This is a genomic window from Leifsonia sp. Soil_N53 (genome assembly GCF_057655165.1).
Map to the genome: position 1 here is coordinate 1 of NZ_JBDGMM010000046.1, position 55306 is coordinate 55306.

Genomic DNA, 55306 nt, shown 5'->3' on the forward strand with positions numbered 1-55306 from the left:
CCCGGGCGCCCGACCCGGGCGCCATCCGCATCCGGCCGGCGATCGAGACCAAGCCGGCGTCGGCGAAGCCGTCGTCCGCGGCGAAGCCGGCCACGCCCACGACCGCCGCGCCGGCCGACTCGGACGCCAAGCCGACCGCCAAGCCCCGCACGCCCAAGCCCCCGGCCGCTGAGCCCCCGACAGCCGGCCGGCCTCCCGCGGAAGAAGCCGAGTGACATGACCACCATCCCCGTCGGGCCACCCGCCGGCCCGTCCTTCTTCGAGGAGATCGGCGGCCACGCCACGTTCGTGCGGCTCGTCGACACGTTCTACCGCGGCGTCGCCGACGACCCGGTGCTCCGGCCGATGTATCCGGAGGAGGACCTCGGGCCGGCCAAGGAACGCCTGACGCTCTTCCTGGAGCAGTACTGGGGCGGCCCGACCACGTACAGCCAGGAGCGCGGCCACCCCCGGTTGCGGATGCGGCACAACCCGTTCAGGGTCAACCCCGACGCCCGCGACCGCTGGCTCGCGCACATGCGTGTGGCCGTGGACGAGCTGGCGCTCCCGCCGCTGCAGGACGAGACGCTCTGGAGCTACCTGGAGCGTGCCGCGTTCGCTATGGTCAACACATTCGAGGAGTAGCCCGAACCTCGCCGTCCCGCCGTGCCGAAGGAGACACGCCATGACCTCAGAACCCGACTGCCTCGTGGTGGGAGCCGGCCTCGCGGGGCTGGTGGCCGCGTGCGAGCTGCTCGACGCCGGCAAGACCGTGACGATCCTGGACCAGGAACCCGCGGCCTCCCTCGGCGGCCAGGCGTTCTGGTCGTTCGGCGGGCTGTTCCTCGTGGACTCCCCCGAGCAGCGCAGGATGGGCGTGACCGACTCGCTCGCCCTCGCCCGGCAGGACTGGTTCGGCAGCGCCGGCTTCGACCGCGCGGAGGACCACTGGCCCCATCGCTGGGCCGAGGCGTACCTCCAGTTCGCGGCCGGAGAGAAGCGCGCGTGGCTGCACGAGAAGGGCGTCCGGTTCTTCCCGGTCGTCGGCTGGGCCGAGCGCGGCGACGGCACGGCGGCCGGCCACGGCAACTCCGTGCCGCGCTTCCACATCACCTGGGGCACCGGCCCCGGGGTGCTGGAGCCGTTCGTCCGGCAGGTGCAGGCCGCCGCGGCGACCGGCACGGCGCGCCTGCTGCACCGTCACCGCGTCGACGAGCTCATCGTCGAGGAGGGCCGGGTCGCCGGAGTGCGCGGCGAGATCCTCAAGCCCGACGCCGCCAAGCGCGGCGCGCCGAGCAACCGCGAACGGATCGCCGACTACGAGTTGCGCGCCCCCGCGGTCGTGGTGACCAGCGGCGGCATCGGCGGCAACCACGACCTGGTCCGCGCGGCCTGGCCGGAGCGGCTCGGCACTCCCCCGGACTTCATGCTCTCCGGCGTGCCCGCCCACGTCGACGGCCGGATGCTCGGCATCGCGGAGGCGGCGGGCGCGCGCCTCATCAACGGCGACCGGATGTGGCACTACACCGAGGGCATCCAGAACTGGGACCCGGTTTGGCAGCGGCACGGCATCCGCATCCTGCCCGGACCGTCCTCGCTGTGGCTCGACGCCCGCGGCGAGCGGCTCCCCGCCCCGCTGTTCCCCGGGTTCGACACGCTCGGGACCCTGGAGCACCTGCGCAGGACGGGCTCCGACTACAGCTGGTTCATTCTCACCCAGAAGATCATCGAGAAGGAGTTCGCGCTCTCCGGCAGCGAGCAGAATCCGGACCTGACCGGCAAGGACGTCAGGCTGCTGGCCAAGCGCGTCGGACCGGGGGCGCCCGGACCGGTGGAGGCGTTCAAGGAGAAGGGCGCCGACTTCGTCGTGGCCGACACCCTCGACGCACTGCTGACCGGGATGCAGCGTCTGTCTGAGGTGCCGCTCGACACCGAGCTGGTGACCCGGCACGTGCGCGAACGGGACCGCCAGCTCGACAACGCGTTCGGCAAGGACCTGCAGCTCGCCGCCGTCCGTGCCGCCCGCGCGTACCGCGGCGACAAGCTGATCCGGGTGGCGTCGCCGCACAAGCTCACCGATCCGAAGGCCGGGCCGCTGATCGCGGTGAAGCTGCACATCCTCACCCGCAAGAGCCTGGGCGGCATCGAGACCGATCTCGACGGCCGTGTGCTCGGCGCGGACGGCGCGCCGGTGCCCGGGCTCTACGCCGCGGGCGAGGCGAGCGGCTTCGGCGGCGGAGGCATGCACGGCTACCGCGCGCTGGAGGGCACCTTCCTCGGCGGCTGCCTGTTCTCGGGGCGGCAGGCGGGGCGGGCGGTCGCGCGGGCGGTGTGAGCCCGCTCCCGCTGGCTCAGGCCCCTAGGCTGGCGGATCAGCCGCGCAGACTCCACGACTGGCGGCGGATCAGCGTGTGCCCCCGGCGCGTGGTCAGGCGCGTCCACGGACCGGTCTCCAGGATGGCGACCGGCTCGTCCACGGCCAGGAAGCCGAGGCTCTCCGCCGCGAACGCCGCGCCGGCCGGCACGTATTCCAGCCCGTCGATGGGACGGCCCCAGACCTCGGCGCGCACGCGCTGGACGAGCTGCTCGCCGGTGCCCGTCGGCACGGCCTCAGCGACCTCGGCGATGCCGGCCGCCGCGGCCTCCCGCATGAGCTGGTAGCCCGCCTCGCCGACCTGACGCCAGCCGCCGCGCGGCGGCGAGATGCCCGCCCAGGTCACGGACGGCGCCTCCATCGGCAGCCGCACCTCCAGCGGCGCGCTCTCGACGGCGCCGTCGACGGCCCCCGACTCGTCCCCGTCGCGGCCCTCCTCCTCGACCGCTCCGGTCTCCGAGGCGGCCGCCGCGCTCTCCGCCGCCTCGCGCACACGCGCGAGCCGGTCGAGCAGCGAGCGGATGGGGACCACGACGTCGAACTCGACGTCGGCGTGCGTCACGAACGTGCGCAGGCCGAGCACCGTCGGCGTCTGGTCGAGCAGCCCCCTCGGATAGAGGATGGCGGTGTACACGGCGAGCACGCCCGATCCTGCGATCAGGCGCACCGACCCTTCCTCGACGCGGGCGGCGCGCGACAGGTACGTCTGCAGGTCGGCGGCGGCGAGGGTGTCCTGGAGGGAAAACGACTGGCTCATCTGCCCTCTAAGCTACTAGAGACCCCGGACGGAGACACTGTGACAGAGCCCCTGGAATCGTTGCTCGCCGCGCTCGACCTCACCGACACCGGTGCCCGCACGAGCGAGGACATCTTCACGGGGCCCTCCCAGTGGATGCCGCTCGGCCGGGTGTTCGGCGGCCAGGTGCTCGCCCAGGCGATCATCGCGGCGACCCGCACGGTCGCCGACGACCGCAGCATCCACTCGATGCACGGGTACTTCCTGCGCCCGGGAGACGTCAACTATCCGATCACCTTCTCGGTCGACCGCATCCACGACGGCCGGTCGTTCTCGACCAGGCGCACGCAGGCCTACCAGAACGGGCTGCCCATCCTGTCCATGATCGCGTCGTTCCAGGACGACGACGAGGGCCTCGAGCACCAGGTCGCGATGCCGCAGGACCTGCCCGATCCGGAGACCCTGCCCAACTCCGCGGAGACGCTCGAGGACGTCGAGCATCCGGTCGCGCAGTATTGGGCGAGCCAGCGGCCCTTCGACATGCGGCACGTGCCGTCGCCGATCTACCTGTCGGTCGAAGGCGCCCACGTCGCCCACCAGGCGGTCTGGTTCCGGTCGATCGGCGACCTCCCCGACGACCCGGCCCTGCACCGTGCCGCGCTCGCGTACGCCAGCGACTACACGATCATGGAGTCGGTCATGCGCCGGCACGGCGTCGCCTGGGCGACCCCCGGCCTGAAGGCGGCGAGCCTCGACCACGCGATGTGGTGGCACCGGCCGGCGCGGGTGGACGAGTGGCTGCTCTACACGCAGGAGTCGCCGAGCGCGAGCGGCGGCCGCGGGCTCTCCCTCGGCCGCATCTTCAGCCGCGACGGCAGGCTGGTGGCGAGCGTCGCGCAGGAGGCCACCATCCGGGTCCCCGACGCGGCGAAGCTGCGGGACTAGCTCGCCGGCCGGGGCCCGGCCGGCGCTCGCGCTAGCTCCCGAACGTGCTGCGCAGCAGCACCGTCCCGTTGCCCGCGGCCCGGATGTCGATCGCGGCGATGTCGGAGACCGGCACGCTCGTCGTCGCCGCCGGCTCGACCACCGTGCCCTCGCTGGCGGTCCAGGTCGAGACCTGCGTCTGGTTGCCGGAGCGGTCGGTGACCACCATCGCGTACGTCCAGGTGCGGCCGCCGTCGTCTCCGCCGACCTTCGCGTAGGCGCAGCGCGAGTCGATCCGCGTCCCCCACGGCTCGGACGTCAGGTGGAGGTCGGCCGACAGCGCGCTCGGCTCCACCTGCTCCATCGCGACACTCGTCCCGGACGGCGAGCCGGGCTCCAGTGCCGGGACGGCGATCGCGATGGCCCCCACGAGCACGGCCGCCGCCGCAGCAGCGAGACCGCCCACCAGCCACCGCGACCGCCGCCTGCGCCGCCGGGCGGCGTCCAGCAGCGTAGGCAGCACCTCCGCGCCGAGACCGGCGTCCTGCGGCGCCTCCTCGTCGAGCAGGGCGAACGCTTGCTCCCGGGGCACCCGGCCGAGGAGGCCGGGCATGCCGGCGAGCTCGGCGACCGCGGTCGAGCAGCGCCCGCACTCGCGCAGGTGCTCCTCGAACTGCCTCCGCTCGGCGGGGGCGAGGGCGCCGAGCACGTACGCGGCGTCCCAGGTGGCGAACTCATCGTGGTTCATCGCTCCGTCACCCCTCTCTCCTGCAGAGCGAGCCGCATGGCCCGGAGGCCGTAATGCAGCCGCGACTTGACCGTGCCCTCCGGGATGTCCAGCTCCCGGGAGATCTCCGAGATCGACCTTCCGCCGTAGTACGCGTGGACGATGACGGCGCGATGCTCGTCCGAGAGCTCCGCCAGCGCGTCCGAGACCAGCCAGGCGTCGAGCACGGCGTCGGCCTGGTCGTCCGGCGAGGGACGCTCGGGGAGGTTTTCCGTGCCGAACTCGTGCTGCGCGTGCGCGCTCCGCTTGTCGTCGATGACGATGTTTCGGGCGACGGTGAAGAGCCAGGCGCGCGCGGAGCGCTGGCTCTGGTCCAGCACCGCGGGCTTGCGCCACGCCCGGAGCAGGGTCTCCTGCACGACGTCGTCGGCCATCGCTCGGTCGCCGGTGAGATGGACGACATAACGCCACACCGCCTGCGCGTGCTGGTCGTGCAGCTCCCGCAGCAGGCGTGCGTCCTCATCCGGCATGGTCACCTCCTGCACTGTTCACGGGGCCGACGATGAAAAGGTTCAGAAGTCCACGTGTGAACCCGACGCGTCCTTCTCTCGTGCCTACGCTAGGAGAAAGCACTGCCGACCGGGAGGATCCCACGATGACAGAATCCGCGCCGCTGACGCGCCGCACCCTCGTTCAGATCGGCGGCGTGTCCGCAGCAGGCGCGGGGGCGCTGCTGCTTGCGGCATGCACGCCGCAGGGTTCGGGCGCATCCGGCGACGGAGCGGGGAACGGGAATTCGGCCACCGTCCCGCTCTCATCGATCCCGGTCGGCGGCGCTGTCTCCGCCCAGCTCGGCTCGACGCCGATCGTCGTGTCGCAGCCGTCTGCCGGCAGCGTGGTCGCGTTCAGCGCGGTGTGCACACACCAGGGCTGCACGGTCGCTCCGCAGGGGAAGGAATTCGATTGCCCCTGCCACGGATCGCGCTTCGACGGGACGACGGGCGACGTCATCAACGGCCCCGCGCGCAACCCGCTCACGAAGCTGAAGGCCGCAGTCTCCGGCGACAAAGTCACCATCACCCCGTCCTGACGCACCCCCTCCACCAGTCGAGGGGCACGTCGTTGTCACTTCCGGGCTCAGGAAGTGACAAGGACGTGCCCCTCGGCGTGGGTGCGAGCGCAGGTCAGCGCTTGGTGAACTGGACGGGGTCGTCGAGGTACGGGGTCCACGCCGCGCGCTCGCGGTCGTTGATCCGGCGCGGCCGCTGGCTCTCGGCGTCGACCAGCACGATCGTGGTCGCCGCGCGCGAGAACATGACGCGGGGCTCCATGCCCTGCGGCGTCCACACCTCGTAGTTGACCTCGAGGCTCGCGCCACCCAGCCTGCCGAGCCAGAGCTGCACGTCGAGCGGCTGCCGCAGGTACGGGATGGGGGCGACGTACTCGATCTCCTGGCGGGCGATCAGCGTCAGCGTGTCGGCGCCCGGCCGGCCGTCGAGCACGGCCGTGGAACCGCCGACCGCGTGCTCGTCGGTCGCCCAGAACGCCTCGATGCGCGCCTCCTCCAGGAGGCGCAGCATCGCGGCGTTGTTCACGTGGCCGTACGCGTCGAGGTCGCTCCAGCGCAGCTTGATCGGGACGTGCAGTCGCATGCCGGCGTCAGTCGCGCGTGAGCTTGCGGTACGCGGAGCGGTGCGGCTTGGCGGCGTCCGGGCCGAGGCGCTGGATCTTGTTCTCCTCGTACGCCTCGAAGTTGCCCTCGAACCAGTACCAGTCCGAGGGGTTCTCCTCGGTGCCCTCGTAGGCGAGGATGTGCGTCGCGATGCGGTCGAGGAACCACCGGTCGTGCGTGATGACCACGGCGCAGCCGGGGAACTCGAGCAGCGCGTTCTCGAGGCTGGAGAGCGTCTCGACGTCGAGGTCGTTGGTCGGCTCGTCGAGGAGCAGCAGGTTGCCGCCCTGCTTGAGCGTCAGGGCCAGGTTGAGGCGGTTGCGCTCACCGCCGGAGAGCACGCCGGCCTTCTTCTGCTGGTCCGGCCCCTTGAACCCGAAGGTGGAGACGTATGCGCGCGACGGGACCTCGGTCTTGCCGACCTGGATGTAGTCGAGCCCGTCCGAGACGACCTCCCAGACGTTCTTGTTCGGGTCGATGCCGCCGCGGGTCTGGTCGACGTAGGAGATCTGGACGGTCTCGCCGACCTTCAGGTCGCCGTTGTCGAGCGGCTCCAGTCCGACGATGGTCTTGAACAGGGTCGTCTTGCCGACGCCGTTCGGGCCGATGACGCCGACGATGCCGTTGCGCGGCAGCGTGAACGTGAGGCCGTCGATGAGGACGCGGTCGCCGAAGCCCTTCTGCAGATTCTTCGCGTCGATCACGATCTGGCCGAGACGCGGCCCCGGCGGGATCTGGATCTCCTCGAAGTCGAGCTTCCTGGTGCGCTCCGCCTCGGCCGCCATCTCCTCGTAGCGCGCCAGGCGGGCCTTGGACTTGGCCTGGCGGCCCTTGGCGTTGCTGCGGACCCAGTCGAGCTCCTCGGACAGCCGCTTGGCCAGCTTGGCGTCCTTCTTGCCCGCGATCTCGAGCCGCTCGCGCTTCTTCTCGAGGTAGGTCGAGTAGTTGCCCTCGTAGGGGTAGAGGTGGCCGCGGTCGACCTCGGCGATCCACTCGGCCACGTGGTCTAGGAAGTACCGGTCGTGGGTCACGGCGAGCACGGCGCCGTGGTACTTGGCGAGATGCTGCTCCAGCCAGAGCACGCTCTCGGCGTCGAGGTGGTTGGTGGGCTCGTCGAGAAGCAGCAGGTCGGGCTTCTGCAGCAGCAGCTTGCAGAGCGCGACGCGGCGCTTCTCACCGCCGGAGAGCGTGTTGACCGGCCAGTCGCCCGGCGGGCACCGGAGGGCGTCCATCGCCTGCTCGAGCTGCGAGTCGAGGTCCCACGCGTCGGCGGCGTCGATCTGCTCCTGCAGCGTGCCCATCTCGGCGAGCAGCGTGTCGAAGTCCGCGTCCGGGTCGGCCAGCAGCCCGGAGATCTCGTTGAACCGGTCGACCTTGCCCTTGATCTCGCCGACGCCCTCCTGGACGTTCTCGAGCACAGTCTTGTTCTCGTCGAGCACCGGCTCCTGCATGAGGATGCCGACCGTGTAGCCGGGCGACAGCTTGGCCTCGCCGTTGGACGGGCTGTCGAGGCCGGCCATGATCTTCAGGATGGTCGACTTACCGGCGCCGTTCGGGCCGACGACGCCGATCTTTGCGCCCGGAAGGAACGCCATCGTCACGTCGTCGAGGATCACCTTGTCGCCGACGGCCTTGCGGGCCCTGACCATCGAGTAAATGTATTCGGCCACTCTTGTTCCTGAACTCCCTGTCTTGGACTCGCGGGGTCGAAGCCCTGTACGAGGATACCGGGAACTACCAGTCGATCGGCCGGGTCTGCCCGATCAAGCACCCTCCGGTGGCGAGCGAGGGGCTGGTCAGGCTGAAGTAGCCGCCCGCGGCCTCCCCGAACTGCCCGATCAGACACGTGTCTCCGAACCGCACCGAGAACTGGATCGACGCGGCCTTGAGCCCGATCGTGGTCATGTCCGGCGTGAGCTGCATGTCGGGCTTGCTGAATCCGGCCGCCACGAGCGCGTCGATGAAGTCGCGGCCCTGTGCGCCGGGCTTCGCCGCGATCGTCGCCCGGTTGACCGTGTCGAAGAACGCCAGGTTCTGCTTCGCGGTGCCTCCCGGCACGAGCTCGGGCGCCGCGCTTGCGGTGGACGTGGGCGGAGTCGGCGCCGCCGACCCTGTTGTGTGCGACGAAGCCGTCTGCGGCCCGCTCGACGTCGTCGCCGCAGGGCTGCCGCCCGTGCACCCGCTCAGCAGCAGAGCCGCCGCGACGGCCGCGCCGGCGAGGAGGACGGCTGGTCGGGCGGACGCTCTCATGCCGTCCACCCTAGGGCCCTGCGGCTGTGGGCTGCCCCTGACTTCGAGGCACGCCGGGCACCGCGCTCAGCGGGTCCGGCAGCGCGACCCCGACCACAGACCGCGTGAACTCGCTGCGACCCCACGCCAGATCGTGGCCGATGGCCTGAGCCTCGATCTCCACCGTCACCCCGAGCTGTTCACCCTCCCAATCGCGCACGCACAGCCTCCCGGTCACGACGAGGGGATCGCCACGCGCGATGCACGCCGCAGCGTGCACCGCGAGGTCGTCGAAGGCGGTCACGGTGAACCAGTTGCACTGCGCGCCGCTGTCTGATGCCGCCTCGTTCGCTGCAGCCCGGCCCGACTCCGCTCGTCGTCTCGGCCGCCGGTCGTCCGTCACCAGCCGGAAGCTCGTGATCGGCGCCCCCGCCTCCGGAACGACATGGCGCGGACTCGTCGCCACCGTTCCCCGCACCGCCACTGTCTCGGTCATCCTCTCCCCCGTTCCCCGGCCCCCAGCTGAGGCCGTGCACCCACTCTGGCCGCAGCGCAAGCCGCGAGGCCGGGAAGACGCAGATCCGTGGAGAACTCGCCAGGCGCGCGAGCTGTGGAGGAAAAGCCGGCCCGGGTCAGGCGGCGATCACGTAGGGCGCGTACGACGCCCGGATCTTGTTCACCTTGGGCAGCGCGACGGCCAGGCAATAGCCCTGGCCCGGGTTCTTGGCGAAGAAGTCCTGGTGGTACTCCTCCGCGCGGTAGAACGGTCCGAGCGGCTCGATCGTCGTGACGATGCCGCCCTCCCAATACTCCGACGCGCGGTCGCGCGCGGCCTCGAACAGCTCGCGCTGCGCGTCGCCGTCGGAGAACATCGCCGACCGGTACTGGGTGCCGACGTCCGCGCCCTGCCGGTTCAGCTGCCGCGGGTCGTGGAGGGTGAAGAACACATCGAGGATGACGTCCGCCGGGATCACCTCGGGGTCGAAGGTGACGGCGACGGCCTCGGCGTGCCCCGTCGTGCCGGTGCACACCTCCTCGTAGCTCGGGTCCGCTGTGGTGCCCCCGGTGTAGCCGGACACCACGTCCTGCACGCCGCGCAGCACGCGGTACACGGCGTCGAGGCACCAGAAGCACCCGCCGGCGAGGACGAAAGTCTGCATCGGTCCATCCCTTCGATCGGTCCGAACACCATTCTGCACTCCGCCGCGCACACCGCGCGCCGAATGAGGTTTGCACCGGGATGCGCGACACAGCGCGGCCGCTGCCCGGACGGAACGGTCCGCCCCGCTACCATCACCGCATGCAGTGGTGGAATGACTTCGTCGATTGGCTCAACTCGTCGGCCGCGCAGCCCGCGGTCTTCAACGCGGCGGTCCTCGCGATCGCCGTGATCGTCTCCGGTCTGCTCGCCGCGTGGATCGCGCGCGGCGCCCTCCGTGGACTCCTCTCCCGCACCGACCGCCAGCAGAAGGCCAGCGCGATCGCCGCGCTCGTCGATGCGGCGACCGAGGCGTCCGTGTGGAACTCGCTCACCCCCGCCGAGCAGGTGCTCTCGGACCGCGCCGTCGGCCAGGCCGACATCCTCGTGCGGCTCCTGCCGATCAAGGGTGCGGGCATCGCCGCCACCTGGGCCGGGCACCAGCTCGCCGAGATGAAGCGCGCGTCCGCGACCTTCGGCTACCAGCTCGACCCGGCCATCGCGGAGTTCCGCGACCGGCTGATCGAATGGCAGAACAAGCCGGGCCGCGCCCGCCGGATCTTCCAGGGCGACCTGGAGCGCTGGCGGTTCGAGAGCGCCGACCCGGGAACCACGGTGCTCGCCCAGCAGGACGCCTGGGTCGCGCAGCAGCACCACGAGCAGTACGCGACGCCCGCGGCCGCTCCGGAGACGGCCGCGCCCGCCCCCAGCTACGCCGCCTCGGCTCCTTCGGCCGGCCTGGCACCGATCGCGGCCGACACGGCCTACCCCGCGGACGCCGCCTCGCACGCCGAGACCCCGCTCCCGGTGTCCGCCTTCGCCGCGGCCGGCGACGAGAACGACACCACCCCGAACCCGCGCTTCGGCCAGCCGGTCGGCTGACCTCCCGCTCGCAGCACCTCACGCGCAGCACCTCCCGACGGCCCACCCACCGCGGAAACGAAGGGGCGCCGACCACCAGGTCGGCGCCCCTTCGTCGTACCAGGGAGCGGACGGCTCAGCGGCTGTAGTCGCCGCGCTCCGTCCACCAGGTGTCGAACATGCTCGCCGGCACCCGACGCTTGTGCTCGGTCGCGAGGTAGCGCGTCTCGATCGCCGACGCGATCTCGTCCGCGACGTCCTTGCCCTCCAGGAAGTCGTCGATGTCGCTGTAGTGGATGCCCAGGTTCGCCTCGTCGGTCTGCCCGGGGTCGAGGTCGAGGAGATCGGCGGTCGGCGCCTTCTCGTAGAGCCGCGCCGGCGCCTCCAGGTGCTCCAGCAGCGCGCGGCCCTGCCGCTTGGTCAGCCCGCTGAGCGGCAGCACGTCGGCGCCGCCGTCGCCGTACTTCGTGAAGAAGCCGGTCACCGCCTCCGCCGCGTGGTCGGTGCCGACCACGAGCAGGCGCCGCTGGCCGGCGATGGCGTACTGCGCCACCATCCGGATGCGCGCCTTGACGTTGCCCTTGTTGAAGTCGGTCATCGCTTCGCCGACCGCTTCGCCGAACTCGGCGTCCACGCCGTCGACGCCGCCCTTGATGTTGAAGGCGATGGTGCGCTCCGGCCGGATGAACGACAGTGCGAGCTGCGCGTCGTCCTCATCGTGCTGGACGCCGTACGGCAGGCGCACGGCGATGAACTCGGCCTCGACTCCCTCGGCGGCGAGCTTCTCGACCGCGAGCTGGCAGATCCGGCCCGCCAGAGACGAGTCCTGTCCGCCGCTGATCCCGAGCACGAACCCGGAAGCGCCCGTCGCCGTCAGATAGCGCACGAGGAAGTCGACGCGTCTGGCGACCTCCCCCGCGGCGTCGACGCTCGGCGTCACGTTCAGCTCGTCGATGATTCTGGCCTGGAGTTCACGCATGCTGACCACGATAGTCTGCGTGGATTTCGGGCATGTGAACTCCCCGCACGAGCGGCCCGGCTCTACCATCGGCCCCATGAACCCGCTCGTCGGAACGATCGTCCTCGTACCGCTGCTGGCGGTGGTCGCCGCGCTCATCGCCTCCGCGGTGGGGCGCGTCGCGAAGATCCCGCTCGTCGTGTTCGAGATCCTGCTCGGCATCCTGGTCGGACCGAGCGTGCTGGGCTGGGTGCCGGCGTCGGACGCGCTGCACGCCGTGAGCCAGTTCGGGCTCGCCTTCCTGTTCTTCATGGCGGGGAACGAGATCGACTTCCACGCCGTCCGCGGCCGGCCGCTGCGCCGCGCCTCCCTCGGCTGGCTCATCTCGCTGACCGCGGGCGTGTTGCTCGGGGTGCTGCTCGCCCCGAACGCGATCGCCGGCGTCTACGTCGGGGTGGCGCTGTGCTCGACCGCGCTCGGGACGCTGATGCCGATGCTGCGCGACGCCGGCGAGCTGCGCACCCCGTTCGGCCTCGCGGTCACCGCGGTCGGCGCGGTCGGCGAGTTCGGGCCGCTGCTGGCGATCTCGCTGTTCCTCAGCGGGCGGAGGCCGCTCGTCGCGGCAGTCGTCCTGATCGTCTTCGCCGTCATCGCCGCGGGCGCGGTGTGGTTCGCCGCGCGTGGAGGCCACCAGCGCTTCCACGCGCTCGTGCGCGCCACCCTGCACACCAGCGGCCAGTTCGCCGTGCGCGTCGTGGTGCTGGCCGTCGCCGCCCTGGTCGGGCTGAGCCTCGCGCTCGGCCTGGACATGCTGCTGGGCGCGTTCGCGGCGGGCGTGGTCGTCCGCGTCCTGCTGTCGGGTGCGGCCGAGCCGGACGCGAAGCTCATCGAGACCAAGCTGGAGGCCGTGGCCTTCGGCGTCCTCGTCCCGGTGTTCTTCATCCAGACGGGCGTCGCATTCGACCTGCGCGGGCTCCTCGGCGACCCGCACGCGCTGCTGCTGCTGCCGATCTTCCTGGTGCTGCTGCTGGTCGTGCGCGGCCTCCCCGGGTCGATCGCGGCGCCGCGCGGCTCGACCTTCTCCGACCGGGCGTCGCTCACGCTGTTCAGCGCCACCGGGCTTCCGATCATCGTCGCCGTGACGAACATCGGGCTGAAGGACCACGACCTGAACTCCGGGACGGCGACGGCCCTGGTCGGCGCCGGGATGCTGTCGGTGCTGATCTTCCCGGTGGTGGCGTTGCTGCTGCGGCAGCGCTCGGCGGACGGCGGGGTGCGGCCTCCCGACCCGGACCGGGTCCCCATCGAAGGATGAGCGCGCGGGTCCGCCCGGTCACAGGACGCGCGTGACCGCCCGCGCGAGGATCGCCGTGGTGAGCGCCTCCACCGGCTCGCGCGCCGCCGACGGGTTCGACAGCAGCGTGAACTCCACGTGCCCGAGCTCCGGGAGGCTGAACCGGTTGCTGACCTTGATGAGGTCGGTCGGGATGAGCGACCGCGGGAACACCGCCACCCCGAGCCCCGCGCGCACGGCCGCGAGGACGCCGTTCACCTCGCGGGTGTTGCAGGTGATCCGCCAGGTGCGCCCGGCGGCCTCCAGCGCGTCGATCGTGATCTGGCGGCTGAGGCTCGGGCCCTGGTAGGCGATCAGCGGCACGGGCTGATCCGGTTCGAGCGCGGTCTTCTCCTGACCGATCCAGACCAGCTCGTCGGTCGCCACCACGGTGCCGTCGGTCGTCCCCGGGTTCTGCTTGATGAAGATGAGGTCGAGCTGGCCCGCCTTGAGCCGGCGGTGCAACGGGCCGGACTGGTCCACTGTGAGCTCGAGGTTGACCTGCGGGTTCTGCTGCCGGAAGTGCCGGAGGATGCGCGGCAGCGTGGTGATCGCGAGGTCGTCGGCCGCGCCGAACCGCAACCTCCCGCGCATCGCCGAACCGCTGAAGTAGCTGTCCGCCTCGGCGTGGGCGGCGAGGATCGTGCGGGCGAACCCGGCCATGGCGTCGCCGTTGTCGGTCAGCCGCACCTCACGCGTGTCCCGGGAGACCAGCTGCCGTTTGGCCGCCTGCTCCAGCCTCCTGACGTGCTGGCTGACGGTCGGCTGGCTGATGCCCAGCCGCTGGGCCGCGCGCGTGAACGATCGCGTGTCCACGACGGCGAGGAAGGTGCGCAGGAGGACGGGGTCGAACATCGGGTCCCTTCGCCGGCGAGCAGTTATTCGGAAAGCCAATGGGAGTTATAGCTTCAATTCGCAGCAAGAATACCGCCGATTCCGTAGCGTAGACAGCACACGAGCACCCATACGGAACCAGGAACGCAGGAACACACCCGTGGCGAACCCCACAGCAGCCCCGCCCACCGGCCCCATGCCCGCACTCAGCGCACGTCCGCCGTGGCGCGAGACCTTCATCTCGCTGCGGGTCGCCAACTACCGCCGGTTCGCCGCAGGCAACCTGGTCGCCAACACGGCCGTCTGGATGCAGCGCATCGCGATGGACTGGCTGGTGCTGCAGCTCTCCGGGAGCGTCGCAGCGGTCGGCGTCACGGTCTTCATGCAGTTCACCCCGATGCTGGTGTTCGGCCTCTGGGGCGGCGTCATCGCCGACCGGTACTCCAAGCAGCGCCTGCTGGTCTGCACGCAGTCGGCCGCCGCGGCGCTCGCGGCGCTGCTCGCCGCGCTGACGCTCACCGGAGCGGTGCAGGTGTGGCACGTCTACGCGATCTCGTTCGCTCTCGGCATGGTCACCGTCGTGGACAACCCGGCGCGCCAGGTCTTCGTCAACGAGCTGGTCGGGCCGGCCTACCTGCGCAACGCGATCAGCCTGAACTCGTCCATCTTCCAGCTCGGCGGCCTCATCGGTCCGGCGCTCGGCGGCATCCTGATCACCGCGGTCGGCGGCGGCTGGTCGTTCGTGATCAACTCGGTCGCCTGCCTGGCGGTCGTCGGAGCGCTGCTCAGCCTCCGCCGCGACGAGCTGCACCACTCGCCCGCTGCGCCGCGCGGCAAGGGCCAGCTCGCCGAGGGGATCCGCTACGTGCGGCGCAAGCCGGTGATCTTCTGGACCGTGGTGATGGTCGCGGTGCTCGCGGTCTTCGCGTTCAACATGCCGGTCTTCCTGGCGGCGTTCGCCAACAACGTGTACGACGTCGGCGCGCGGGGCTACGGGATGTTCAACGCGCTCGTCGCCGCCGGCGCGCTCTGCGGGGCGCTGGCCTCCACCCGCCGCACCTCGGTGCGCCTCTCGATGGTGGTCGGCACGGCGGCCGCGCTCGGGATCGTGCAGGCGCTGGCGGGGATCGCTCCGGGCGAGATCGCCTTCAGCGTGCTCCTGGTCGGCATCGGCGTCGGCAACCTGCTCGTCATCACGGCGGCGAACTCGCTGGTGCAGATGTCGTCGAACGTGCAGATCCGCGGACGGGTCATCTCGCTCTACATCCTGGTGCTGCTCGGCGGCCAGGCGATCGGCGGCCCGCTGATGGGCTGGCTGGTGGAGGCCGTGGGGCCGCACATCGCGATGGCGGTCTCGGGGCTGGTGCCGGCGGCGGCGGCGGTCGTAGTGGCGTGGATGATCGCGCGGCACGCCAGCCTACGGCTGCGCTTCGGGCTGCGCGGGCGCCGGCCGGTGATCGCGATCGTGAACCGGGCGGGGAAGGCCGGGGCGACGCTGTAGGCCGCTGGGCGGGGGTCCGAAACGCCCCGGGCGGCTACGGTATCGTGGAGGCCGCGCCCCCGTAGCTCAGCGGATAGAGCAGGAGCCTTCTAATCTCTTGGTCGCAGGTTCGATTCCTGCCGGGGGCACCCACGCGCAGGAGCAGCTCTCGCGGTGCTTCTCATCTCTTGGTCGCAGGTTCGATTCCTGCCGGGGGCACCCACGCGCAGGAGCAGCGTCGAAGCGGCGCGAAGTGGGCCCGAATCGCACGAGGCGGCGGAGAGTCAGCCGTCTCGCGGGCGCGTCAGAGGGCGTGGGCGGCGGCGACCAGCACCTGGTTCAGGGTGGGGACGCCTTCGGCGCGGAAGACCTCTGCGCCGTCCTCGCCCAGCACGATCACCGTTGGGGTCGAACGGATGCCGTCAGACTCTGCGCGTGCCGGGTCGCGGGCGACGTCGCGCTCGGTCACGGTCAGGCCGGGCACGAGGCGCACGGCCTCGGCGAGTACCGCCCTGGTCTGCATGCACGGCTCGCAGAAGGCCGAGGTGTACAGGGTCAGGGCGACGTCCCGGGTGACGGGACGGTCAACGGCGGGTGTCGCATCCACGACGACCAGTGTACGTCGGGCGAATTCCCGGCGACCATCCCGCGACGGAGCCCGCCGTGTCACCCGCTCGTCACTCCGGGGGCCGACAATCAGGGCGTGACCAGGACCGCCTACACGCGTTATGTGGCCCTCGGGGACTCGATCACCGAGGGGCTGTGCGATCCCGCGCCCGCGCGGCCAGGGGCCTGGCTCGGCTGGGCGGACCGGCTGGCCGGCATCCTCGACGGCGACGCGCGGCTCTCGGGCGGGACCGTCGAGTTCGCCAACCTCGCCGTCCGGGGCCGGCGCATCGCCGACGTGGTCGGCGAGCAGGTTCCCGGCGCGCTCGCGCTGCAGCCCGATCTGGTGTCGGTGCTCGTCGGCGCCAACGACCTGATGAGCCCGACCGCCGATCCGGACGCACTCGCCGACCGGCTCGCCGACGGGGTGCGGATGCTCCGTTCGCACGGGACGACCGTGCTGCTGGCGAACCTGTTCGACCCGCAGTTCGCGTTCTTCCTGAAACCCTTCCGTGGGCGCGCCGCCGTCTTCAACGCGAACATCTGGAGCATCGCCCGCGACCACCACGCCGTCGTCCTCGACGTGTGGGGCGTGCGCGAGTTCCGCGACCCGGCGATGTGGGGCGCCGACCGCGTCCACCTCAGCTCGCGCGGCCACCGGCTCCTCGCTACGCACGCCGCCCACGCCCTCGGCGTGCCCTACGCGGAGACCACCTTCGGCGACGCGGTCGACCCGCACATCGACGTACCGGAGCCGCCGGCCGGGCCGGACGAGCTCCCGCTGCGGACCTGGCTGCGCGTGCACGCCATCCCGTGGGCGGCGCGGCGGCTGCGGGGAATCTCCTCCGGCGACGGGCTCAGCGCCAAGCTCCCCGAGCCGCTGCCCGTGCGCAGCCAGCCGCTGATCGCCGGCCAGTCCCTGATCACCGGCCAGCCGCGCATCGTCGGAGGCCCGCACTAGACTTGCGGGCATGGCTGCCTCATCGGATCGACTGGTCTGGATCGACTGCGAAATGACCGGACTCGACCTGGAGGTCGACGAGCTCGTCGAGATCGCCGTCGTCATCACCGACTTCGAGCTCAACGTGCTCGACCCGGGGCTCAGCATCGTGATCAAGCCGGACGCCTCCGCGCTCGCCAACATGAGCGACTTCGTGCGCGAGATGCACACCACCTCCGGGCTCATCGAGGAGATCCCGAACGGCAAGAGCCTCGCCGAGGCCGAGTACGAGGTGCTCGAGTACGTCCTCAAGTACGCCCCCTCCGCCCGCACGGCGCCGCTCGCCGGCAACACGATCGGCACCGACCGGATGTTCCTGGCCAAGTACATGCCGCGGCTCGACACCCACCTGCATTACCGCAACGTCGACGTCTCCTCGATCAAGGAGCTCGCCCGGCGCTGGTACCCGCGCATCTACTTCAACGCACCGGAGAAGAACGGCGGCCACCGCGCCCTCGCCGACATCCTCGAGTCCATCCGCGAGCTCGACTACTACCGTGCAGCGGCCTTCGTCGACGAGCCGGGACCCAGCACCGAGCAGACCCAGGAGGCCGCCGCGGGCGTCGTGGAAAAATGGTCCGCTCGAATGTACTAGAATCGATGAGTTGCCTCGAACGGAACGGCCATCTCAGATGACCGGGTCGTGCGTGGAACATGGTGGGTATAGCTCAGCTGGTAGAGCGCCTGGTTGTGGTCCAGGAGGTCGCGGGTTCAAGCCCCGTTACTCACCCCAATGAGCTGAAAGGGCACGTCGGTGACGTGCCCTTTCGCGTATCTGCCTCCGTGTATCCGCCGTCAGTCCGCGCTCCGGTGCAGCACGAAGATGCCGCCGTGGGCGGGCAGGTGGCCGCGTTCGTGGTCGGTCTCCACGTAAGAGTCGATGACGGCGACGATCCGCCGGTCCAGCTCCGCCACATCCTCCGGTGACAGGTGCAGCGAGAACCGCGCATACGTCGCGATGGAGGCGGGGCCGGCCTCCGCGAGCTCCTGCTGGAAGGCCTCCACCGGCGCGACACCGCCACCCGCGGCGAGCTCGTCGACGGCGACCGACAGCCACCAGCTCCGGCCGGTGGAACGGTAGGGCTTCTCGAGCGCGCCGCTCTCCCCCGACCGGACCGGCGCCGGCTCCAGGAAGCCCGCGGCCACCAACTGCCGGACGTGGTAGTACACCGTGCCGGCATCCTCCCCCAGCCGGTCGGCGAGCTGCTTGTTCGTCAGTTCGCGGTCCCCGCACAGGCGCAGGATGCGCACGCGCAACGGATGCGACAGCGCCTTGAGCTCGGCGACCGTGGCCGGGCGCCGCTTGGCGTCGGGATCGGCGGACGGGCCGGGCACGCTTCGTGCGGCCTCCGCGGGTGTCTGACCGGACATACCCCGAGGATACCCGACCGATTGAGTTTCTTGATGTCGATTGAGTTTTCTCAATCACTGTGCGAAGCTGACGAGGTGGAATCGAAAGCCAAGGCGACTCCGGCCGAACCCCTGGGGTCGCGCTACTGGAAGCTCTGGACGTCGTCCGCCCTCTCCAACCTCGCCGACGGCGTGATGAAGGTCGCGCTGCCGTTGGTCGCCATCCGGTACACCGACTCCCCGGGGCTCATCGCCGGCCTCACCTTCGCCTTCACCCTGCCCTGGCTGGTGTTCGCCCTGCTCGCCGGCGCCCTGGCCGACCGCTACGACAGGCGCAGGCTGATGCTCGTGGCCAACACCGCCCGTGCGGCGTTCCTCGCCTTCCTCACCGTCGCCGCTGTGGCGGGGGCCGGGTCGATCTGGCTGCTCTACGCCGCCGCGATCTGCATCGGCGTGGCCGAGACGGTCTACGACACGTCGTCGCAGTCCATCCTCCCGCAGCTGGTGAGCAAGCGCTCGCTCTCGCGCGCCAACGGCCGGCTGTACGCGGCCGAGCTCACCACGAACCAGTTCGTCGGCCCGCCGCTCGGCGGCTTCCTCGTCGCGGCGGGGATCGGCCTCGCCTTCTGCACACCGGTGCTGCTCTGGGTCGCGGCGATCGGGATGCTGCTCCTGGTCCGAGGCCGCTTCACCACTGACCACCCGCGCACGACCACGATCCGGGCCGACATCGCCGAGGGCCTGCGGTTCCTGCGCGGGAGCACGCTGCTGCGCACCCTCGCGATCATGGTCGGCGGCTTCAACTTCGCCAGCAGCGCCGTCTTCACCGTACTGGTGCTCTATGCGGTGGGACCCGCGTCGGCGATGAAGCTCACCGACCCCGGCTACGGCCTCCTGCTCACCGCCTCGGCGCTCGGCAGCGTGGCCGGCACCTTCCTCGCCGACCCGGCGGAGCGCCTGTTCGGCCGTTCGAAGGCGCTGACCCTGACCGTGCTCGGCTCGCTGCTGACGGTCGCCACGCCCGCCTTCACCACGAACCCGTACATCATCGGCGCCGGATTCTTCCTCGGCGGCATCACCGTGTCCATCTGGAACGTCATCACGGTGTCGCTGCGACAGCGCGTCACGCCCCAGCGCCTCCTCGGCCGGCTCAACTCGGCCTACCGCCTGCTGGCCTGGGGCACGATGCCGCTGGGTGCGGCCGCCGCAGGCGTGATCGCCGAGTTCTTCGGCCTCCCGGCGGTGTTCCTCAGCATGGGCGCGGTGTCGCTGGCGATGCTGATCGGGATGATCTGGGTGACGGACGCGCGCATGGCGGCGGCCGAGGCCGCGGCGGAGGCGGCCGACGAACGCGATCACGCCGCGTTCGGCGCCCGAGACTGACCACGCACAGCGCGCTGCCAGGTTCGCGGCCCGCCAGATGCCCGGAATACCGCGGGAGAGCGCGCCCACACACGACTTTGCCAGGGAGTGTGCCCGAGTTGTCCAGAGTAGCCGTCTAGCGTGATTGGCCGACGGCAGTGAACGCCGTCACGTGCTGCGCCGCCGTCCGACCCCCGAACCCCCGGACGTCACCCCCGAATACCTGGTGCGGCACACCCGCGTCGAACGCCGCGCCTCCGGACCCCCCGGTCCGTGGCGCTTCCGTGCGTCCGTGCGCGGTTGCCAGCCCGTCCGAGAGCGCTCCCCCGCGAGCGTTCTCCGCCGTGCCCGGCTCCCGAACGGGATGCCGCGCGGCCTGGCGGGGAAGCCCGACCCAGGAAACATATGCTCAGCACTCTCCGTTCCATCGTCCGTTCGTCCAACGTCTCCGTCGGGCGCGTCCTCACCGGCGCCGCCGCGGTCATCATGTCGGCGAGCATCGTCGCCCCGATGTTCGCGCAGCAGCAGGAGAGCGTCCGCTCCACCCGCGAGCTCTCGGACTCGACCGGCATCCACCACGACCAGCTCGGTGTCTACGACAAGCTCTGGCGCGACCGGCTCGAGGGCATCGCCCAGCAGAGCCTGGCCAAGGCCGAGACCACCGTCCAGGCGAACTCCGCGAAGGCGGACGCCTCCGCCGCGAAGACCGCGATCGCCGGCCTCGACGACTTCAAGAAGCTGGACGACTCGAAGCTCCGCAAGCAGATCGACGTCACCGACGCCGCCACCGCGGCCCTCGCCGCGGCCGGTGTGGCCGCCGACCAGCGCGCCGCTGCCGCCGCCGCCGCAGCCGCCGCCGCAGCAGCCGCTGCGCAGGCCAACGCCAACACCCCCGACGGCGCGCGCGGCTCCGCGCGGTCGATCATGGCCGCCACCTACGGCTGGGGCGACGACCAGTTCCAGTGCCTCGACAGCCTCTGGACCAAGGAGTCGCACTGGAACTACCAGGCCTCCAACGGCAGCAGCGGCGCCACGGGCATCCCGCAGGCGCTGCCCGGCAGCAAGATGGCTTCGTTCGGCACCGACTGGGCGACCAACGCGACCACCCAGGTCAAGTGGGGCCTCGACTACATCAAGCGCTCGTACGGCACCCCGTGCAGCGCGTGGGGCCACTCCGAGGCCGTGAACTGGTACTGAACCGGATCCGACAGCCCTGACCGCTGAGGGGACGGCGGCCGCGCCGGTAGACTCGCCGAGGTGAGCACCGGCCCGGCCCCCGTCCCCTGGCTGGACGCCGACGCATTCGAGAGCCTCGTCACCGACGAGCTCGACCAGTTGCCTGACGAGATGATCGACGGCCTGGACAACGTGGTGTTCGTCGTCGAGGACCGCCCGGAGGACGGGTCGCTCGACCTGCTCGGGCTCTACGACGGCGTCGCCCTCACCGAACGCGGCGCCTACGGGTTCGGCGAGATGCCGGACCGCATCATCCTGTACCGCGAGCCGTTGCTGGCGATCTGCGAAGACGAGCAGGAGCTCCGCGACGAGATCCACGTCACGCTCGTGCACGAGATCGCGCACTACTACGGCATCGACGACGACCGGCTCCACGAGCTCGGCTGGGCCTGAGTCGGCGTTGGCACACGCGCATCCGCGTGTGCATCGCTGCGTGAGCACGGCTCGGCGCAGTGCTAAGCCGCGGGTGAATCCTGCGCGCGACCGGCCGCCGATCCCCGCCCGCCGCCGGGCTTCGCCCGCGGAATCTCCCTGTCTTTCGGGATATCGCACACCATCGCCTCCGGGTGCACCCCCTCACCTCGTTGCTATAAACCCCTCACGCGACTCGCCTTCCGCGATCCGCGCTGATGCAACGACTGAAAGGGTGGCAATGCCCACATCCGCGATCGCCGCGAAACGCGCGGTTCGCCCCGGCCTCATCCTCGCGATGGTCTCCGCACTCCTGGTGTCGCTCGTCGCGATGGCCGGACCGACGGGCCAGGCGCGAGCCGCCGGGGCGCTCCTCTGCACCGGCAACTCCCTCTTCGGAATCGTGCCGGGAGACCCGAGCGCTGCCGAATACGCCAGTGTGATCGGCATCGCCGGCGATTCGGTCGGCGACCCGGAACTGGCCGCCGGGGTCACGTCGGTCAGCACGATCGCCGGGGTCGGCCCGAACGGTCTCGGCATCGCTGTGGGAGGGCTCGCCGCCTACGCCGCGTCCGACAACGGGACCGTCATCCAGGGCTACGACGCCACGAGCGGCACCTGGACGTCGTATCCGGGCAAGTCGGGCGTGGGGTCGGTCGTGACCGGAGGAGCCGTCGACCCCACCAGCGGGATCTACTACTTCGGCGACGTCGGAACCGACGGCGTCACCGGCCAGCTCTGGGGCTTCGACACGACGACGGAGCAGATGGTCAGCCCCTCACCCCTCGTCACCTTCCCCGCGACGGCCGGCCAGAACAACGGCGACATCGCATTCGACGGCGGCGGCAACCTCTACATCGTCACCTCGTCGGCGACCGCAGGCACCCTGGAGACGATCAGCGGGCCGCTCCCTCGGACGGCGGCGCAGGCCGCGACGCTGGCCCCGACCGTTCTGAGCACGTTCGCCGTGCCGGCCGCCACCGCCCTCAACGGGATCGCGTTCGACGGGTCAGGGACGCTGTACCTCAGCCAGTCGTCGACGAACGGCATCTTCTCGATCGACCCGGGCACCGGCGCGGCCATCGGGGCGCTGACTCCGCTTCCGGTCTCGCTGACGGGGAGCGCGGGAACGGGCATCGTCGACCTGGCGAGCTGCGGCTTCCCGCCTGCCGTCAGCGCTCAGAAGAACGTCGTCTCGCGCGTGAACGCCACCGACCAGTTCGCCCTCCAGGTCACCGGCCCGACGGTGAGCGTCCCCGCTGTCGCCACCACCGTCGGCACCGCGACCGGGCTGCAGCAGACCACCGATGGTCGCGTCCTCCAGGCGGGACCAGCGCTCGCCCGGTTCGGCGACACCTACACCGCCACCGAGACGGCTGCGGGCACGACCGACCTGACCCAGTACCTCTCCTCGTATCGCTGCGTGGACTCGGTCAACCCGGGCAACCCGCAGTTCCCGATCACGGGTGCGGGCACCACGGTCTCCTTCCCGCTCGCCGACTTCGCCGGCGAGTCGCCGTCGGTCGTCTGCACGTTCATCAACGAGGCGCGTGCAGCGGCGCTGGGCCTGACGAAGACAGCCAGCCCGGCGACCATCAGCACCGCAGGCGAGACCGTCACGTACACCTACACGGTGACGAACACCGGCAACACTCCCCTGTCGGCGATCTCCGTCGCCGAGACGGCCTTCACCGGCACGGGGACGGCGCCCGCGCCGAACTGCCCGCAGACGGCACTCGCTCCCGCGGCCAGTGAGCAGTGCACCGCGACCTATGTGGCGACAGCCGCGGATGTCGATGCCGGGTCCATCTCGAACACCGCTGTCGCATCCGGGCAGGACTCCGTGATCGGCGCCGTCTCGAGCGCGGCCGCGACCGCAGCGGTCACGGCGGACCAGGCGCCCGCCCTGACCCTCGAGAAGAAGGCGGACACGACCACCATCACCGGCGCAGGACAGCCCATCGCCTACTCGTTCGTGGTCACGAACACCGGAAACGTCACCCTGACCGCGGTCGGGATCACGGAGCAGGACTTCTCCGGCACGGGTGGGCCGCTGACCGTGACCTGCCCGGCGGACACGACGCTGGCGGCGGGTGCCTCGCTGACCTGCACCGCGGACTACACGGCGACCGACGCCGACTACGCGGCGGGCCGGATCAGCAACTCCGCCACAGCGGACGCGACCGATCCGACGGGCGCCGCGGTGCAGTCGGCGGAGTCCACCGCGGTGGTGGACGCCGTCCGCCTGCCCGTCCAGAACCCGCCGGCGGCGAACCCTCCGCTGGCCGACACCGGTAGCGACGTGGCGGCCTGGCTCGCGCCGCTGGCCGGCCTGCTCGCCCTCGCCGGCGTGAGTCTGGCGATCATCGCGGCACGGCGCAGGACGGGTCCCACGCAGGACTGAGCCGGTGCTCGGCTGAGCCGACGCAGGAAGCCCCGGGGGTCGTCGTCCCCCGGGGCTTCGTGCTGAGCCGCTAGAGCGACTCCTCGTCCTTGTCGGTCTCGACCGGGTCGCTGTCGGGAGCGTCGAAGTGGTACGAGACGTAGCGCTCGCCGTTGACAGTGCGCTCCTCCCCCGCGACGTACCAGAACAGCGACTCGAGGCCTTCGATCGCGGCGACCGCGCCGATCCGCTCGTCCACCTTCCCGCCGACGAGGAAGCGGCGCTCGGCCGTGCCGACGAGGGGGCCGTCGGCGTATTCGACGATGTACTCAGGGTCGGAGTGGGGTGTCTCGCTCATGGCACCACCGTAGCCCCCGGGGCGCGCCGGGGTGGAGAGCCGATCGGCCAGTCGGTGACGTCCAGGACGAGGTCGGCGCGGGCGCGGGGGTGCTCACGCGCCAGGTACTCCTCGAACTCGGACTGCCACTGATCCCAGTGCGAGGCGAAGCCGGCGCCGTCCCGGTCGAGCGCCCGGGTCTTGCGCAGGGTGTCGTCGGCGTCGAGCCAGAGCGCCAGGTGCGCCCGGCGGACGTTCGCGGCGGCGAGCGTTCCGCAGCCCTCGACGATCAGCGCGCCGGGCGCGGACACCTCGTGCCACTCGGCCGGCCGCTCATCCACCCAGTCCCAGCGGCGCCAGCGGCCGCGGCCGGTCGCGGCGAGCGGTTCGAGGAGGTCGGCGGCCAGGGCGCCGCTCGCGGCCAGCAGGCCGTCCCAGCCCGGGTAGAGGTCGTCCATGCGCACCAGCCGGGGCCGGTCGGCGGCGGGCCAGCGACGGACGAGCAGATCGGCGAGGGAGCTCTTCCCCGCCCCGCTCGGGCCGTCGATCAGCACGACCGGCGGCGCGTCGCCGGCCGACTCGACCGCGTCGGCGACGGCGGCGAGCAGCGCGGGCAACTGCTCAGGATCCCAGGACATTCCAGCTCCCCACCGCGATCGCGACCGCCGCGGCCGTGCCGGCGACCAGGACGGCGACCACGAGCGTCACCCAGTCCCGGGCGCGGAACACCGACGGGCGCGCCCAGGTGCGGGCGATCGGCGCACCGAAGCCGCGGGCCTCCATCGCGGTCGCGAGCTTCGACCCGCGGCGGATCGAGAGCACGAACAGCGAGAACGACTGGCCGAGGAAGCGCCGCAACGCCCCGGTCTCCGCCACGCCGCGCGCCCGGCGCGCGAGAGTGAGCGCCCGCCAGTCGTCGACGAACAGGCCCACCAGCCGCAGGCCCGCCAGACCGCCGAGCACGAAGCGCGCGGGCAGTCTCAGCAGCTGCGCCAGACCGTCGGCGAGGTCGGTGGGGTCGATGGTCACGAACAGCAGCACGGCAGGTAGGCCGATCGCGAGGACGCGCAGCAACGTCGCCAGCCCCAGCTGCAGCGACCCGTCGCTGACTTCGATCGCCCACCAGTGCAGGTGGACGACGCCGCTGGAGCGGCCGTAGAGCGCGGTCGTCAGGCCGGCGAGCGGCGCTGCGATCAGGACGGGCGCGGTGCGCACGAGCAGCACGCGCGCCGGGATGGCGGCGAAGCAGAGCAGCACGAGCTCAAGGGCCAGGGCGACACCGGCGGACACCGGGTCGATGGACACCAGCAGCACGGCGGTGACGATCATCGCGGCGCCGAGCTTGGAGACGGGGTTGAGGGTGGCGAGCGGACCGCTGCGCACCGGTTCGGCGATGGTCACGCGACGGCCTCCCTCGCGACGGCGAGCGGCAGCTCGTCCGCACCGATCGCCGCGGCGAACTCGGCGTCGTGCGTCGCGGCGACGACGGCGTGGCCCTCGTCGCGCAGGCCGGCGATCAGGTCGACCAGCCGGCGCCAGGTGGTGGCGTCCTGGCCGTAGGTCGGCTCGTCCAGCACCAGGAAGCGCGGGCGCGTCGCCAGAGCTGTCGCGACCGACAGCCGGCGCTTCTGGCCGCCGGACAGCGTGAACGGGTTCGCGTCCGCGAGCGCGGAGAGCCCCAGGGCGTCCAGGAGTTGCTCGACGCGCGCGGCGGTCTCCTCCGGCGCCAGTGCGAGCGCGCGCGGTCCGGCCGCGAGCTCGTCGCGCACTCTGGCGGCGATGAACTGGTGCTCGGGGTTCTGGAAGACGGTGCCGATCCGGGTGAGCAGCTCGCGCGAGCGCCAGACGGCCGGAGCGGAGGCCGCTCGACCGGCCAGCGCTGGCGCGGCGGTCAGCTCGCCGCCGAGCGGCGGCAGCAGGCCGCCCAGGGTCAGCGCGAGCGTCGACTTGCCGACCCCGCTCGGTCCGGTGAGCGCCAGGGCCGAGCCTTCGGCGATCGTCAGGTCCGCGCGGAACGGCAGGGCGTGCCCGACCAGCTCACCGCCGCGCTCGGCGCGCCTGCGCGCACGTCGCCCGGCGAACAGGGGCGCCCGGCCGACCGCGAGCGACCGCGCCTCCAGCAAGGGCGCCCCTGCTGCGACCCGACGCGCCGTCGGCACGGGCTCGTCCGGCAGCCACACGCCGGCGTCGCGCAACCGCCCTGCGGTGTCGGCCAGAACGGCGTCCGGCGCTCCGTCGGCGAGCACTCCGCCCGCGGCATCGAGCACGATCACCCGATCCACGAGCTCCCGCCACACGGCGACCCGGTGCTCCACGACGATCAGGGTCGCCCCGGTGCGGGCGAGCACGGCGGCGACGGCGTCCCTGACCTCGCGTGCGCCGTCGGGGTCGAGGTTCGCGGTCGGCTCATCCAGCAGCAGCAGCCCCGGCCGCATGGCGAGCAGTCCCGCCAGTGCGAGCCGCTGCTTCTGGCCTCCGGAGAGCTGCGCTGTCGAACGGTCGAGCGGGAGGTCGAGCCCGACCGCGTCCAGCGACCACCGCACGCGCGACCACAGCTCGTCCCGCGGCACGCCGAGGTTCTCGCCGGCGAACGCAACGTCGTCGCCGACGCGCGCCAGGATCACCTGCGCGTCCGGATCCTGCAGCAGCAGGCCCGAACGGCCACGCGACTCCGCGGGCGCACGGCCGTCGAGCCGGAGGTCGCCCTCCGCCTCGCCGTCGTCGTCACCGCCCAGCACGCCGGCGAGCCCGGCGAGCAGCGTCGATTTGCCCGCGCCCGACGCGCCGAGCAGGAGCACACGCTCCCCCGGCTCGATCGACAGGCTCAGCCCGCGGACCGCCCAGGCCGCACGGCCGGCGTGCCGCCAGCCCCAGTCGCCGACATGGACGGCGACCGGGGCCGGCTGCGGGCCGGCCGGTTCCGTGTCCGGCATCACAGCCTCCCGGCCGCCGGCTAGACCCGTCCCGTGACCTCGCGGCCGGCCGCGAAGCGGTTCAGGGCGCCGGTGCGCGCCAGCGCCTTTACCAGCAGCCAGGACCCGAGGCCGGCGACGACCACGCCGGAGACGGTCGTCGTGATCGTGTACACGATCGCGAACTCCGGCTTGGCCCCCGGGTAGGAGTACAGCAGGTCGAGGATCGACTCCGCGAGGCCGGTGCCCGCTCCCGCGAGCAGGGCGGTGCCCAGGCCCCAGCTCCGGTAGAGGAACAGGGCGAAGACGATCTCGGCGCCGAGACCCTGCACCACGCCGGACAGCAGCGTGGCGAAGCCCCACTGCGTGCCGATGAGCATGGAGACGACGGCCGCGAGGATCTCGCCGTAGAGCGCGGCGCCCGGCTTGCGGACGATCAGCGCGACGAGCACGCCGGCGAACAGCCACGGGCCGTTCAGGATGCCCTGGAAGCCCGGGAGGAGGGCGGTCACCGGGCCCGAGATGGGGTTGTAGGCCTGTCCCCAGACCCAGAAGACGACGCCGGCCGCGACGGCCACGACGCTGGCGACGACGATGTCGACGACCCGCCAGCGCAGGATGCGCTTGGACGGCGCGGAGACGGACGAAATGGTTGCGTGCACTGTTCGTGCCCTTTCTGTTCAGAAATGAGGGCACGGGATGTGAGATGGCCTCCCTGCGCTGGCATGACCCAGATCAGGTTCGACGGTCGAAACTTGGAGAAGCTTCCTCTCAGCCCGGCTCACCGGACTCCCGTGTTCAGGAGCCCAGTGTAGCCGGACGGAGAACGTCGCGCGTGCGCGTCAGCGCTTGAGCGCGCGGATGACGCGGGCCCAGGCGTGGCCGGCCACCCACACGAACGGGATGGCGACCGCGAGCAGGGTGATCAGGTTCGGCCGGAAGCGCACCCCGGTCTCGTCGCTCACGTATGCGCCGAACGGAACCGCCACACCGCCGCCACCCGCTCCGCCGGGAGCGGAGTCTTCGCCGGGGCCTTCGCCGGCGCCGAAGCCGAACTGCACGGCGGCGACGGGGACGATCGTGGTGCCGTCGACGACGATCGGCTCGCCGTACACCGACTTGATTCCGGAGGAGCTCATCGTCTCGGCGAGCTTGAGGGAGAGGTTCGTCATGGGTTCACCGTACCCGCCGCCCTCCGGTGTGACCAGGGCGGTTGTGGTCCGCGCTTAGTCGCTGAGCCAGCGTGGGTTGCGGCCGTCGCGTTCGCCCTCTTCGGCGTCGCGCGACCTCTTGACCAGGGAGGCCGGCCCGATCGTGCCACGCCCGAACCGCGCACTCACGGCGTCGAGGGTGCGTTCGGCCTCCCGCCACTCCTCGTCGGGGTCCCACAGCGCGAGCGCGTCCCCTCCGGCGTCGGCGAGCTGTTCGGCCCGCACGCCGATCAGCCGGATCGGAGTCGACCTCAGGTCGAGGCCGAGGGCCTCGAACACGTCCCAGGCCTCCTCGAACAGCCGTCGCCCGACGTTCGTCGGCTCGGCCAGCGTCCGCGAACGCGTGATGGTGCGGAAGTCGGAGAAGCGCACCTTGATCGCGATGGTGCGGCCGACCATCCCGTGCTTTCGCAGCCGCTCGCCGACCCGGCCCGACAGCCGCAGCAGTTCGCGGCGCAGGGTGTCGGCGTCGTCGACGTCGACGGAGAAGGTGTTCTCGTGGCCGATGCTCTTCTCGCGGGAGACCGTGATCACGCGGCGCGGATCGCGCCCGTTGGCGAGCTCGTGCAGTCGGTTCGCCGTCGCGTCGCCGACGGCGCGCTGCAGGACGGCGTACGGCGCGTCCGCGAGGTCCGCGACCGTGCGCATCCCCATCCGCTCCAGCGACGCCTGGGTGCTGGCGCCGACGCCCCAGAGCGCGCCCACCGGAAGCGGCCGCAGATACGCCACCGTGTCGGCCGGCGGGATGACGAGCATGCCGTCGGGCTTGGCGTGGCCCGAAGCGAGCTTGGCCATGAACTTGGTCCCGGCGACGCCGACCGAGCAGGTCAGCCCGGTCTCCTCCTGCACGCGCGAGCGGATCAGCTCGGCGATCCGCCGCGGCGAGCCGAGCAGCCGGCGCGCGCCCGCGACATCGAGGAACGCCTCGTCGATGCTGAGCGGCTCGACCAGTGGCGTCACCTCGTGGAAGATGTCCATCACCTTGGCGGAGTACTCGGTGTATTTCTCGTAGTGCGGCGGCAGGATGATCGCGGTCGGGCAGAGCCGGAGCGCCTGCGAGACCGGCATGGCGCTGCGCACGCCGAACCGGCGCGCCTCGTAGGTGGCGCTGGTGACCACGCCTCGTCCGCCCGCGTGCCCGACGATCGCGGGCTTGCCGCGCGCGTCCGGCCGGTCGAGCAGTTCGACGGAGGCGAAGAAGGCATCCATGTCGACGTGCAGGATCGTGGCGTCGGCGTCGTCGACGTCGGCGGTCGTCACCCGCCGGTCGCTGCCGTCCGTCTTGCCCATCGACACATCCTCCCGTCCCGCCGTCCCACCGCCATCCTCCCATCCGGCGACGACATCCGGGCGGCGGGGGTCTGCCGCCCGCGCTAGCGTAAGAGCATGGAATTCAGATACCTCGGCGACAGCGGTCTCAAGATCTCGGAGATCATCTACGGCAACTGGCTCACCCACGCCTCGCAGGTCGAGAACGAGACGGCGACGCAGTGCGTCCACGCCGCCCTCGACGCGGGCATCACCACTTTCGACACCGCCGACGCCTACGCGAACACGGCGGCGGAGCAGGTCCTTGGCGACGCCCTGAAGGGCCAGCGCCGGCAGTCGCTGGAGATCTTCACGAAGGTCTACTGGCCCACCGGCCCCAAGGGCCCCAACGACACCGGCCTCTCGCGCAAGCACATCCTGGAGTCGATCGACGGCTCGCTCACCCGGCTCGGCACGGACTACGTCGACCTCTACCAGGCGCACCGGTTCGACTACGAGACGCCGCTGGAGGAGACGATGCAGGCCTTCGCCGACATCGTCCGCCAGGGCAAGGCGCTATACATCGGCGTCAGCGAGTGGACGGCGGACCAGCTCCGCGCCGGGCACGCGCTGGCGAAGCAGCTCGGCTTCCAGCTCATCTCCAACCAGCCGCAGTACTCGATGCTCTGGCGGGTGATCGAGGGCCAGGTCGTGCCGACCTCCGCTGAGCTCGGCATCTCCCAGATCGTCTGGTCTCCGGTCGCGCAGGGCGTGCTCACCGGCAAGTACCTGCCCGGCGCTCCGCTGCCCGAGGGCAGCCGGGCGTCCGACGACAAGGGCGGCGCCAACGCGATCAAGGACTTCCTCCGCGACGACGTGCTCACCGCCGTCCAGCGGCTGAAGCCGATCGCCGACGAGCTCGGCGCCACGATGGCGCAGCTCGCGATCGCCTGGGTGCTGCAGAACCCGAACGTGTCCGGCGCGATCGTCGGCGCGTCCCGCCCGGAGCAGGTGGCCTCCAACGCCAAGGCGGCGGGCGTGCGGCTCAGCGGCGACGTGCTCGCGCGCATCGACGAGGCGGTCGGCGATGTCGCGGTGTCCGACCCTGCGCGGACGACGTCGCCGGCGAGCCGGGTCGTCTGACTCTCCGAGTCGTCTGACGAACCGGCGGCCGCGCCTCACACCAGCGCGGCGACGAGCGGGCGGAACCAGTCGCGGAACGCCTGCGAGTCGTCGCGCAGGGAGGCGCTGACCACCACCGTGTGCGGCCCGACGATCCACGCGCCGCGCTCCGCGAGCGGGAGCACATCGATGTCCAGCCGGAAGTAGCCGGCCTGGCGTCGCAGATCGTGCTCCCGTTCGTGGACGACGTCGACGATGTCGGCCGCGCGCGTCGCGTGATTCTCGATGCTCGCCCTGGCGTACTCCGCCCGCCGTTCCCGCGCCCAGCCCGCCGCCGTCTCGTACTGGGCGAGCACGATGTCCTGGAGCTCGATGGCCCGGTCGAGTACGGCGAAGTGCGGAGGCTGGAGCAGTGGCGTGATCGGCCGGTGCTCCCGGTCGGCAGCGCGGTCGAACAGGGCGCGCCACTGCGTCTCGAGAACCCCTTTCGCCGCGAGGGTCGCCGCTCCCCCGCGCCGCTCCGGCGTTCCGTGGAGAGCGGGCACGACGGCGGGCGCGACCCGCGGGAGGGCCGGATCGAGGGCGTTGTCGAGCCCGGCGAGGTCGCGGAGGGCGAGCGTGATCAGCAGGTCCCAGGGACAGTCCTCGGTGACCTGCCATCGAAGCGTGCCCTCGACGAACATGCCGTCATTGTAAGAGGCGCGGGCGACGCTCAGAAGTGGGTAGTCGGCGGGCGGGAACCCACGGCGCCTTCGGGCTCAGCCGCGCCGGTCGAGTTCGGCGAGGATCCGCGCGACGGTGCGCTGGTTCCGGCCGGTCGCGACCTGCCCGAGACTGCGCCAGAACGCGGCGGGCACGACCGATTTCGAGACGCCGAGCGGGCTCCACTGGTAGACGGCCCGCTCGCCGAGCCGGACGACCTCGGGGGTCAGTTCTGCGTCGTCCGGCGCGCTCACGCCCGACGGCAGGTCGTGGTCGAAGAACGTCACGAGCAGCCGGGAGTCGTCGTCCGCGACCTCCAGCAGCGGGTTGTCGGCGGCGATGCGGCGGAAGCGCTCCTCCGCCAGCAGGACGACGCCGGCGTCCACCCCGGACGACTCCGCCAGCGCCGCCGCGACCGCGCCCGCTTGCTTCGCGGTCGGCGCGCCCGGCCCCCGGAAGACCACGTTGCCGCTCTGCAGCAGCGTGACGACGTCCTCGAAGCCGGCCGCCTCGAACGCGGCTGCGAGATCCGCCTTCGTGACCCGCGCGTTGCCGCCGACGTTGATGCCGCGGATCAGGCCGACCCCGAGCACGGCTCAGGCCTCCGCCGGCTCGGCGGCGACCAGCAGCGCGGACGGGATGGTCGCGTGCTCGTACGGCCCGCTCCCGTCCCGCCGCAGCTGCGGCTCGCTGAAGGCGACCACCCAGGTCGTGAAGCCGTCGTTCGGCAGCGAGACGTGCCGCAGGCTGCGGTCGCCGGAGGCGACGATCACCCCGGTGGGCTCACCGGGCCAGTCGTCGGACGACGGCGGCTCCCGCTCGACCACGTAGACCTGGACGCCGACGCCGAGGCCGGGCATGGCCTCCCGAGGGTCGCGGGGAGGCCGGGGACGATCACGGTTCCACATGGTTCAAGCATCCCATCTCAGTGCGACGTCGACGGCTCGGCCCTGCCCCGGTCCGGGTCGAGCAGCCGGCGCAGGGTCGCCCGCTCGACGACGGTCCACGCCGTCGAGGTCAGGATGTAGACCGCGGCGGCCAGCGGGACGAACGCCGCGAAGACCACGGTGACGTACGGCAGGAACGACAGCGCCCGCAGCACCCCGGTCGGCGCGGGCGTGCCGTCCGGCTGCGGCAGCGCCAGCACCCGGCGCGACACCGTGGTCACGACGGCGATGAGGACGAGCACACCCGCATAGACGAGGAACGCCGGCCACACCGGCGCCGCGCCCGCGAGGCCGACGAAGCTGGTGCCCAGCGGCGCGCCGAGCACGTGCTCGCCGAGCAGCCCGTTGGCGTGACCGGCGATCGTCGCGTGCGTGAACAGCGCGTAGACCAGCGAGATGACCGGGAGCTGCGCGAGCAGGGGCAGCATCCCGGCGAACGGGGAGGTGCGCTCGGCCCGGTAGAGCTCCATCGTCTTGCGGGCGAGCAGCTCGCGGTCGGCGCCGTGCTTGCGCTGGAGCTCGGCGAGGGCGGGCGCCAGGCGGCGCCGCGTGTACTCCGCGCGCACCTGGCTGACGCCGACGGGGAGGAGGACGGCGCGCACGATCATCGTCAGGACGACGATCGCCACGATGCCGGCCGCTGCGCCGGCGACCGGCTCCGCCGCTGCGGAGAGGGCGGTGACGAAGCCGTAGGCCGCGTCGAGAACGGCCGCGATCGGCGGCCACGAGAAGAAGTCCATGGGTGTATCCCTGCTGTCGGAACGTATCGGAGACGTCGTCTGGCCGCGCAGGGGCGAGGAGGCCCGGCTACGCGACCGGCAGGAGGATGCCCGGGGCTCTCGGGCGCGGGCGACCGTCGGCGTCCGGGTCGGCCTGGCTCTCCAGCAGCCAGCCGGCGACCGGCTGCAGGGGGCTCGACCACACCGCGCGAGCCCACAGCGCTGCCGCCAGCGCGGCGACCGAGCGCACGACCGCTGTCGCGACGACCGCGACCAGGCCGACGGCGCCGGCGAGACCGGCGAGGGCCACGAGACCGGAGGCGCCCGACGGCCACGCGGCAGCGTGCCACAGCGTCCACAGGCCGGAGGCGGACAGCGCGGAGCCCGGCGCGAAGACGCGCACGAAGAACTCCAGCAGTCCGCTCATGAGCACGACGCTAGCCCATCGGGCCGCAGGGCCGCTCCCCCGTTCGCCGTGAGCGGAGCGACGCCCAGGAGGAGCAAGATGGAGGCATGAGTCGAATCGCGATCGTCGGAGCCCACGGAAAAGTCGCCCAGCAGCTCATGCGGGTGCTCTACGACAGGGGCGACGACTTCGTCGGCCTCGTCCGCAGCGAGGAGCACGCCGACGACGTCTACCGGCTGGGCGGCGAGGGTCACGTGCTCGACATCGAGCAGGCCGACTCCGCGGCCATCGCGATGGCCTTCGTCGGTTGCGACGCTGTCGTGTTCTCCGCCGGCGCCGGCCCCGGCTCGGGTGTCGCCCGCAAGCGCACGGTCGACTACGCCGGCTCGGTGAAGTCCGCCGAGGCTGCGGCCTCCGCGGGCGTCCGCCGGTTCGTGCAGGTCAGCGCCTGGGGCGTCGACGCCCCGGTGGCGGCGGACGCCGACCCGCAGTGGCGCGCCTACGTGGAGGCCAAGCGCGACGCGGACGCCGACCTGCGCGCCTCCGGGCTCGACTGGACCATCCTCCGCCCCGGCGGTCTGACCTTCGACGAGGGCACCGGCCATGTGCTGCTCGGCGAGAGCGTCCCGCGTGGCGTCATCCCGCGCGAGGACGTCGCCCGGCTGATCGCGGAATGCATCGCAGACCCCTCGACGATCGGCCGCACCTGGGAGGTCGTCTCCGGCGACGTGCCGATCGAGCAGGCCGTGCGCGCACTCACCGCGGCCCCCTAGGCTTGCCGACGTGACCAGCTACAGTGACCGCCCCTGGGTCGCCGGCTACGCGCCGGGCGTTCCCGCCGACGTGGACCTGCCGGAGGGCTCCCTGGCCCACCTGATCGACGACTCCGTCGCGACCTACGGCGGCCACGTCGCGCTCGAGTTCTTCGGCGCGACGACGACCTACGCGGAACTCGGCGACCAGATCGCGCGCGCCGCGGAGGGCCTCCGCAAGCGTGGCGTGCGCAAGGGCGACCGGGTCGCGCTCGTGCTGCCGAACTGCCCCCAGCACGTCGTGGCCTTTTACGCAGCACTCCGGCTCGGCGCCGTCGTCGTGGAGCACAACCCGCTCTACACTCCGCGCGAGCTCCGGCACCAGTTCGAGGACCACGGCGCGACCGTGGCGATCGTGTGGGACAAGGCCGTCCCGATGGTCCAGGACCTCCCGGCCGACCTCGGCGTCGACACGGTCATCTCGGTGGACATCACCCGCGCGATGCCCGCCTCCAAGCGCTTCGCGCTCCGGCTGCCGATCCCCGCCGCCCGCACGGCTCGCGAGCAGCTCACCGCGAAGGTCACCGGCACGATCCCGTGGGAGACGCTCGTGTCGTCGCGCCGGCTGAAGCCGACCGTGCCGCGCCCGGAGCGCGACGACCTGGCACTCATCCAGTACACCAGCGGAACCACCGGGCGGCCGAAGGGCGTCATGCTCAGCCACCTCAACCTCGCGGTGAACGCGGCGCAGGCGCGCGCGTGGGTGCCGATGGTCGAGCGCGGCACGTCGGTCGTGTACGCGGTGCTGCCGCTGTTCCACGCCTACGGGCTCACGCTCTGTCTGACCTTCGCGATGAGCATGGGCGCGCGGCTGGTGCTGTTCCCCAAGTTCGACCCCGACCTCGTGCTCGACGTGGTGAAGAAGCGGCCGGCGACCTTCCTGCCCGCCGTGCCGCCGATCTACGAGCGCCTCGTGCAGGCCGCCGAGAAGCGGAAGGTCTCGCTGTCGGGCATCGACATCGCGATCTCCGGCGCGATGAGCCTCCCGCAGACCATCGTCGACCTCTGGGAGTCGAAGACCGGCGGCTACCTGGTGGAGGGCTACGGGCTCTCCGAATGCGCGCCCGTGCTGATGGCCAACCCGGTCGGCGCGACCCGCAAGGCGGGCACCGTCGGCCTCCCGCTGCCGGGCACCGAGCTGCGCGTCGCCGACCCGGACGACCCCGCCGTGGACCGGGAGTTCGGCGAGGAGGGCGAGCTGCTGGCCCGCGGCCCCCAGGTCTTCTCCGGCTACTGGCGCAACGCCGACGAGTCGGCCAAGGCGCTCACCGCCGACGGCTGGTTCCGCACCGGCGACATCGTCACGATGGACCCCGACGGCTTCGTCCGCATCGTCGACCGGATCAAGGAGCTCATCGTCACCGGCGGCTTCAACGTCTCCCCGACCGAGGTGGAGGACGCCCTGCGCAGCTTCGAGGGCGTCGCCGATGTCGCGGTGGTCGGCCTCCCGCATCGCCGCGGCGGCGAGGACGTGGTGGCCGCGGTCGTCATGGAGCCCGGCGCGTCGTTCGACGAGGAGGCCATCCGCGCGTACGGCCGGGACTGCCTGACCGCCTACAAGGTGCCGAAGCACGTCGTCCAGGTGGACGAGCTGCCGCGCAGCATCGTCGGCAAGGTGATCCGGCGCAAGGTGCGCGACCTGCTCGTGGCGAAACAGGAGGCGGAGAAGGCCTGACCGACGCACGGCCCGACCGGCGTCAGCCGATCGGGAACACCAGCAGCGACCCCGTCGCCGTCGCGACCGTCTTGCCGCTCCCGTCCGTGACCACCCCGTCGGCGAAGGCCACCCGGTTGCCCGGCTTGGTCACCGTCCCGCTGCAGACCAGCGGCCCGCTGCTGGCGAACACCGGCCGGAGGTAGTTCACCTTGATCTCGATCGACGTGTAGCCCTGCCCCTGCGCCAGCGTGGACTGCACCGCGCAGCCGAGCGCCGAGTCGAGCAACGTGCACACCAGGCCGCCGTGCACGGTCCCGATCGGGTTGTAGTGCGACTCGTCCGGCTCGCAGACGAACACCGCCCTGCCCGTCTCGGCCTCCGTCAGCGTCATCCCCATCAGGCTGGCGATCGGAGGCGGCGGCAGCTCCCCCGCGATCATCTTCTGCAGATACTCGAGGCCGCTCACGGTCGGCATCACGGCGACGCCCGGCGCCGGGTCCTGCCAGTGGACGGTACGGCTGCGTTCGCTCACTCGCTCCCCTTCCGCGGGAGGTCGGGATCGGCCGGCGGGAGATCCGACGGCTCGTCGACCTCTTCGAGCGTATCCGCATTGACCGGCGTCCGCCCCTCCGGCAGGTTCGAGAAGTCGGGCGCGATGACGGTCGCGGGGAGCCGGGACGCCGCCGTGCCGAACGGCAGCTCGTCGCCGACCGCGACCGGCTCCAGGATGAGGTCGTCGCTCCGCCGCGGGAGGGTCCTGCCCTGGAAGTAGTCGGGCCGGATGATCCGCCAGACGATCATCAGCACGACGCCGATCAGGATGCCGCCGATTCCGACGACGGCCTCCGCGCCGATCCCGAAGATGGTCACGTTCTTGCCGTTCTCGTCCGTGAGCCAGTCGGGCGCCGCGAACTGGATGAGCCCGTAGATGAACACCGCGAGCAGCATCAGTCCGCCGACCAGCGGGAACAGCCCGCGCATGATGGCGTGCCGGAAGCTCGTGAACAGCGTCCGGCGGTAGTACCAGACGCACGCGAAACCGGTGAGGCCGTAGTAGAACGCGATCATCAGGCCGATCGAACCGATCAGCGCGCTGAGCAGGGTGACGCTGATCGCGGTGAACACGAGGTAGAAGGCCGCAGAGACCAGGCCCATCCCGATCGTCGACCAGGTCGGCGTGAGGAACCTCGGGTGGATGCGGGCGAACTTCGCGGGGATGGCCTTGTACACCGCCATCGACAGCGTGGTGCGCGCGGTCGGCAGGATCGTCGTCTGCGTGGACGCCGACGCGGAGGTCAGGATCGAGAACCCGAGCAGGGTCATCAGGATGGCGCCGATCGGCCCGCTGCCGAACAGAGTCGGGCCGATCGCCGAGAACACGTCGCTGGAGTTCGCCGGGTTGGCGAGCCCGATGCCCTTCGTGCCGACGCCCGCGAACGCGACCGTCGCGACGGTCACGATCGCGTAGGTGCCGAGCAGGAGGAGGGTGCTGATGATCGCGGCGCGGCCCGGGGTCTTCTCCGGGTTCTTCGTCTCCTCGTTGATCGAGACGGCGGTGTCCCAGCCCCAGTAGATGAAGATCGCCGTCAGCAGCGCGGGCGCGATGGTCTGGCCGAAGTCGAGGGTGAACGGGTTGAACCACGACCATTGCGGGATCAGCGAGTACGGCTCGGCGTTGCCGGTGTAGACCTTCACGAGCGCGAAGACCGCGAACAGGATCAGGATGACGACCTCGAAGCCGAGCAGGAAGTACTGCAGCCGCGCCGAGATCTCGATGCCTCGGTAGCAGATCCAGGTCATCAGCGCGATCCAGACCAGGCCCGCTATGGTCACCGCGACGTTGTTGCTCGCGAGGTCGGCGACCGCCGGCAGGCCGAAGCCGCCGACGAACGTGAACGAGTACGCGCCCGCGATCTGGGCGAGGTTGGACATCACGATCACGTCGGCGATGATGATGCCCCAGCCGCCCATCCACCCGGTGACGGGCCCGAACGCGCGCGCCGCCCAGGTGAAGGTGGTGCCGCAGTCGGGCTCGGCCTTGTTGAGCTCCTGGTAGGCGACGGCGATCAGGTACATCGGGATGAACGCGAGCAGCACGATCCCCGGCGCCTTGACACCCGCGGCGAGCGTGCCGCCCACCACGATGAACCCGAGGCTCGCGGCGAGGCTGTAGGCGGGCGCCGTGGAGGCCACCCCGACGACCACGCCGGACACGAGGCCGAGCGCGCCGCCCTTGAGACCTTTGCCCCCGGTCTCGGTCGTGGCTGGACTGGTGGATGTCATTGCAGCACCTCCGGTGACTCGGGTCCGCTCACCGGTGAGCGGGCCACCGGAGCACAGCGTAAACCCGCAGGGGGACGATGGGGTGCCTGTTCTCCTGCGAGGACGCTCAGGCGCCGTGCCCGGTCAGGCGCCCGCGGCCTCTGCCAGCCGCGCCAGACGCCTCCGCGCGGCCAGCTCCGCCTGCGTCCGCGGCCCGAGCAGCAGCTGCGCTCCCCCGAGCACGACGGCCGTCGCACGGTGGACGGGCAGCCGATCGGAGACCGGCAGCCCGAGCAGGGCGCGGTGCCGCGGCTCCAGGGTCGACACGGCCGCCCGGAACAGCACCCGGTACGACGGCCGCAGCGTCCAGCGCAGCGGCGCGCGCCGGATGAAGCGCACGATCTCCTCCACCTCGGGACCGCCGCGGAGGTCGCCCGCGTCGGTCACCGCGTCGATCCGCGCGCGCAGCTCGGCGGCGGTGCGCGGCGGGTCGGCCACGCCCATCAGCTCGGCCGCGGTGGCCCACTCGCCCACGTAGCCGTCGGCGCCGCCCGGGATCGGCCGCCCCCACTGCTCATGGGCGGTGAGGAACGCGTCGGTGAAGGCCAGATGCACCCACGCGGCCAGCTCGGGGTCGTTCGCCGCGTACGGGCGGGTGACGCCGTGGCCGTCGACGTAGCTGCCGAGCACCCGCGCGTGCAGGGTCTTCACCATTTCCGAGCCCGCGATCGCCTGACCCCGGCTGCCGAAGGTGACCGTGTGGATCCACTGGATCGTGCCGGCCAGCCGGCCGAGCGGGTCCTCGCGGTACCGGGAGTGCTCGCGGACGCCTGCCAGGGCGCCCGGGTGGAGCGCCTGCAGCAGGAGGGCGCGTACGCCGGCGACCAGGGTCGGCATCCCGCCGTGCACCGTCCACGCCGCCCCGCCCGCCGGGAAGAAGCCCTCGTCCTCGCCGTCCTCCAGCCGCAGCACCCAACTCGGGATGCGGTCCGAGCGGCCGGACAGCGTCTCGATCAGGTGCGCGCGCACCGGACCCAGGAGGCGGTCGACGGGGGCGCCGGTCATCGCGGCGGCAGCTCCATGCCCAGCCCGTCGATCACCTGGGCGGCCGGGAGCTCGCCCAGCAGCCGGCCGGGCAGGAGGATCTTGGAGCGGCGCACGCCCGAGCCGATGATGACCACGACGCCGTCCGCGACGACCCGGGAGTCGACCAGCAGCGGCCACTCGGCCGGGAGGCCGATCGGGGTGATCCCGCCGTACTCCATCCCGGTGAGCTCCACGGCGCGCTCCATCGGCAGGAAGGAGGCCTTGCGGACGTCGAGCAGGCGCTTGACGGTGTTGTTGACGTCGGCGCGGGTCGTGGCGAGCACGACGCAAGCGGCGATCCGCTCGACGCCCTCGCGTTTTCCGCCCACGACGACGCAGTTGGCGAGCGTGTCGGCGCTGAGGCCGAACTGCTCCTGCGTGGCGGCGGTGTCGGACACGTCAGGGTCGATCTCGACCACGCCGACCTCGTCCAGCCAGCCGAGCGCGGTCAGCGTCGCGAGGGTGGCCGGGGCCACCAGGTCGGTGCGGGAGGAGGCAGGGGCCGTGGTCAGCCCGCCGAGAGTGAAGACGCCCATGCGTTCAGGCTAGCGCGACCCGCTTGTACATGATGGTCGTGCCGCCGAGGGCGCCAGACGGGCTGACCGCGTAGTCCGGGATGCCGCCCACGGTCTGCCAGCCCCACCGCGTGTACAGCGACTCGGCCAGGCTGCCGGTCTCGGTGTCGAGGACCAGCAGGGTGAGCCCGCCCGCCGCCGCGTACTCCTCCAGCGCGCCCATCAGCGCCGGCGCGATGCCGCGCCCGCGTGCGTCGCGGTGCACCATGAGCTTGATGACCTCCGCACGATGCGGGCCGTTGCGCTTGGCCGCGCGCACCAGGGTGATCGTACCGAGCGCGCGGTCGCCGTCGCGGGCGACCCAGGTCTCGGTGGCCGGGTCGGCGAAGAGCGCCGCCCACCACCGGGTCGCCTCGTCGAGCGTGGGCGGCTCGATCCAGCCGACGCTCGCGCCGGACTCCACGGTGTCGATGAGCACGGGCGCGAGCGCTGCCGCCGTGGTGGCGGCGCTCGCGTCCGTGACCCGTTCGACAGCCGCTGTCACTGCGCTGAGCGCTCCAGCACCAGCTCGCGCACGCGTGCAGCGTCCGCCTGGCCCTTCATCGCCTTCATCACGGCGCCGATGACCGCACCGGCCGCCTGCACCTTGCCGTCGCGGATCTTCTCCAGCACGTCGGGCTGGGCCGCCAGCGCCTCGTCGATGGCCGCGATCAGCGCGCCGTCATCCGAGACGACCGCGAGTCCGCGGGCGTCCACGACCTCCTGCGGCGCGCCCTCGCCGGCGATGACGCCCTCCAGCACCTGGCGGGCCAGGCGGTCGGTGAGGGTGCCGGCGTCGACCAGAGCGGCGAGCTCGGCGACGTGCTGCGGGCTGACCAGCGTGCCTGCGGGGACGCCCTGGGCGTTCGCGAGGCGCGCGATCTCGCCGGTCCACCACTTGCGGGCGGCGGCCGGGGTCGCGCCGGCGGCGATCGTGGCCTCCAGCTCGTCCAGCAGCTCGGCGTTGTCCACGTCCTGGAACTCCAGCGCGGTGAAGCCCCACTCGGCGGTCAGGCGCTTGCGGCGGGCGGCGGGCGCCTCGGGCAGCGTGCCGCGCAGCTCCTCGACCCACTCGCGGCTCGGCGCGACCGGCACCAGATCGGGCTCCGGGAAATACCGGTAGTCGTCGGCGTCCGACTTGGGGCGCCCCGCGGAGGTGGTGCCGGTGTCCTCGTGCCAGTGCCGGGTCTCCTGCGTGATCGTGCCGCCGGCGTCGAGGATGGCAGCCTGGCGCTGGATCTCGTAGCGGACCGCGCGCTCGATCGAACGGAGCGAGTTCACGTTCTTGGTCTCGGTGCGCGTCCCGAGCTGCGAGGAGCCGCGGCGACGCAGCGACACGTTCGCGTCGCAGCGCACGTTGCCTTCCTCCATGCGGGCGTTGGAGACGCCGAGCGCCTTGACCAGGTCGCGGATCGCCCGCACGTAGGTGCCGCCGACCTGCGGGGCGTCGGCCTCCGCGCCCTCGATGATCTTGGTGACGATCTCGACCAGCGGCACGCCGCCGCGGTTGAAGTCGACCAGCGAGTAGTCGGCGCCCTGGATGCGGCCGGTGGCGCCGCCGACGTGCGTCAGCTTGCCGGCGTCCTCCTCCATGTGGGCCCGCTCGATCTCGATGGTCAGCTCGCGGCCGTTCTCCAGCTCGATGGTGACGACGCCGTCGTGCGCGATCGGCTCATCGTACTGGGAGGTCTGGAAGTCCTTGGCCAGGTCGGGGTAGAAGTAGTTCTTCCGCGCGAACCGGCTCGACTCCGCGATCTCGCAGCCGAGCGCGAGCCCGAGCCGGATACTCGACTCGATCGCCTTCTCGTTGACCTGCGGGAGGCCGCCGGGCAGGCCCAGGCAGGTCGGGCAGGTGTTCGTGTTCGCGCCGGAGCCGAACTCGTTCGCGCAGCCGCAGAACATCTTGGTCGCCGTGTTCAGCTCGACGTGCACCTCGAACCCGAGCACCGGCTCGAACAGCTCGATGGCCTTGTCGTAGTCCATCAATTCGGCCGTGGCCATCAGACCGCTCCCTCTTCGCTCGCGAACATCTCGGTGGCGCTCAGGTCGGGCGCCTGGCTCAGCAGGCTTCCGCCCCACTGCTCCTCCAGCAGCCGTTCGAGCGCGGCGCCGATCGTGTAGAGCCGGGCGTCGGCGCGCGCCGGGGTCATCAGCTGGAGGCCGACGGGGAGGCCGTCCTCCGGCGCGAGGCCGATCGGCAGGCCCATGCCGGGCACGCCGGCCAGGTTGGCCGGGATGGTGGTGATGTCGTTGAGGTACATCGCCATCGGGTCGGCCAGCTTCTCGCCGAACTTGAACGCCGTGGTCGGCGCGCTCGGGCTGACCAGGACGTCCACCTTCTCGAACGCGGCGGAGAAGTCGCGCTGGATGAGCGTGCGGACCTTCTGGGCCGAGCCGTAGTAGGCGTCGTAGTAGCCGGCGCTCAGCGCGTAGGTGCCGAGGATGATGCGGCGCTTGACCTCGGTGCCGAAGCCGGCGTCGCGGGTCGCGGCCATCACGCGCTCGACCGTGACCGGGCCGTCCTCGGGGTTCACCCGGAGGCCGAACCGCACCGAGTCGAAGCGGGCCAGGTTGCTGGAGGCCTCGGCCGGCAGGATCAGATAGTAGGCGGCGACCGCGTACTCGAAGCTCGGAGCCTCGACCTCCGCGATCTCGGCGCCCGCGCCCTCCAGGAGCGCCAGCGCCTCCACGAAGCGCTGCTTCACGCCGGCCTGGAAGCCCTCGCCGTTCAGCTCGCGCACGACGCCGACCCGGATGCCTTTCAGGGCGCCGTCGCGCAGGCCGGCACGCGCGGCCTCCGCCATCGACGGCCAGGTGTCGGTCAGCGACGTCGAGTCGAACTTGTCGTGCCCTGCGATGACGTCGTGCAGCAGCCCGGCGTCGAGCACGCTGCGGGACACCGGGCCGACCTGGTCGAGCGAGCTGGCGAGCGCGATCGCGCCGTAGCGGCTCACGCCGCCGTAGGTGGGCTTGACGCCGACCGAGCCGGTGACGGCGGCGGGCTGGCGGATCGAGCCGCCGGTGTCGGAGCCGAGCGCGAACGGCGCCTCGAACGCCGACACGGCCGCGGCCGAGCCGCCGCCGGAGCCGCCGGGGATGCGCTCCAGGTCCCACGGGTTGCGGGTGGGTCCGTAGGCGGAGTGCTCGGTGGAGGAGCCCATCGCGAACTCGTCCATGTTGGTCTTGCCGAGCGGCACCAGGTCGGCGTCGCGTAGCTTGCGCACCACGGTGGCGTCGTACGGCGGGATCCAGCCCTCGAGGATGCGCGAGCCGGAGGTCGACGGCATGTCGTGGGTGGCGAGCACGTCCTTGATCGCGACGGGGACGCCGGCGAGCGGCCCGAGCGGGTCGCCTGCGGCCCGGCGGCCGTCGATCTCGGCGGCGGTGCGGACAGCGTTCTCGCTCGCCACGTGCAGGAACGCGTGCACATCGGCGTCGACCGCCTCGATGCGGTCGAGGTGCGCGCGGGTGACGTCCACCGACGACACCTCACGGGCGGCGAGCAGGTCGGCGAGGGTGGCGGCGGAGAGCCTGGTCAGATCCGGCATGCTTACTCCTCGTCCAGGATGGTGGCGACCTTGAACCGGTCGCCCTCGCGCTCGGGAGCGCCGGACAGCGCCTGGTCGACGGTCAGCGACGGGCGCACCTCGTCGGACCGGAACACATTGGTGAGCGGGAGCGGGTGGCTCGTCGCCGGAACGTCGGGACCGGCGACCTCCTGCACCTTCGCGACCGCCTCGACGATCTGGCCGAGCTCGCTGGTGAGGCTCTCGATCTCTTCCGGGCTGAGGTCGATCCTGGCGAGGCTCGCCAGGTGCGCGACCTGTTCTGCGCTGATTTCGGACATGCGTCTCCGTGCTGGTTTCGTCAGTGGGCTGAGTCAATTCTAGGGTCAGCCGAACAGGCCGCGCCCCAGCCGGTCGACCGCCTCGTACGCCTCCCGGTAGGTGCGCGGCACCGCGTCGCCCGGAGCCCCGTAGCGCGCCGTCAGCAGACCGACCAGGCCGATGCCCGGCGGGCTCAGCGGGCGGTCCTGGTCGCCCGGCGCCGGCGGGCCGGCCTCCGGGTTCGGCGGCAGGTACTGCGGCTGGGTGTCCGGCCAGGCGCTGGGCTGGCGCGGCGTGCGCCGGTTCACCGCGTTGTGGATGGTCCGCGCGCCGCGATCCCGCTCGGTGAGGTGCGGCATCCCGTGGTCCCGGCAGAGCGTGGCGACGACCGCGGCGTGCGTCATCTCGTCGTGGATGATCGTCCCGCGCTCGGTGAACGCGGAGATCGCGATCGCGGGCACGCGGAGCCCCAGCCGGTCGAACGTGAAGCCGTTCTCGCCCGGTCCTGCGTCGGGATCGGGCGGGGTCGCCGCGCCAGGTGCGACGTGGTCGTAGGTGCCGCCGTGCTCGTCGAAGGTGACCAGCAGCATCGTGTTGAGCGCGTTCGACCCCTTCGCGCTGCGCGAGCCGCGGATCGCCGAGTACACCTGGTGCAGCAACAGCTCGCCCGCCCGGACATCGGAGATCCCACCCCCGGCGATCGGCGTGCCGTCGACGTCCTCCTCGGTCATCGGGCCGCCCGGCGGGTGCATGTCGTTGTGGTCGTAGAGCAGCCGCGGCTCGATGAAGGCGTAGTCCGGGAGGGTGCCCTCCTCGACGTCCGCGTAGAAGTCGGTCATGGTCCGGAAGTGCGTCTTCCAGTACGGCTCCAGCACAGGGGCGTGGATGAAGCCGGTCAGCGAGATGAGCTGGCGGTCGTCGAAGTACACGCGCCAGCTCCGCCGGGCCTCCTGCAGCCGGTTGAAGATCGTCGGGGCGTCGTTGGCCGGATCGAACCACTTGCGCAGCCCGCCGTCGCCGCCGTTGTCGACGTAGCCGTGCGAGGTGGAGGCGTGGAAGAAGGAGCGGTTGCAGAACGTCTGGGAGGGCACGGCGCAGTGCCAGTCGTCGTACACGGCGAACTGGCGCGCGAGCGTCGAGAACACCGGCAGCATGTCGGGCGTGAATGCGCCCATGATCCGCCGGTAGTCGTCGGGCGCCGGCTCGGCGCCGGTGTCCCTGCGCAGCACGCCGATGTAGTCGCGCACGAAGCCCTTCATCGTCGGCGTCGCGCCGGCGGGCGGCGCGTTGTAGGGCGGCCGCAGCTCGCGCAGCCGCGCGTTCGCGTTGGACGGCGGATCGACGATGCCGAAGAGCTGGGTGTTGACGTGCGGGTACACCTCGCCCGGGTCGGGAGACGGCTGCCGCATGATGAAGTCGGTCGTCCCCTCGTACGGGTGCACCGGGATGTCGCCGCCGGCCGGGTCCGGGTTGCTGTAGTCGCCGAAGGCGAGCCCGTCGAACCGGGCGCCCTTCGGCAGGGTCTTCTCGTCGTAGAGGTAGCCCAGCAGGTTGTCGAACGAGCGGTTCTCGTACATCAGCACGACCAGATGGTCGAAGCCCGCCCGTGCCGGCGGGGGAAGCGTCGGATACTCCTCGCCGCCCTCGGCGCTCGCCCCCTGCGCTGCGGAGCCGGCTCCGGCGACTCCTCCGGCGGCAGCGGCGCCGACCGCGGCTCCCCCTGCCCCGCCGACGACGGCGCCGGCGGCCACCAGTCCGGCGCCTTTGAGGAAGCTGCGCCGGGAGGCCGCGGACGGACGAGTGGCGGTGACGTCGTCGGCGTGGTCGTGCTCGCCGTGCTGGTCGTTCCGCTCCGGATCCATCGCTCCCATTATGCTGACGCGGCTCAGCGCAGGACGAGGCCGCCCTGGTCGATGCCGATCAGCGCCAGGTTGCGCATGCACTCGGTCCCGGTGGTGAAGTACTCGTTGTGACCGCTCGACCCGCCCAGCTTCTTGTGCGTGATCGGGTCGGTCGCGCCGCTCACGCCCATCTTCTCGGCGCCGTACGAGGGCGATCCCGGATCGCTGCCGAAGAACGCGCTGTCGACGATGGGGTCCATCGGGGCCTCCCCGACGAAGACGTTGCCGCCGCGGACGCCGAGCTGGCGCACCGACTGCGCGTCGGAGCCGGGCGATCCCATCAGTGCGAGCGCGTCGACCGTGACGGTCCCCCGCTCGAGCGCGAGGAGTGCCGCGGTCGATCCGTAGGAGTGGGCGAACACGCTCAGGTACGGCGGGTCGGTCTGGCGCAGTGTCTGGATGCCGATCAGCGTGCGCTCCAGGCTGTCCGCGCCCTGGCGGGCGAGCTCGAGTCCGCCGATGTTGGTGAGCACGGGGGTCTGGTAGCCGATCCACGCCACCACGGCGACACCGGGGGTCGTGCCGTTCGAACGCGAGCCGAGGAAACGCTTGAGGAAGCCGGTCTGCTCGGAGTAGAGGTCTTGGGCGACGCCGGCCCAGCTCTCCACCTGCTCCCCCACCGACATGTACATGCCGGGCACGAGGACGCTCACGTACCGGGCGGTGCGGAGGTCGCCGACGACGATCGCGGCCCGCGCGTCGGCGGAGGTGTCGAGCGTGACCAGGGTCCGCTTGACGCCGTCCTTCTTCTTGAGGGCGGTCTCCACGTTGCCGAGGGTGCTGAGCTTGCGCTTGAGCGCGACCCGCTCCGTCTTGCCTCGCTCGGTGCGCAGGGCGGCCTGGGCGGAGGCGATCGTCCGGCTCAGGTCGATCACGTTCGCCTTGCCGCGGATGTCGTAGGGGACGCCCTCCAGGTTGCCGATCACGTGCGGGGCGGATTTGACGAGCGCGGCCTGGCGGGCCGGGTCGAGCAGCTTCCAGAGCTGGCTGACGTCGCTCGCGGCGGGCGGGCTGGTGAGCAGCCGGTCGAGTTCGGCGGAGTGCGCGCTGAGGAAGCCGGGGAGTGCGGACGGGTCGACGGCGCGGATGGAACCGAACACGGCCGCGGCGGTCGGGCCGGACGCCTGGGCGCCTGCGGGGCCCGAACTGGCCGGCGCGTCGCCGATGGCGGCGGGTACGGCCTGGCTGATCGGCGCCGACGCCTGGGCGCTGTCGGCGGGCATGACGAAGGCCCCGGTCAGTCCTGTGACTACCGAGGTGACGATGGATGCTGCTGCAAAGCCGACCAGCACTCCGTCCGGGTCCCTCCGAGAGCGAGCGAGCTAAGCCCTTGTGTGCACCGGGCGAGCGCACACCTCGACTCTAGCCGTATTCGGGGGGTGGACGGATGGACGTTCTACCCCCGATTCAGGGGGATAACTTATGGTCTGTCCACAAATTGACGGACCTATTCGGGCAGTCCGGAGGGTCCTTTCTCCACAAGGATCGCGAACTGGGCGGCGTCGATGACGCGCACGCCGAGCTCCTCCGCCTTGGCGAGCTTCGAACCGGCTCCCGGACCCGCGGCGACGAAGTCGGTCTTCTTCGACACGCTGGAGGCCGCCTTCCCGCCGGCGGCGATGATCGCCTCCTGCGCACCCTCCCGGGAGAAGCCCTCCAGCGATCCGGTGGCGACGACCGTCAGCCCGGCGAGGACGCCGCCCGCCTCGGCCTGCGCGCCGGGGCCGGCGTGGCCGGGCGTGGCGAACTGCACGCCGTCCGCCGCCCAGCGCTCGATGATCTCGCGGTGCCAGTCCACCTCGAACCAGGCGAGCACGGCGTCGGCGATGATGCCGCCGACGCCGTCGACGGCGGCCAGCTCCTCGCGGGTGGCCGACCGGATGGCGTCCAGCGACCCGAAGTGGTCGGCCAGTGCGCGGGCGGCGACCGGCCCGACATGCCGGATGTTGAGCGAGACCAGGATGCGCCAGAGCGGCTTGGTGCGCGCGGCCGCGAGATTCGCGACGAGCTCCAGTGCGTTCTTGGACGGGACGTGCAGTTCGTCGCCGTCGAACTCGGCCGCGTCGGGGTGGAACGGTCCGTCTTTCTTCTGGCGCCGACGGCGGAACGGTGTGTCTACCTTCTCGTCCCCCGATTCGGTGAGCTTGGGCAGGCCGGTCTCGGAGTCGCGGACGACCACCTCGATCGGGAACAGCTCGCGCACGGTCAGGCCGAACAGTCCGGCCTCGGTCGGCAGCGGCGGCTGCTCCGGGAAGCGCGGCTGGGTGAGCGCCGCGGCCGCGACCTCGCCCAGCGCCTCGATGTCCAGGCCGCCGCGGGATCCGATGTGCTCGACCCGGCCGCGCACCTGGGCCGGGCAGAACTCCGCGTTGGGGCAGCGGAGGTCGATGTCGCCCTCCTTCGCCGGTGCGAGCCTGGTGCCGCACTCCGGGCAGTTCTCCGGCATGACGAACGCGCGCTCGGTGCCGTCGCGCAGCTCCACAACCGGCCCGAGGACCTCGGGGATGACGTCGCCCGCCTTGCGCAGGACGACCGTGTCGCCGATCAGGACGCCCTTCGCCTTCACGACGTCCTGGTTGTGCAGCGTCGCCTGCCGCACCTCGGAGCCGGCGACGCGCACCTTCTCCATGACCGCGAACGGCGTCGCCCGGCCGGTGCGACCGACGCTGACGACGATGTCGAGCAGCTTGGTGTTGACCTGCTCCGGCGGGTACTTGTAGGCGATCGCCCAGCGCGGCGCCCGGGAGGTCGCACCGAGCTCGCCGTGCAGGGCGAGCTCGTCGACCTTGATCACGATCCCGTCGATCTCGTGCTCGACGCTGCCGCGGTGCTCGCCGAAGTAGCGGATGAAGTCGTCCACCTCGGCGACCGTGCCGAGCACGCGGTAGTGCGTGGAGGTCGGCAGGCCCCAGGACTTCAGCAGTTCGTAGACCTTCGACTGCGCGTCGACCGGCGGGTTCGCCCACGCCCCGATGCCGTGCACGAGCATGTGCAGGCGGCGCAGGCGGTCGCGCATGAGCGCGAGCTGGGCCGCGTTCTTGCCATCGGCCTTCTGCCGCAGCGAGCCGCTCGCCGCGTTGCGGGCGTTGGCGAAGACGCGCTCGCCGGCCTCCTGCTGGTGCGCGTTGAGCTCGTCGAATTGGGCGACGGGGAAGAACACCTCGCCGCGCACCTCCACCAGGGCCGGGAACGGACCCTCGCCCGCGAGCCGCTGCGGGATGGCGGGGATCTGCCGGATGTTCTCGGTCACGTCCTCCCCCACTACGCCGTCGCCACGCGAGGCGGCCGTGACGAGCACGCCGTTCTCGTAGCGGAGGTTGATGGCGAGGCCGTCGATCTTGAGCTCGCACAGGTAGTCGACCCGGCGGCCGGCGTCGCGCTCTACCTTGGCGGCCCACGCCTCGAACTCCTCCAGCGAGAACACGTTGTCGAGGCTGAGCATCCGCTCGGCGTGCTGGACCGGGGCGAACAGCGTCGTCTGGGCGCGCCCGCCGACCGTCTGGGTCGGGCTGTCCTGGCTCTGCAACTCGGGGTGCAGGCGCTCCAGCTCTTCGAGCCGCCGCAGCATGCGGTCGTAGTCCTCGTCGCTGACGAGCACGGTGTCGCGCTCGTAGTACGCGTCGCGCAGCTCGAGGATGCGCGTCGTCAGGTCCTGCGCCTCCGCGCGCGCCTGAACGGCGTCCGGGGTCTGCTCGCTGTCGCTTGTCTCGATCGCCACCCAGCAAGCATATTCACCGCCACCGACCTCCGGTCGCCAACTCCGGAGGCATCCCCCGACACGCCGCAGCAGGAACCGTAGCTCCGGAGATCCCGGCCGAACCGCGGCGGATCCTCCGGAATTGCCGCGCTACTGCCGTGAGCTACTCCGGAGGCTCGGGCGGGAATGGGGCAGGTTTCCGGAGTTACGGTTCCTGCTGCGGCATGCCGCCTCGAGCCTCCGGAATTGCCTCAGACCGGGACGGCGGAGACGGTGCGGTCGATCGTGGTCTGGCCGAGGACGCGGGTTCCGACGTAGACGACGGCGGTCTGGCCGGGGGCGACGCCGTTCAGCGGCTCGTCGGGGCGGACCACCAGCTCGCCGTCGCGCACCTGCGCCACGGCCGGCACCGGGTCGGCGTGGGCGCGGATCTGCACCTCGCACGCGAACGGCGTCTCCGGCGACACGGGAGGCCGCCCCGCCCAGGTGAAGCGCGAGCCGGCGATCTCGGCGATGTCGAGCGCCTCCTTCGGCCCGACGACCACGGTGTTGTCCTTCGGCCGCACCTCCAGCACGAACCGCGGGCGGCCGTCCGGCGAGGGGTAGCCGATGTTGAGGCCCTTGCGCTGGCCCACCGTGTAGGCGTGCGCGCCCTCGTGCGAACCGAGCCGGTTGCCCTCGCGGTCGAGGATGTCGCCCTCCGCCGCGCCGACGTGCTCGGCCAGCCAGCCGCGCGTGTCGCCGTCGGGGATGAAGCAGATGTCGTGCGAGTCCGGCTTGTTGGCGACGCTCAGGCCGCGGGCGGCCGCCTCGGCGCGCACCTCGGCCTTGGACGGCGTGGCGCCGAGCGGGAACATCGCGTGCGCCAGCTGGTCGGCCGTGAGCACGCCGAGGACATACGACTGGTCCTTCGCCCAGGCGCTGGCGCGGTGCAGCTCGCGGTTGCCGTCCGCGTCGGTCACGATGGCGGCGTAGTGCCCGGTGCACACGGCGTCGAAGCCGAGGTCGAGCGCCTTCTCCAGCAGCGCGGCGAACTTGATGCGCTCGTTGCAGCGCATGCACGGGTTGGGCGTACGGCCCGCCGAGTACTCGGCGATGAAGTCGTCGACCACGTCGAGCTTGAAGCGCTCGGAGAAGTCCCACACGTAGTACGGGATGCCGATGATGTTCGCCGCGCGCTGGGCGTCCATCGAGTCCTCGATCGTGCAGCAGCCGCGGCTGCCGGTGCGCAGTGTGCCGGGCATCCGGCTCAGCGCCAGATGCACCCCGACCACGTCGTGCCCGGCCTCCACGGCACGGGCGGCGGCCACGGCGGAATCGACGCCGCCGCTCATCGCTGCCAGAACTCGCACCACGAGAGTCTACGCCGCGCCGGCTGAACGGCCGCCGGGCGCACGTTCGGCCAGGCCCGCCCGAGCGGCCTGGGCGTACGCGCCGGGCAGCGCCGCGAGCAGCGCGTCCACATCGGCATCGGTCGAGGTGCGGCCGAGCGTGAACCGCAGCGCGCTGCGCGCCTCCTGCTCGGTCCGTCCCATCGCCAGCAGCACGTGCGACGGCTCCGGGATGCCCGCCGTGCACGCCGAGCCGGTGGAGACCGACAGCCCGGCGAGGTCGAGCAGGAAGAGCAGCGAGTCCCCCTGCGCGCCGGGGAAGACGAAGTGGGCGTTGACGGCGACGCGCTCGGAGCCGTCCGCGTCGCCGGTCGGCTCGGGCCCGCTCAGCACGGCCTCGGGCACGGCCTCCCGCACCCCGCGGATCAGCCGGTCGCGCAGCACGGCGAGCCGGCGCGCCTCCTCCACGCGCTCCGCCTCCGCGGCGAGCGCCGCCGCCGCGAACGCGACGGCGGCCGCCACGTCCTGGGTGCCGCTGCGCACCTGGCGCTGCTGTCCACCGCCGTGGATGAGCGGGACCACCGCCGAGCGCCGCCCGAGGACGAGCGCGCCGATCCCGACGGGCCCGCCGATCTTGTGTGCAGAGACACTGAGCGCGTCCACACCCAGCGATGCGAAGTCGAGCGGCAGGTGGCCGTAGGCGGCGACGGCGTCCACGTGGACGGGCACCCCGGCAGCGCGCGCGAGCGCCGCGAGCGCCGCCATCGGCTGGATCGTGCCCACCTCGTTGTTGACCGCGAGGAAGGTCAGCAGCGCAGCGTCCGCGGGCTCCGCCAGCGCCGCACCGACGACGGCCGGCAGGATGTGCCCCTCCGGGTCCAGCGGCAGCCACTGCGGCCGCGCTCCCTCCGCACGCTCCAGCCATTCCACCGCGTCGGCCGTGGCGTGATGCTCTCCGCCCGGCACGAGGATGCGCGGGCGCGCGGCGCCGCTGTTGCGCGCCCAGTAGATCCCCTTGATCGCGAGGTTGATCGCCTCCGTGCCGCCGGAGGTGAACACGACCTCGATCGGGTCGCAGCCCAGGGTCGACGCGACGGCCTCGCGGGCCTCCTCCAGCATCCGCTTGGCCTGCTGACCCTGGCTGTGGATGCTCGACGGGTTGCCGACGAGCCCCAGGGCGGCCGTGAACGCGGCGATCGCCTCGGGGCGCATCGGGGTGGTGGCGGCGTGGTCGAGGTAGACGGGCACCGAGGCCTCCTCAGGGTGCGGCGCGGTGTGATCACTACTCTAGAACGCATGACGTCCGCCGATCCTCTGCGCAACCTGGGTGTACGCGTCGGTCCGCACGGTGGCGAGCTGCGGGTGTTCTCCGCGCACGCCGACGCGATGCAGTTCTGCCTATTCGATCCGAAGGACCCCGACTGGCGGGTGAAGACGGTCGAGATGCACCGGGACGCGAACAATGTCTGGACGGGCCGCTCCCGCAGCCTCCAGGTCGGCAGCCTGTACGCGCTCAACGTGTCGGGGCCGTCCGGTCCGCAGAACACGTTCAATCCGGAGACGCTGCTGATGGACCCGTACACGCGGGGACTCACCCGCGTCGGCCCGGAGGAGTGGCGCTCCACCGTGGTCTCCGACGGCTTCGACTGGGGCGACTCGCACAAGCCGGGCATCCCGTTGGACCACACCGTCGTCTACGAGGCGCACGTGCGCGGCGTCAGCAGGCAGAACCCCGACGTGCCGGAGGAGTTGCGCGGCACCTACGCGGGCCTCGCCCACGAGTCCACGATCGGCTATCTGAAGCACCTCGGCGTCACCGCCGTCGAGCTGCTGCCGGTGCACGCGTTCACGTCCGAGCAGCGGCTCATCCGGGAGGGCCTGACCAACTACTGGGGCTACAACACCCTCAACTTCTTCAGCCCGCACGCGCCGTACGCCACCCGCGCCGCCCAGGCCGCAGGCCCGGACGCCGTGCTGCGCGAGTTCAAGGGGATGGTGAAGCTCCTCCACGAAGCGGGCATCGAGGTGATTCTCGACGTGGTCTACAACCACACCGCCGAGGAGGGCATCGGCGGCCCGCGGACCAGCCTGCGCGGCATCGACAACGCGACCTACTACCGGCAGGACGCGCACGGCGTCTACATCGACGTCACCGGCGTCGGGAACACGCTGGACTTCGGGCACGCCGTCCCGCAGCGGCTGGTGCTGGACTCGCTGCGCTACTGGGCGCGGGAGGTGCAGATCGACGGCTTCCGATTCGACCTCGCCACCACGCTGGGCCGCGGGGAGGACGCCGCCTACAGCCGCGACCATCCCCTCCTCAACGCGATGCTGGCCGATCCCGACCTCGCCGACGTCAAGCTCATCGCCGAGCCGTGGGATGTCGGCATCGGCGGCTGGCAGACGGGCAACTTCCCGGGCGGCACGGCCGGGCGGGACGGCTGGTCGGAGTGGAACGACCGCTATCGCGACCGCGTCCGCAACTTCTGGCTCGCCGACATCGCCGACGCCAGGCGCAACGGCCAGGCTCCGATCGGCATCGGCGGCTTCGCCACCCGGCTCGCCGGATCGTCCAACACCTTCTCGCCCGAGCGCGGCCCGCTGGCCTCCATCAACTTCGTCACCGCGCACGACGGCTTCACGATGGCCGACCTCACCGCCTACAACGTCAAGCACAACCTGGGCAACGGCGAGGACAACCGCGACGGCACCGACAACAACCGGTCGTTCAACCACGGCGCGGAGGGCCCGACCCTCGACGAGCGCGTGCTGCTCGACCGGCACAAGGCGATGCGCAACCTGATGGGCACGCTGCTGCTGTCCGCGGGCGTCCCGATGATCACGGCCGGCGACGAGTACGGCCGCAGCCAGCGCGGGAACAACAACGCCTACTGCCAGGACAGCGAGCTCACCTGGCTGAGCTGGCTGCGCACCCGGGAGCAGCGGGAGATGTTCGACACCACCCGCCGGCTCCTGGAGCTGCGCCGGGAGAACCCCGCACTGCGCCCGAGCCGGTTCGCCGTGTACGGCAAGACCACGCCCAACGCCAGCCACATGGACTGGTACGACGCCACCGGCGCGCTCATGGACGACGACGACTGGAACTCTCCGGAGAACCGGACACTTCAGTACCTCGCGGCCTCGACGCCCGACAAGGAGGAGTTCAACCGCGTGCTCCTGATCGTGCACGGCGTCGAGGACGACGTGCAGGTCGCGCTGCCGGTCGCGCCCGGTGTGGAGTCGTACCAGCTGCTCTGGGACAGCGCCACCGAGGTGCCGATCGCGGCGGACGGCGAGGAGCTGGCGCCGGGCAGCACCCAGATGGTGGGCGGGACTTCGATGCAGCTCTACCGGGCGAACGGGCCGCGCGTCGACTCGCCGGCCGGCACCACGGCCGCCACAGCGACCGAGGCGACGGCCGAGGCGACCGCCTGATGGCCAAGCGTTCCGCCTCCGCGGGCACGCCCGCCACGGCTGCGCTCACCGCCGCCGCCATCCCGTTCGCCGTTCACGCGTACGAGCACGACCCCGCCGCCGCCTCGTACGGGCTGGAGGCCGCCGAGGCGCTCGGCGTCGATCCCGAACGCGTGTTCAAGACACTGCTGGCGGACACCGAGCTCGGGCTGGTGGTCGGCGTCGTCCCGGTGACGGGGATGCTCGACCTCAAGGCGCTGGCCGCCGCGGTCGGCGCCAAGCGGGCGAGCATGGCCGACCCGGCCGTCGCCGAACGGCGCACGGGCTACGTGGTGGGCGGCATCTCCCCCATCGGCCAGAAGACCCGACACGTCACCGTCGTGGACGAGACCGCCCAGCTCTACGACACCGTCTTCGTGTCGGGAGGCCGCCGCGGCCTGGACCTGGAGCTCGCACCCGACGCGCTCCTCACCGCCAGCGCCGCCAGCTACGCCCCCATCGCCAAGTAGCGAGCGGCCGGTCAGGCGGCGGCGACGAGGCCGAGCTCGGCCGAGGACAGCAGCAGGTCGTTGACGGGGACGACGCGGACGGTGTAGCCGAACGAGCCCGCCCAGGTGAGCGTGACCCGCCCGGCGAACTCGTGCGCGACCGACGGGTCGGCGCCCGGGACCGCGTGCTCCAGCTCCAGGCGCTCGTAGTGCACGCCGGTCAGGTCCTCGCCGTCCAGGCTGCGGCCGTAGACCAGCTGCACCTCCACGTCCTCCGGGCGCAGCCCGTTCAGGTGCACGAGCGCACGCACCCGGAGCTCGTCGCCGACCTGCGGCACGTCGTCGAGGCCGCCCGCGTCCACGTGCGCGACGTTCACGCCGGGCCACGCGGATCGCACCCGGTCCTTCCAGGCCGCGAGCTCCCGCGCAGCGCGGTAGTCGTCGTCGCTGAGCCTCTTCTCGTTGGCGGCCGCGGGCATGTAGAGCCGCTCCACGTACTCGCGCACCATGCGCTCGGCGCTGAGCGGCGAGGACAGCGTCGCGAGGGTGTGCCGGATCTGGCCCACCCACGTCGCCGGGACGCCGTCGCCGTCGCGATCGTAGAACCGCGGTGCGATCTGGTGCTCGATCAGGTCGTACATCGCCTCGGCCTCCAGGGCGTCGCGCTCGGCGCCGTCCCCCGCGGCGTCGGCGGACGGGATGGCCCAGCCGTTCTCGCCGTCGTAGAACTCGTTCCACCAGCCGTCGAGGATCGACAGGTTGAGCGCGCCGTTCAGCGCCGCCTTCATGCCGGACGTCCCGCAAGCCTCCAGGGGCCGCAGCGGGTTGTTCAGCCAGACGTCGGTGCCAGGGTAGAGCTGCTGCGCCATCCCGATGTCGTAGTCGGGCAGGAACACCATCCGCGCGCGGATCTCCGGCTCGGAGGCGAACTGCACGAGCTTCTGGATGAGGCGCTTGCCCTCGTCGTCGGCCGGGTGGGACTTGCCCGCGATGACGAACTGCACGGGACGCTCGGGGTGC

56 protein-coding genes, 2 tRNA genes, 1 pseudogene and 1 riboswitch (1 of these 60 cut by a window edge) are annotated in these 55306 nt (G+C 71.7%); of the genes and pseudogenes, 21 read left to right on the top strand and 38 right to left on the bottom strand.

All coding sequences use genetic code 11. The features are described from left to right. The 3 genes and pseudogenes from AC3A3H_RS05670 to AC3A3H_RS05680 all read left to right on the top strand — a co-directional run. A pseudogene (locus AC3A3H_RS05670) lies at positions 1-215 on the top strand (translation initiation factor IF-3); the annotation flags it as partial. A 1-nt stretch (position 216) separates the two neighbouring features. After that, on the top strand, positions 217-624 hold the full coding sequence (locus AC3A3H_RS05675) for a globin (RefSeq protein ID WP_487613575.1): 408 nt from the start codon (positions 217-219) through the stop codon (positions 622-624). A 40-nt stretch (positions 625-664) separates the two neighbouring features. Beyond that, complete coding sequence (locus tag AC3A3H_RS05680; RefSeq protein ID WP_487613576.1) at positions 665-2314, top strand: FAD-binding dehydrogenase; 1650 nt, start codon at positions 665-667, stop codon at positions 2312-2314. A 37-nt stretch (positions 2315-2351) separates the two neighbouring features. Here the strand turns inward: AC3A3H_RS05680 and AC3A3H_RS05685 are convergent, their stop codons facing one another. Further along, positions 2352-3110, bottom strand: coding sequence for a DUF8185 domain-containing protein (locus AC3A3H_RS05685; protein WP_487613577.1), 759 nt, complete (start codon positions 3108-3110; stop codon positions 2352-2354). Between the two features lie 39 nt (positions 3111-3149). Here AC3A3H_RS05685 and AC3A3H_RS05690 point away from each other — a divergent pair, with 39 nt between their 5' ends. Continuing rightward, positions 3150-4034 carry an acyl-CoA thioesterase gene (locus AC3A3H_RS05690; protein WP_487613578.1) on the top strand — a complete coding sequence of 295 codons (885 nt, stop codon included), beginning with the start codon at positions 3150-3152 and terminating at the stop codon, positions 4032-4034. A gap of 31 nt (positions 4035-4065) precedes the next feature. Here AC3A3H_RS05690 and AC3A3H_RS05695 read toward each other — a convergent pair whose 3' ends face one another. Together AC3A3H_RS05695 and AC3A3H_RS05700 are read right to left on the bottom strand one after the other, a co-directional pair. Further along, the gene (locus AC3A3H_RS05695; protein ID WP_487613579.1) at positions 4066-4761 is read right to left on the bottom strand and encodes an anti-sigma factor family protein; all 696 of its coding nucleotides are present in this window, start codon (positions 4759-4761) and stop codon (positions 4066-4068) included. After that, a complete protein-coding gene (locus AC3A3H_RS05700) occupies positions 4758-5270 on the bottom strand; it encodes a sigma-70 family RNA polymerase sigma factor (protein WP_487613580.1) in 513 nt (170 codons plus the stop codon). Before AC3A3H_RS05700 ends, AC3A3H_RS05695 begins: the two co-directional genes overlap by 4 nt. A gap of 125 nt (positions 5271-5395) precedes the next feature. On the opposite strand from AC3A3H_RS05700, the gene AC3A3H_RS05705 reads away from it, so the two are divergent. After that, the gene (locus AC3A3H_RS05705) at positions 5396-5830 is read left to right on the top strand and encodes a QcrA and Rieske domain-containing protein (protein ID WP_487613581.1); all 435 of its coding nucleotides are present in this window, start codon (positions 5396-5398) and stop codon (positions 5828-5830) included. A gap of 94 nt (positions 5831-5924) precedes the next feature. Here AC3A3H_RS05705 and AC3A3H_RS05710 read toward each other — a convergent pair whose 3' ends face one another. From AC3A3H_RS05710 to msrA, 5 genes are all read right to left on the bottom strand, one after another. After that, entirely contained in the window at positions 5925-6392 is a 468-nt protein-coding gene (locus AC3A3H_RS05710) for an acyl-CoA thioesterase (protein WP_487613582.1), read from the bottom strand. 7 nt (positions 6393-6399) lie between these two features. After that, complete coding sequence (gene ettA, locus AC3A3H_RS05715; protein WP_487613583.1) at positions 6400-8082, bottom strand: energy-dependent translational throttle protein EttA; 1683 nt, start codon at positions 8080-8082, stop codon at positions 6400-6402. Positions 8083-8146: 64 nt separating this feature from the next. After that, the gene (locus AC3A3H_RS05720; RefSeq protein ID WP_487613584.1) at positions 8147-8662 is read right to left on the bottom strand and encodes a DUF6993 domain-containing protein; all 516 of its coding nucleotides are present in this window, start codon (positions 8660-8662) and stop codon (positions 8147-8149) included. Positions 8663-8672: 10 nt separating this feature from the next. Beyond that, positions 8673-9137, bottom strand: coding sequence for a single-stranded DNA-binding protein (locus tag AC3A3H_RS05725; protein WP_487613585.1), 465 nt, complete (start codon positions 9135-9137; stop codon positions 8673-8675). Positions 9138-9273: 136 nt separating this feature from the next. Further along, positions 9274-9801 (bottom strand): peptide-methionine (S)-S-oxide reductase MsrA, encoded by a 528-nt coding sequence (gene msrA / locus AC3A3H_RS05730; RefSeq protein WP_487613586.1) that lies wholly within the window; start codon positions 9799-9801, stop codon positions 9274-9276. 140 nt (positions 9802-9941) lie between these two features. Between msrA and AC3A3H_RS05735 the strand changes: the two genes are divergently transcribed. Beyond that, the gene (locus AC3A3H_RS05735; protein WP_487613587.1) at positions 9942-10721 is read left to right on the top strand and encodes a hypothetical protein; all 780 of its coding nucleotides are present in this window, start codon (positions 9942-9944) and stop codon (positions 10719-10721) included. Positions 10722-10836: 115 nt separating this feature from the next. Here AC3A3H_RS05735 and nadE read toward each other — a convergent pair whose 3' ends face one another. Continuing rightward, positions 10837-11679, bottom strand: a complete 843-nt coding sequence (gene nadE, locus AC3A3H_RS05740; protein WP_487613588.1) for an NAD(+) synthase — start codon at positions 11677-11679, stop codon at positions 10837-10839. Positions 11680-11755: 76 nt separating this feature from the next. Here nadE and AC3A3H_RS05745 point away from each other — a divergent pair, with 76 nt between their 5' ends. Further along, complete coding sequence (locus AC3A3H_RS05745; protein ID WP_487613589.1) at positions 11756-12973, top strand: cation:proton antiporter; 1218 nt, start codon at positions 11756-11758, stop codon at positions 12971-12973. Between the two features lie 18 nt (positions 12974-12991). On the opposite strand, the gene AC3A3H_RS05750 is transcribed toward AC3A3H_RS05745, so the two are convergent. Then, positions 12992-13846: a LysR substrate-binding domain-containing protein gene (locus AC3A3H_RS05750; RefSeq protein ID WP_487613590.1), complete on the bottom strand. Its 855-nt coding sequence runs from the start codon at positions 13844-13846 to the stop codon at positions 12992-12994. A gap of 175 nt (positions 13847-14021) precedes the next feature. Between AC3A3H_RS05750 and AC3A3H_RS05755 the strand changes: the two genes are divergently transcribed. Together AC3A3H_RS05755 and AC3A3H_RS05760 are read left to right on the top strand one after the other, a co-directional pair. Next, positions 14022-15326, top strand: coding sequence for an MFS transporter (locus tag AC3A3H_RS05755; RefSeq protein WP_487613666.1), 1305 nt, complete (start codon positions 14022-14024; stop codon positions 15324-15326). 55 nt (positions 15327-15381) lie between these two features. After that, a tRNA-Arg gene (locus AC3A3H_RS05760) sits at positions 15382-15454 on the top strand. A 155-nt stretch (positions 15455-15609) separates the two neighbouring features. On the opposite strand, the gene AC3A3H_RS05765 is transcribed toward AC3A3H_RS05760, so the two are convergent. Continuing rightward, positions 15610-15912 carry a glutaredoxin family protein gene (locus tag AC3A3H_RS05765; protein ID WP_487613591.1) on the bottom strand — a complete coding sequence of 101 codons (303 nt, stop codon included), beginning with the start codon at positions 15910-15912 and terminating at the stop codon, positions 15610-15612. Positions 15913-16008: 96 nt separating this feature from the next. Here AC3A3H_RS05765 and AC3A3H_RS05770 point away from each other — a divergent pair, with 96 nt between their 5' ends. The 3 genes from AC3A3H_RS05770 to AC3A3H_RS05780 all read left to right on the top strand — a co-directional run bounded on the left by AC3A3H_RS05770 (position 16009) and on the right by AC3A3H_RS05780 (position 17644). After that, the gene (locus tag AC3A3H_RS05770) at positions 16009-16872 is read left to right on the top strand and encodes an SGNH/GDSL hydrolase family protein (RefSeq protein WP_487613592.1); all 864 of its coding nucleotides are present in this window, start codon (positions 16009-16011) and stop codon (positions 16870-16872) included. A gap of 10 nt (positions 16873-16882) precedes the next feature. Beyond that, positions 16883-17506 (top strand): oligoribonuclease, encoded by a 624-nt coding sequence (gene orn, locus AC3A3H_RS05775; RefSeq protein ID WP_487613593.1) that lies wholly within the window; start codon positions 16883-16885, stop codon positions 17504-17506. A gap of 62 nt (positions 17507-17568) precedes the next feature. Beyond that, positions 17569-17644: transfer RNA gene (locus tag AC3A3H_RS05780), tRNA-His, on the top strand. A gap of 62 nt (positions 17645-17706) precedes the next feature. On the opposite strand, the gene AC3A3H_RS05785 is transcribed toward AC3A3H_RS05780, so the two are convergent. Then, entirely contained in the window at positions 17707-18282 is a 576-nt protein-coding gene (locus tag AC3A3H_RS05785) for an ArsR/SmtB family transcription factor (RefSeq protein ID WP_487613594.1), read from the bottom strand. A 75-nt stretch (positions 18283-18357) separates the two neighbouring features. On the opposite strand from AC3A3H_RS05785, the gene AC3A3H_RS05790 reads away from it, so the two are divergent. From AC3A3H_RS05790 to AC3A3H_RS05805, 4 genes are all read left to right on the top strand, one after another. Then, a complete protein-coding gene (locus AC3A3H_RS05790) occupies positions 18358-19644 on the top strand; it encodes an MFS transporter (protein WP_487613595.1) in 1287 nt (428 codons plus the stop codon). Between the two features lie 384 nt (positions 19645-20028). After that, on the top strand, positions 20029-20820 hold the full coding sequence (locus tag AC3A3H_RS05795) for an aggregation-promoting factor C-terminal-like domain-containing protein (protein WP_487613596.1): 792 nt from the start codon (positions 20029-20031) through the stop codon (positions 20818-20820). Positions 20821-20970: 150 nt separating this feature from the next. Beyond that, a complete protein-coding gene (locus AC3A3H_RS05800) occupies positions 20971-21252 on the top strand; it encodes a metallopeptidase family protein (RefSeq protein WP_487613667.1) in 282 nt (93 codons plus the stop codon). A gap of 259 nt (positions 21253-21511) precedes the next feature. Beyond that, a complete protein-coding gene (locus AC3A3H_RS05805) occupies positions 21512-23674 on the top strand; it encodes a DUF7507 domain-containing protein (RefSeq protein WP_487613597.1) in 2163 nt (720 codons plus the stop codon). 70 nt (positions 23675-23744) lie between these two features. Here the strand turns inward: AC3A3H_RS05805 and AC3A3H_RS05810 are convergent, their stop codons facing one another. The 7 genes from AC3A3H_RS05810 to dinB form a co-directional block, all read right to left on the bottom strand. Next, the gene (locus AC3A3H_RS05810) at positions 23745-24011 is read right to left on the bottom strand and encodes a hypothetical protein (RefSeq protein ID WP_487613598.1); all 267 of its coding nucleotides are present in this window, start codon (positions 24009-24011) and stop codon (positions 23745-23747) included. Further along, a complete protein-coding gene (locus AC3A3H_RS05815) occupies positions 24008-24628 on the bottom strand; it encodes a nucleoside/nucleotide kinase family protein (protein ID WP_487613599.1) in 621 nt (206 codons plus the stop codon). Before AC3A3H_RS05815 ends, AC3A3H_RS05810 begins: the two co-directional genes overlap by 4 nt. Then, entirely contained in the window at positions 24612-25391 is a 780-nt protein-coding gene (locus AC3A3H_RS05820; RefSeq protein WP_487613600.1) for an energy-coupling factor transporter transmembrane component T family protein, read from the bottom strand. Before AC3A3H_RS05820 ends, AC3A3H_RS05815 begins: the two co-directional genes overlap by 17 nt. Then, positions 25388-26923: an ABC transporter ATP-binding protein gene (locus AC3A3H_RS05825; protein WP_487613601.1), complete on the bottom strand. Its 1536-nt coding sequence runs from the start codon at positions 26921-26923 to the stop codon at positions 25388-25390. The genes AC3A3H_RS05820 and AC3A3H_RS05825 overlap by 4 nt, the downstream gene beginning before the upstream one ends. Before the next feature lie 20 nt (positions 26924-26943). Continuing rightward, a complete protein-coding gene (locus AC3A3H_RS05830) occupies positions 26944-27564 on the bottom strand; it encodes an ECF transporter S component (protein WP_487613602.1) in 621 nt (206 codons plus the stop codon). A 33-nt stretch (positions 27565-27597) separates the two neighbouring features. Beyond that, positions 27598-27708: riboswitch (TPP riboswitch) on the bottom strand. Positions 27709-27744: 36 nt separating this feature from the next. Continuing rightward, on the bottom strand, positions 27745-28074 hold the full coding sequence (locus tag AC3A3H_RS05835) for a GerW family sporulation protein (RefSeq protein WP_487613603.1): 330 nt from the start codon (positions 28072-28074) through the stop codon (positions 27745-27747). Positions 28075-28128: 54 nt separating this feature from the next. After that, a complete protein-coding gene (gene dinB, locus AC3A3H_RS05840) occupies positions 28129-29403 on the bottom strand; it encodes a DNA polymerase IV (protein ID WP_487613604.1) in 1275 nt (424 codons plus the stop codon). Positions 29404-29499: 96 nt separating this feature from the next. On the opposite strand from dinB, the gene AC3A3H_RS05845 reads away from it, so the two are divergent. After that, positions 29500-30504: an aldo/keto reductase family protein gene (locus AC3A3H_RS05845; RefSeq protein ID WP_487613605.1), complete on the top strand. Its 1005-nt coding sequence runs from the start codon at positions 29500-29502 to the stop codon at positions 30502-30504. A 35-nt stretch (positions 30505-30539) separates the two neighbouring features. Here the strand turns inward: AC3A3H_RS05845 and AC3A3H_RS05850 are convergent, their stop codons facing one another. The 5 genes from AC3A3H_RS05850 to AC3A3H_RS05870 form a co-directional block, all read right to left on the bottom strand. After that, positions 30540-31166: a hypothetical protein gene (locus AC3A3H_RS05850; RefSeq protein ID WP_487613606.1), complete on the bottom strand. Its 627-nt coding sequence runs from the start codon at positions 31164-31166 to the stop codon at positions 30540-30542. Between the two features lie 75 nt (positions 31167-31241). Next, entirely contained in the window at positions 31242-31778 is a 537-nt protein-coding gene (locus AC3A3H_RS05855) for a DUF1697 domain-containing protein (protein ID WP_487613607.1), read from the bottom strand. A 3-nt stretch (positions 31779-31781) separates the two neighbouring features. Further along, positions 31782-32093: a hypothetical protein gene (locus tag AC3A3H_RS05860; protein ID WP_487613608.1), complete on the bottom strand. Its 312-nt coding sequence runs from the start codon at positions 32091-32093 to the stop codon at positions 31782-31784. Between the two features lie 17 nt (positions 32094-32110). Then, on the bottom strand, positions 32111-32872 hold the full coding sequence (locus tag AC3A3H_RS05865) for a YidC/Oxa1 family membrane protein insertase (RefSeq protein ID WP_487613609.1): 762 nt from the start codon (positions 32870-32872) through the stop codon (positions 32111-32113). 67 nt (positions 32873-32939) lie between these two features. Beyond that, complete coding sequence (locus AC3A3H_RS05870; RefSeq protein ID WP_487613610.1) at positions 32940-33278, bottom strand: DUF6412 domain-containing protein; 339 nt, start codon at positions 33276-33278, stop codon at positions 32940-32942. A gap of 86 nt (positions 33279-33364) precedes the next feature. Between AC3A3H_RS05870 and AC3A3H_RS05875 the strand changes: the two genes are divergently transcribed. Then, complete coding sequence (locus AC3A3H_RS05875; RefSeq protein WP_487613611.1) at positions 33365-34030, top strand: SDR family oxidoreductase; 666 nt, start codon at positions 33365-33367, stop codon at positions 34028-34030. A 10-nt stretch (positions 34031-34040) separates the two neighbouring features. Continuing rightward, a complete protein-coding gene (locus AC3A3H_RS05880) occupies positions 34041-35744 on the top strand; it encodes a long-chain-fatty-acid--CoA ligase (protein WP_487613612.1) in 1704 nt (567 codons plus the stop codon). 22 nt (positions 35745-35766) lie between these two features. Here the strand turns inward: AC3A3H_RS05880 and AC3A3H_RS05885 are convergent, their stop codons facing one another. From AC3A3H_RS05885 to AC3A3H_RS05945, 13 genes are all read right to left on the bottom strand, one after another. After that, positions 35767-36201: a PaaI family thioesterase gene (locus tag AC3A3H_RS05885; RefSeq protein WP_487613668.1), complete on the bottom strand. Its 435-nt coding sequence runs from the start codon at positions 36199-36201 to the stop codon at positions 35767-35769. A gap of 53 nt (positions 36202-36254) precedes the next feature. Then, a complete protein-coding gene (locus AC3A3H_RS05890; protein ID WP_487613613.1) occupies positions 36255-38009 on the bottom strand; it encodes an APC family permease in 1755 nt (584 codons plus the stop codon). 123 nt (positions 38010-38132) lie between these two features. Beyond that, positions 38133-39053: an oxygenase MpaB family protein gene (locus tag AC3A3H_RS05895; RefSeq protein WP_487613614.1), complete on the bottom strand. Its 921-nt coding sequence runs from the start codon at positions 39051-39053 to the stop codon at positions 38133-38135. Beyond that, positions 39050-39610, bottom strand: coding sequence for a YbaK/EbsC family protein (locus AC3A3H_RS05900; protein WP_487613615.1), 561 nt, complete (start codon positions 39608-39610; stop codon positions 39050-39052). The genes AC3A3H_RS05895 and AC3A3H_RS05900 overlap by 4 nt, the downstream gene beginning before the upstream one ends. 4 nt (positions 39611-39614) lie before the next feature. Beyond that, positions 39615-40133 (bottom strand): N-acetyltransferase family protein, encoded by a 519-nt coding sequence (locus AC3A3H_RS05905; protein ID WP_487613616.1) that lies wholly within the window; start codon positions 40131-40133, stop codon positions 39615-39617. Next, entirely contained in the window at positions 40130-41629 is a 1500-nt protein-coding gene (gene gatB, locus AC3A3H_RS05910) for an Asp-tRNA(Asn)/Glu-tRNA(Gln) amidotransferase subunit GatB (RefSeq protein ID WP_487613617.1), read from the bottom strand. Before gatB ends, AC3A3H_RS05905 begins: the two co-directional genes overlap by 4 nt. Beyond that, entirely contained in the window at positions 41629-43176 is a 1548-nt protein-coding gene (gene gatA / locus AC3A3H_RS05915; protein ID WP_487613618.1) for an Asp-tRNA(Asn)/Glu-tRNA(Gln) amidotransferase subunit GatA, read from the bottom strand. Before gatA ends, gatB begins: the two co-directional genes overlap by 1 nt. A 2-nt stretch (positions 43177-43178) precedes the next feature. Then, positions 43179-43475 (bottom strand): Asp-tRNA(Asn)/Glu-tRNA(Gln) amidotransferase subunit GatC, encoded by a 297-nt coding sequence (gene gatC, locus AC3A3H_RS05920; protein WP_487613619.1) that lies wholly within the window; start codon positions 43473-43475, stop codon positions 43179-43181. A 45-nt stretch (positions 43476-43520) separates the two neighbouring features. Continuing rightward, a complete protein-coding gene (locus AC3A3H_RS05925) occupies positions 43521-45317 on the bottom strand; it encodes an alkaline phosphatase family protein (RefSeq protein WP_487613620.1) in 1797 nt (598 codons plus the stop codon). A 23-nt stretch (positions 45318-45340) separates the two neighbouring features. Next, positions 45341-46579 (bottom strand): alpha/beta hydrolase, encoded by a 1239-nt coding sequence (locus AC3A3H_RS05930; protein ID WP_487613621.1) that lies wholly within the window; start codon positions 46577-46579, stop codon positions 45341-45343. 224 nt (positions 46580-46803) lie between these two features. Beyond that, complete coding sequence (gene ligA / locus AC3A3H_RS05935; protein ID WP_487613622.1) at positions 46804-49074, bottom strand: NAD-dependent DNA ligase LigA; 2271 nt, start codon at positions 49072-49074, stop codon at positions 46804-46806. Positions 49075-49304: 230 nt separating this feature from the next. Next, positions 49305-50405, bottom strand: coding sequence for a tRNA 2-thiouridine(34) synthase MnmA (mnmA, locus tag AC3A3H_RS05940; protein ID WP_487613623.1), 1101 nt, complete (start codon positions 50403-50405; stop codon positions 49305-49307). 9 nt (positions 50406-50414) lie between these two features. Continuing rightward, positions 50415-51632 carry a cysteine desulfurase family protein gene (locus AC3A3H_RS05945; RefSeq protein WP_487613624.1) on the bottom strand — a complete coding sequence of 406 codons (1218 nt, stop codon included), beginning with the start codon at positions 51630-51632 and terminating at the stop codon, positions 50415-50417. A gap of 48 nt (positions 51633-51680) precedes the next feature. On the opposite strand from AC3A3H_RS05945, the gene glgX reads away from it, so the two are divergent. After that, positions 51681-53819: a glycogen debranching protein GlgX gene (glgX, locus tag AC3A3H_RS05950; protein WP_487613625.1), complete on the top strand. Its 2139-nt coding sequence runs from the start codon at positions 51681-51683 to the stop codon at positions 53817-53819. Beyond that, complete coding sequence (gene ybaK, locus AC3A3H_RS05955; protein ID WP_487613626.1) at positions 53819-54307, top strand: Cys-tRNA(Pro) deacylase; 489 nt, start codon at positions 53819-53821, stop codon at positions 54305-54307. Before glgX ends, ybaK begins: the two co-directional genes overlap by 1 nt. Before the next feature lie 11 nt (positions 54308-54318). On the opposite strand, the gene glgP is transcribed toward ybaK, so the two are convergent. After that, a protein-coding gene (gene glgP / locus AC3A3H_RS05960; protein WP_487613627.1) for an alpha-glucan family phosphorylase crosses the window boundary here: on the bottom strand, positions 54319-55306 show its 3' end. Its footprint extends 1580 nt past the window's final position; the window shows 988 of its 2568 coding nt (coding positions 1581-2568); its start codon lies beyond the right edge, outside the window; its stop codon occupies positions 54319-54321.

Bases quoted from the DNA above. Each gene is read 5' to 3' on its own strand.
- AC3A3H_RS05745 (WP_487613589.1), top strand. From the start codon at position 11,756: ATGAACCCGCTCGTCGGAACGATCGTCCTCGTACCGCTGCTGGCGGTG.
- AC3A3H_RS05795 (WP_487613596.1), top strand. From the start codon at position 20,029: ATGCTCAGCACTCTCCGTTCCATCGTCCGTTCGTCCAACGTCTCCGTC.
- AC3A3H_RS05885 (WP_487613668.1), bottom strand. From the start codon at position 36,201: ATGCCGACCGTGAGCGGCCTCGAGTATCTGCAGAAGATGATCGCGGGG.
- AC3A3H_RS05845 (WP_487613605.1), top strand. From the start codon at position 29,500: ATGGAATTCAGATACCTCGGCGACAGCGGTCTCAAGATCTCGGAGATC.
- AC3A3H_RS05900 (WP_487613615.1), bottom strand. From the start codon at position 39,610: ATGGGCGTCTTCACTCTCGGCGGGCTGACCACGGCCCCTGCCTCCTCC.
- orn (WP_487613593.1), top strand. From the start codon at position 16,883: ATGGCTGCCTCATCGGATCGACTGGTCTGGATCGACTGCGAAATGACC.
- AC3A3H_RS05675 (WP_487613575.1), top strand. From the start codon at position 217: ATGACCACCATCCCCGTCGGGCCACCCGCCGGCCCGTCCTTCTTCGAG.
- ybaK (WP_487613626.1), top strand. From the start codon at position 53,819: ATGGCCAAGCGTTCCGCCTCCGCGGGCACGCCCGCCACGGCTGCGCTC.
- AC3A3H_RS05835 (WP_487613603.1), bottom strand. From the start codon at position 28,074: ATGACGAACCTCTCCCTCAAGCTCGCCGAGACGATGAGCTCCTCCGGA.
- AC3A3H_RS05810 (WP_487613598.1), bottom strand. From the start codon at position 24,011: ATGAGCGAGACACCCCACTCCGACCCTGAGTACATCGTCGAATACGCC.
- AC3A3H_RS05695 (WP_487613579.1), bottom strand. From the start codon at position 4,761: ATGAACCACGATGAGTTCGCCACCTGGGACGCCGCGTACGTGCTCGGC.
- AC3A3H_RS05925 (WP_487613620.1), bottom strand. From the start codon at position 45,317: ATGGATCCGGAGCGGAACGACCAGCACGGCGAGCACGACCACGCCGAC.
- AC3A3H_RS05680 (WP_487613576.1), top strand. From the start codon at position 665: ATGACCTCAGAACCCGACTGCCTCGTGGTGGGAGCCGGCCTCGCGGGG.
- AC3A3H_RS05705 (WP_487613581.1), top strand. From the start codon at position 5,396: ATGACAGAATCCGCGCCGCTGACGCGCCGCACCCTCGTTCAGATCGGC.
- AC3A3H_RS05720 (WP_487613584.1), bottom strand. From the start codon at position 8,662: ATGAGAGCGTCCGCCCGACCAGCCGTCCTCCTCGCCGGCGCGGCCGTC.
- AC3A3H_RS05850 (WP_487613606.1), bottom strand. From the start codon at position 31,166: ATGTTCGTCGAGGGCACGCTTCGATGGCAGGTCACCGAGGACTGTCCC.
- dinB (WP_487613604.1), bottom strand. From the start codon at position 29,403: ATGGGCAAGACGGACGGCAGCGACCGGCGGGTGACGACCGCCGACGTC.
- AC3A3H_RS05890 (WP_487613613.1), bottom strand. From the start codon at position 38,009: ATGACATCCACCAGTCCAGCCACGACCGAGACCGGGGGCAAAGGTCTC.
- AC3A3H_RS05735 (WP_487613587.1), top strand. From the start codon at position 9,942: ATGCAGTGGTGGAATGACTTCGTCGATTGGCTCAACTCGTCGGCCGCG.
- AC3A3H_RS05750 (WP_487613590.1), bottom strand. From the start codon at position 13,846: ATGTTCGACCCCGTCCTCCTGCGCACCTTCCTCGCCGTCGTGGACACG.
- AC3A3H_RS05825 (WP_487613601.1), bottom strand. From the start codon at position 26,923: ATGCCGGACACGGAACCGGCCGGCCCGCAGCCGGCCCCGGTCGCCGTC.
- AC3A3H_RS05815 (WP_487613599.1), bottom strand. From the start codon at position 24,628: ATGTCCTGGGATCCTGAGCAGTTGCCCGCGCTGCTCGCCGCCGTCGCC.
- gatC (WP_487613619.1), bottom strand. From the start codon at position 43,475: ATGTCCGAAATCAGCGCAGAACAGGTCGCGCACCTGGCGAGCCTCGCC.
- msrA (WP_487613586.1), bottom strand. From the start codon at position 9,801: ATGCAGACTTTCGTCCTCGCCGGCGGGTGCTTCTGGTGCCTCGACGCC.
- gatB (WP_487613617.1), bottom strand. From the start codon at position 41,629: ATGGCCACGGCCGAATTGATGGACTACGACAAGGCCATCGAGCTGTTC.
- AC3A3H_RS05895 (WP_487613614.1), bottom strand. From the start codon at position 39,053: ATGACCGGCGCCCCCGTCGACCGCCTCCTGGGTCCGGTGCGCGCGCAC.
- AC3A3H_RS05800 (WP_487613667.1), top strand. From the start codon at position 20,971: ATGATCGACGGCCTGGACAACGTGGTGTTCGTCGTCGAGGACCGCCCG.
- AC3A3H_RS05685 (WP_487613577.1), bottom strand. From the start codon at position 3,110: ATGAGCCAGTCGTTTTCCCTCCAGGACACCCTCGCCGCCGCCGACCTG.
- AC3A3H_RS05805 (WP_487613597.1), top strand. From the start codon at position 21,512: ATGCCCACATCCGCGATCGCCGCGAAACGCGCGGTTCGCCCCGGCCTC.
- AC3A3H_RS05710 (WP_487613582.1), bottom strand. From the start codon at position 6,392: ATGCGACTGCACGTCCCGATCAAGCTGCGCTGGAGCGACCTCGACGCG.
- AC3A3H_RS05700 (WP_487613580.1), bottom strand. From the start codon at position 5,270: ATGCCGGATGAGGACGCACGCCTGCTGCGGGAGCTGCACGACCAGCAC.
- AC3A3H_RS05930 (WP_487613621.1), bottom strand. From the start codon at position 46,579: ATGCCCGCCGACAGCGCCCAGGCGTCGGCGCCGATCAGCCAGGCCGTA.
- AC3A3H_RS05875 (WP_487613611.1), top strand. From the start codon at position 33,365: ATGAGTCGAATCGCGATCGTCGGAGCCCACGGAAAAGTCGCCCAGCAG.
- AC3A3H_RS05865 (WP_487613609.1), bottom strand. From the start codon at position 32,872: ATGGACTTCTTCTCGTGGCCGCCGATCGCGGCCGTTCTCGACGCGGCC.
- gatA (WP_487613618.1), bottom strand. From the start codon at position 43,176: ATGCCGGATCTGACCAGGCTCTCCGCCGCCACCCTCGCCGACCTGCTC.
- AC3A3H_RS05755 (WP_487613666.1), top strand. From the start codon at position 14,022: ATGCCCGCACTCAGCGCACGTCCGCCGTGGCGCGAGACCTTCATCTCG.
- AC3A3H_RS05870 (WP_487613610.1), bottom strand. From the start codon at position 33,278: ATGAGCGGACTGCTGGAGTTCTTCGTGCGCGTCTTCGCGCCGGGCTCC.
- nadE (WP_487613588.1), bottom strand. From the start codon at position 11,679: ATGCGTGAACTCCAGGCCAGAATCATCGACGAGCTGAACGTGACGCCG.
- AC3A3H_RS05860 (WP_487613608.1), bottom strand. From the start codon at position 32,093: ATGTGGAACCGTGATCGTCCCCGGCCTCCCCGCGACCCTCGGGAGGCC.
- AC3A3H_RS05725 (WP_487613585.1), bottom strand. From the start codon at position 9,137: ATGACCGAGACAGTGGCGGTGCGGGGAACGGTGGCGACGAGTCCGCGC.
- glgX (WP_487613625.1), top strand. From the start codon at position 51,681: ATGACGTCCGCCGATCCTCTGCGCAACCTGGGTGTACGCGTCGGTCCG.
- AC3A3H_RS05785 (WP_487613594.1), bottom strand. From the start codon at position 18,282: ATGTCCGGTCAGACACCCGCGGAGGCCGCACGAAGCGTGCCCGGCCCG.